At 70.5% G+C, this 57671-nt stretch carries 46 protein-coding genes (1 of these 46 running past the window's edge); 27 read left to right on the top strand and 19 right to left on the bottom strand.

The annotated features are described in order from the left end of the window. The 8 genes from ABT137_RS15870 to pstB form a co-directional block, all read left to right on the top strand. Positions 1–549 carry the 3' portion of a hypothetical protein gene (locus ABT137_RS15870; protein WP_351708536.1) on the top strand. It extends 114 nt beyond the left edge of the window, so 549 of the gene's 663 nt are visible here — the last part of the coding sequence; the start codon falls outside the window, past its left edge; it ends in the stop codon at positions 547–549. Between the two features lie 389 nt (positions 550–938). Beyond that, positions 939–1913, top strand: a complete 975-nt coding sequence (gene pstC / locus ABT137_RS15865) for a phosphate ABC transporter permease subunit PstC (RefSeq protein WP_351708534.1) — start codon at positions 939–941, stop codon at positions 1911–1913. 2 nt (positions 1914–1915) lie between these two features. Then, the gene (gene pstA / locus ABT137_RS15860) at positions 1916–3352 is read left to right on the top strand and encodes a phosphate ABC transporter permease PstA (protein ID WP_351708531.1); all 1437 of its coding nucleotides are present in this window, start codon (positions 1916–1918) and stop codon (positions 3350–3352) included. Next, the gene (locus tag ABT137_RS15855) at positions 3352–5040 is read left to right on the top strand and encodes a substrate-binding domain-containing protein (RefSeq protein ID WP_351708529.1); all 1689 of its coding nucleotides are present in this window, start codon (positions 3352–3354) and stop codon (positions 5038–5040) included. Before pstA ends, ABT137_RS15855 begins: the two co-directional genes overlap by 1 nt. After that, positions 5037–7643: a hypothetical protein gene (locus ABT137_RS15850; RefSeq protein ID WP_351708526.1), complete on the top strand. Its 2607-nt coding sequence runs from the start codon at positions 5037–5039 to the stop codon at positions 7641–7643. The genes ABT137_RS15855 and ABT137_RS15850 overlap by 4 nt, the downstream gene beginning before the upstream one ends. A 172-nt stretch (positions 7644–7815) precedes the next feature. After that, positions 7816–9813: an Ig-like domain repeat protein gene (locus tag ABT137_RS15845; protein WP_351708523.1), complete on the top strand. Its 1998-nt coding sequence runs from the start codon at positions 7816–7818 to the stop codon at positions 9811–9813. Between the two features lie 77 nt (positions 9814–9890). Next, positions 9891–10805 (top strand): sortase, encoded by a 915-nt coding sequence (locus tag ABT137_RS15840; protein WP_351708520.1) that lies wholly within the window; start codon positions 9891–9893, stop codon positions 10803–10805. 113 nt (positions 10806–10918) lie between these two features. Then, on the top strand, positions 10919–11746 hold the full coding sequence (gene pstB / locus ABT137_RS15835; RefSeq protein WP_351709211.1) for a phosphate ABC transporter ATP-binding protein PstB: 828 nt from the start codon (positions 10919–10921) through the stop codon (positions 11744–11746). A gap of 15 nt (positions 11747–11761) precedes the next feature. On the opposite strand, the gene ABT137_RS15830 is transcribed toward pstB, so the two are convergent. Beyond that, positions 11762–12592 (bottom strand): M55 family metallopeptidase, encoded by an 831-nt coding sequence (locus ABT137_RS15830; protein ID WP_351708517.1) that lies wholly within the window; start codon positions 12590–12592, stop codon positions 11762–11764. Between the two features lie 77 nt (positions 12593–12669). Between ABT137_RS15830 and ABT137_RS15825 the strand changes: the two genes are divergently transcribed. Further along, the gene (locus tag ABT137_RS15825; protein ID WP_089099678.1) at positions 12670–12957 is read left to right on the top strand and encodes a hypothetical protein; all 288 of its coding nucleotides are present in this window, start codon (positions 12670–12672) and stop codon (positions 12955–12957) included. Positions 12958–13088: 131 nt separating this feature from the next. Continuing rightward, positions 13089–14888 (top strand): phosphatidylglycerol lysyltransferase domain-containing protein, encoded by a 1800-nt coding sequence (locus tag ABT137_RS15820; RefSeq protein WP_351708513.1) that lies wholly within the window; start codon positions 13089–13091, stop codon positions 14886–14888. 57 nt (positions 14889–14945) lie between these two features. Here ABT137_RS15820 and ABT137_RS15815 read toward each other — a convergent pair whose 3' ends face one another. The 6 genes from ABT137_RS15815 to ABT137_RS15790 all read right to left on the bottom strand — a co-directional run bounded on the left by ABT137_RS15815 (position 14946) and on the right by ABT137_RS15790 (position 28527). After that, positions 14946–15344 (bottom strand): hypothetical protein, encoded by a 399-nt coding sequence (locus ABT137_RS15815; RefSeq protein WP_351708510.1) that lies wholly within the window; start codon positions 15342–15344, stop codon positions 14946–14948. Positions 15345–16069: 725 nt separating this feature from the next. Continuing rightward, entirely contained in the window at positions 16070–23968 is a 7899-nt protein-coding gene (locus ABT137_RS15810; protein WP_351708507.1) for an RHS repeat-associated core domain-containing protein, read from the bottom strand. 301 nt (positions 23969–24269) lie between these two features. After that, positions 24270–25724 (bottom strand): sensor histidine kinase, encoded by a 1455-nt coding sequence (locus tag ABT137_RS15805; RefSeq protein ID WP_351708505.1) that lies wholly within the window; start codon positions 25722–25724, stop codon positions 24270–24272. Next, positions 25725–26471 (bottom strand): response regulator transcription factor, encoded by a 747-nt coding sequence (locus ABT137_RS15800; protein WP_351708502.1) that lies wholly within the window; start codon positions 26469–26471, stop codon positions 25725–25727. It lies immediately after the preceding gene. 305 nt (positions 26472–26776) lie between these two features. Further along, positions 26777–27373 (bottom strand): FMN reductase, encoded by a 597-nt coding sequence (locus ABT137_RS15795; RefSeq protein WP_351708499.1) that lies wholly within the window; start codon positions 27371–27373, stop codon positions 26777–26779. After that, the gene (locus tag ABT137_RS15790; RefSeq protein WP_351708496.1) at positions 27370–28527 is read right to left on the bottom strand and encodes an LLM class flavin-dependent oxidoreductase; all 1158 of its coding nucleotides are present in this window, start codon (positions 28525–28527) and stop codon (positions 27370–27372) included. Before ABT137_RS15790 ends, ABT137_RS15795 begins: the two co-directional genes overlap by 4 nt. 192 nt (positions 28528–28719) lie before the next feature. Between ABT137_RS15790 and ABT137_RS15785 the strand changes: the two genes are divergently transcribed. Beyond that, complete coding sequence (locus ABT137_RS15785; protein ID WP_351708493.1) at positions 28720–29736, top strand: thaumatin family protein; 1017 nt, start codon at positions 28720–28722, stop codon at positions 29734–29736. Between the two features lie 69 nt (positions 29737–29805). On the opposite strand, the gene ABT137_RS15780 is transcribed toward ABT137_RS15785, so the two are convergent. Continuing rightward, on the bottom strand, positions 29806–31734 hold the full coding sequence (locus tag ABT137_RS15780) for a sigma-70 family RNA polymerase sigma factor (RefSeq protein ID WP_351708490.1): 1929 nt from the start codon (positions 31732–31734) through the stop codon (positions 29806–29808). 173 nt (positions 31735–31907) lie between these two features. Between ABT137_RS15780 and ABT137_RS15775 the strand changes: the two genes are divergently transcribed. Together ABT137_RS15775 and ABT137_RS15770 are read left to right on the top strand one after the other, a co-directional pair. After that, on the top strand, positions 31908–32936 hold the full coding sequence (locus ABT137_RS15775) for a thaumatin family protein (protein ID WP_351708488.1): 1029 nt from the start codon (positions 31908–31910) through the stop codon (positions 32934–32936). A 175-nt stretch (positions 32937–33111) separates the two neighbouring features. Further along, the gene (locus ABT137_RS15770; protein WP_351708485.1) at positions 33112–33990 is read left to right on the top strand and encodes an alpha/beta fold hydrolase; all 879 of its coding nucleotides are present in this window, start codon (positions 33112–33114) and stop codon (positions 33988–33990) included. 25 nt (positions 33991–34015) lie between these two features. Here ABT137_RS15770 and ABT137_RS15765 read toward each other — a convergent pair whose 3' ends face one another. Then, positions 34016–34546, bottom strand: coding sequence for a YbhB/YbcL family Raf kinase inhibitor-like protein (locus ABT137_RS15765; RefSeq protein WP_351708482.1), 531 nt, complete (start codon positions 34544–34546; stop codon positions 34016–34018). Positions 34547–34729: 183 nt separating this feature from the next. Here ABT137_RS15765 and ABT137_RS15760 point away from each other — a divergent pair, with 183 nt between their 5' ends. Continuing rightward, on the top strand, positions 34730–35425 hold the full coding sequence (locus ABT137_RS15760; protein WP_351708479.1) for a type 1 glutamine amidotransferase domain-containing protein: 696 nt from the start codon (positions 34730–34732) through the stop codon (positions 35423–35425). Positions 35426–35437: 12 nt separating this feature from the next. On the opposite strand, the gene ABT137_RS15755 is transcribed toward ABT137_RS15760, so the two are convergent. Then, on the bottom strand, positions 35438–36514 hold the full coding sequence (locus ABT137_RS15755) for an NAD(P)-dependent alcohol dehydrogenase (protein ID WP_351708476.1): 1077 nt from the start codon (positions 36512–36514) through the stop codon (positions 35438–35440). Positions 36515–36724: 210 nt separating this feature from the next. Between ABT137_RS15755 and ABT137_RS15750 the strand changes: the two genes are divergently transcribed. Together ABT137_RS15750 and ABT137_RS15745 are read left to right on the top strand one after the other, a co-directional pair. After that, positions 36725–38110 carry an NADP-dependent succinic semialdehyde dehydrogenase gene (locus ABT137_RS15750; RefSeq protein WP_351708473.1) on the top strand — a complete coding sequence of 462 codons (1386 nt, stop codon included), beginning with the start codon at positions 36725–36727 and terminating at the stop codon, positions 38108–38110. A 32-nt stretch (positions 38111–38142) separates the two neighbouring features. Next, positions 38143–38940 carry a maleylpyruvate isomerase family mycothiol-dependent enzyme gene (locus ABT137_RS15745; RefSeq protein WP_351708470.1) on the top strand — a complete coding sequence of 266 codons (798 nt, stop codon included), beginning with the start codon at positions 38143–38145 and terminating at the stop codon, positions 38938–38940. A 25-nt stretch (positions 38941–38965) separates the two neighbouring features. Here ABT137_RS15745 and ABT137_RS15740 read toward each other — a convergent pair whose 3' ends face one another. Further along, a complete protein-coding gene (locus ABT137_RS15740; RefSeq protein ID WP_351708467.1) occupies positions 38966–39442 on the bottom strand; it encodes a hypothetical protein in 477 nt (158 codons plus the stop codon). Between the two features lie 122 nt (positions 39443–39564). Between ABT137_RS15740 and ABT137_RS15735 the strand changes: the two genes are divergently transcribed. The 4 genes from ABT137_RS15735 (at position 39565) to ABT137_RS15720 (ending at position 41378) form a co-directional block, all read left to right on the top strand. Further along, entirely contained in the window at positions 39565–39903 is a 339-nt protein-coding gene (locus ABT137_RS15735; RefSeq protein ID WP_351708464.1) for a YnfA family protein, read from the top strand. Positions 39904–39956: 53 nt separating this feature from the next. After that, positions 39957–40730, top strand: coding sequence for an SDR family NAD(P)-dependent oxidoreductase (locus ABT137_RS15730; protein WP_351708461.1), 774 nt, complete (start codon positions 39957–39959; stop codon positions 40728–40730). Beyond that, entirely contained in the window at positions 40730–40900 is a 171-nt protein-coding gene (locus tag ABT137_RS15725; RefSeq protein ID WP_351708458.1) for a hypothetical protein, read from the top strand. The genes ABT137_RS15730 and ABT137_RS15725 overlap by 1 nt, the downstream gene beginning before the upstream one ends. 187 nt (positions 40901–41087) lie before the next feature. After that, entirely contained in the window at positions 41088–41378 is a 291-nt protein-coding gene (locus tag ABT137_RS15720; RefSeq protein WP_351708455.1) for an LAGLIDADG family homing endonuclease, read from the top strand. A gap of 210 nt (positions 41379–41588) precedes the next feature. Here ABT137_RS15720 and ABT137_RS15715 read toward each other — a convergent pair whose 3' ends face one another. Then, positions 41589–42782, bottom strand: a complete 1194-nt coding sequence (locus tag ABT137_RS15715; RefSeq protein WP_351708452.1) for an RtcB family protein — start codon at positions 42780–42782, stop codon at positions 41589–41591. 227 nt (positions 42783–43009) lie between these two features. Here ABT137_RS15715 and ABT137_RS15710 point away from each other — a divergent pair, with 227 nt between their 5' ends. From ABT137_RS15710 to ABT137_RS15700, 3 genes are all read left to right on the top strand, one after another. After that, positions 43010–43876 (top strand): DUF3558 domain-containing protein, encoded by an 867-nt coding sequence (locus ABT137_RS15710; protein ID WP_351708449.1) that lies wholly within the window; start codon positions 43010–43012, stop codon positions 43874–43876. A 117-nt stretch (positions 43877–43993) separates the two neighbouring features. Further along, entirely contained in the window at positions 43994–44902 is a 909-nt protein-coding gene (locus tag ABT137_RS15705) for a DUF3558 domain-containing protein (protein ID WP_502984520.1), read from the top strand. A 99-nt stretch (positions 44903–45001) separates the two neighbouring features. Beyond that, positions 45002–46294 carry a DUF2637 domain-containing protein gene (locus tag ABT137_RS15700; protein WP_351708443.1) on the top strand — a complete coding sequence of 431 codons (1293 nt, stop codon included), beginning with the start codon at positions 45002–45004 and terminating at the stop codon, positions 46292–46294. A 62-nt stretch (positions 46295–46356) separates the two neighbouring features. Here ABT137_RS15700 and lysS read toward each other — a convergent pair whose 3' ends face one another. Beyond that, a complete protein-coding gene (gene lysS, locus ABT137_RS15695) occupies positions 46357–48099 on the bottom strand; it encodes a lysine--tRNA ligase (protein WP_351709208.1) in 1743 nt (580 codons plus the stop codon). Positions 48100–48378: 279 nt separating this feature from the next. Here lysS and argS point away from each other — a divergent pair, with 279 nt between their 5' ends. Together argS and ABT137_RS15685 are read left to right on the top strand one after the other, a co-directional pair. Then, the gene (gene argS / locus ABT137_RS15690; RefSeq protein WP_351708440.1) at positions 48379–50136 is read left to right on the top strand and encodes an arginine--tRNA ligase; all 1758 of its coding nucleotides are present in this window, start codon (positions 48379–48381) and stop codon (positions 50134–50136) included. A 146-nt stretch (positions 50137–50282) separates the two neighbouring features. Beyond that, positions 50283–51056, top strand: coding sequence for a DUF4253 domain-containing protein (locus tag ABT137_RS15685; protein ID WP_351708437.1), 774 nt, complete (start codon positions 50283–50285; stop codon positions 51054–51056). Positions 51057–51069: 13 nt separating this feature from the next. Here the strand turns inward: ABT137_RS15685 and ABT137_RS15680 are convergent, their stop codons facing one another. Continuing rightward, entirely contained in the window at positions 51070–52275 is a 1206-nt protein-coding gene (locus ABT137_RS15680; RefSeq protein WP_351708434.1) for an aminotransferase-like domain-containing protein, read from the bottom strand. 333 nt (positions 52276–52608) lie between these two features. Here ABT137_RS15680 and ABT137_RS15675 point away from each other — a divergent pair, with 333 nt between their 5' ends. Beyond that, a complete protein-coding gene (locus ABT137_RS15675; RefSeq protein ID WP_351708431.1) occupies positions 52609–52851 on the top strand; it encodes a hypothetical protein in 243 nt (80 codons plus the stop codon). 69 nt (positions 52852–52920) lie between these two features. On the opposite strand, the gene hemB is transcribed toward ABT137_RS15675, so the two are convergent. Together hemB and ABT137_RS15665 are read right to left on the bottom strand one after the other, a co-directional pair. Further along, positions 52921–53913 carry a porphobilinogen synthase gene (gene hemB, locus ABT137_RS15670; protein WP_351708428.1) on the bottom strand — a complete coding sequence of 331 codons (993 nt, stop codon included), beginning with the start codon at positions 53911–53913 and terminating at the stop codon, positions 52921–52923. Between the two features lie 93 nt (positions 53914–54006). After that, positions 54007–54165 carry a hypothetical protein gene (locus ABT137_RS15665; protein ID WP_351708425.1) on the bottom strand — a complete coding sequence of 53 codons (159 nt, stop codon included), beginning with the start codon at positions 54163–54165 and terminating at the stop codon, positions 54007–54009. Here ABT137_RS15665 and ABT137_RS15660 point away from each other — a divergent pair. After that, entirely contained in the window at positions 54158–54280 is a 123-nt protein-coding gene (locus ABT137_RS15660; protein WP_351708422.1) for a hypothetical protein, read from the top strand. The two genes, ABT137_RS15665 and ABT137_RS15660, sit on opposite strands and share 8 nt — an antisense overlap. A 20-nt stretch (positions 54281–54300) precedes the next feature. Here ABT137_RS15660 and ABT137_RS15655 read toward each other — a convergent pair whose 3' ends face one another. The 3 genes from ABT137_RS15655 to ABT137_RS15645 all read right to left on the bottom strand — a co-directional run bounded on the left by ABT137_RS15655 (position 54301) and on the right by ABT137_RS15645 (position 57068). After that, positions 54301–54633 carry a hypothetical protein gene (locus ABT137_RS15655; protein ID WP_351708419.1) on the bottom strand — a complete coding sequence of 111 codons (333 nt, stop codon included), beginning with the start codon at positions 54631–54633 and terminating at the stop codon, positions 54301–54303. Between the two features lie 429 nt (positions 54634–55062). After that, positions 55063–55947, bottom strand: coding sequence for a DNA-processing protein DprA (locus tag ABT137_RS15650; RefSeq protein WP_351708417.1), 885 nt, complete (start codon positions 55945–55947; stop codon positions 55063–55065). 86 nt (positions 55948–56033) lie between these two features. Continuing rightward, positions 56034–57068 carry a helix-turn-helix domain-containing protein gene (locus tag ABT137_RS15645; RefSeq protein ID WP_351708414.1) on the bottom strand — a complete coding sequence of 345 codons (1035 nt, stop codon included), beginning with the start codon at positions 57066–57068 and terminating at the stop codon, positions 56034–56036. Positions 57069–57671 lie beyond the last annotated feature (603 nt).

The raw sequence follows: 57671 nt of genomic DNA, 5'->3' as shown, positions 1-57671 counted from the left end.
TCGGGGGACCTGTATCCGTCGCAGACCGCGAAGGACTGGGTGACGTACGCCGACCACGTCGTCGTCGCCAGTCCGACCGGGGAGCGGGAGACGAACCGGCGGACGTACGCCAAGGGGGCCGTGGCCTACGCGACGGACCGGCTGGTGAGCTTCCGGACCGACAGCACGCTGTGGTCGCGCCCCTCGCCCCGGCACGCTCTGGGCTCCACCTTCGACCTGGTCGCCCCCGGCTGGGAGGTCTACCGGTCCTCCGGCACCCGCGTCGCCGAGATGGCCACCGACGCGCCCCGCCTCCAGGTCGGCCACACCTACCTGCTCGCCCTGCGCCGGCACGAGGGCGGTTGGGCGGTCCTCGGCGAGGGCGGGGCCGTGCCCTTCGACGACCACACCGGCGACCAGGGCGAGTGGTGCGGACGCGTGCTGAGCAAGGAGGACGTCGCCGAGGGCGAGCGCTTCTCCCGGCACGACGACCACAGTCTGGAGAAGGCGCTGCTGGGGCAGGACGAGCAGGCCGCCAGGAGCGCCCTCGACCGCGTGGCCCGCGGCTGAACCTCGCCCCCCGTTTCCTCGCATCCGGCCACATCCGGCCACGTCCCGCCACGTCCGGCCACCGGGTGGTGCAACCGCCCTGGCCTCGTCCCGCCGAGGGCGTCCTGGCCGAACTCACCCTGCCCACCCGCCTCCTGAGCGGACCGGGCGCCTCACGCAACTCGTCCCGCCTGACCCTCCAGTACACAGGCACCCACATGTCCCCCACCGAAATGGCATGAACAGTTCACCTGCTCTCCATGTTCGACGCGTTGGTGCGCAAGGAACCGGCCATTGACTCTCGGGCGCGGCACCCCGATTCGGAGCCGCGTGGGGAGAATCGCTTCGTATAGGGGGGCACAGTGGTGTCCGCGCTCAAGGGTTCCGCCGGGGCGGAATCCGAAAGACCCGTGCCCAGGCAGCTGTCGGCCGCCCGGGGGCTCGGGGACCGGATCTTCCGGGTCCAGTTGACGGCCTCCGGCGTCATCGTCCTCGCCATCATGGCTGCCGTAGGGCTGTTCCTGCTCCTCCGGGCCGGACAGGCGCTGCGCACCAGAGGGGTCTGGGACTTCCTCACCACCGCCGAATGGCAGCCGGACGTACACCGCTTCGGCATCGCGGCCGTGCTCACCGGCACCCTGCTCATCGCCGCCGTGGCCGTCACGATCAGCGTGCCGCTGGCCCTCGGAACGGCCCTGTTCATCTCGGACATCGCGCCCCGCTCGCTGCGCCGCACGCTGGTCTCCATGGTCGACCTGATGGCCGCCGTGCCGTCCGTGGTCTACGGCCTGTGGGGCCTCTTCTTCCTCCAGCAGCATGTGATCGGGCTGTCCCGGTGGCTGTCGGACTGGCTCGGGTGGATCCCGTTCCTGCACGTCGACGGCACCCAGCCGGGCGAGCCGCTCGCCTCCCAGAGCGTCTACACCGCCTCCACCTTCGTGGCCGGCATCGTGGTGGCGCTGATGGTCGCGCCGATCCAGTGCTCGGTGATGCGCGAGGTGTTCGCGCAGGCGCCGGCCGGTGAACGGGAGGGCGCCTACGCGCTCGGCGCCACCCGCTGGGGCATGATCCGCGCGGTCGTGCTGCCGTACGGCATGGGCGGGATCATCGGCGGCACGATGCTGGGCCTGGGCCGCGCGCTCGGCGAGACCATCGCGGTCTACCTGATCATCTCCCCGGTCTTCACCATCCAGCCGCACATCCTGCAGACCGGCTCGAACTCCGTCTCCTCCCTCATCGCCCTGCACTACGGCGATGCCTCGACCTTCGGCATGTCGGCGCTGATGGCGGCGGGCCTGGCGCTGTTCCTGCTCACCCTGGCGGTTAACTTCACCGCCTCCTCGATCGTGGCGCGGTCACGGTCCGGCGCACAGAGCGAGGCGTGACGATGACCGTCGTAGACCTTGAGAAGGGCGCTCCCCAGGACGCCCCGCAGGACGCCTCGCAGGACGCCCCCGTGAACGCTGCCGCGAGGACCTCCCTCGCCGCGGACCCCGTCGCGCTCCCCGACGTGCCGCGCCGGATCGGCGGGGTCACCCGCTCCGGTGTGCTGTCGGTGTTCGGCGCCGCCGCCTCCGGGCTGTGCGTCACCGTCCTCCTCTTCGGCGAACTCGCGCCGTTCTCCGGCGCATTGGGGTTCTTCGTCACCGCCTACCTGTCTTTCCTAGGTATCTACGCGGTGTTGACAGGGCTTGAGGAGGACGGGCAGGCGGTACGGGACCGGGTGATGACCGTCGTCCTGTGGTCCGCGGGCGGCCTGATGTTCGCCGCGCTCACGATGGTCGTGGGCTTCACCGCGTGGCGCGGCCGGGAGGCCCTGCCGCACGCCAACTTCTTCACCCAGGACATGCAGGCGGCGGGCCCGCTCGACCCGCTGACCAACGGCGGCATCGCGCACGCCATGCTCGGCACGCTCATCATGATCGCCATCGCGCTGGCGATCACGGTCCCGCTGGGCCTGGCCTGCGCGGTGTACCTCAACCAGATACCGGGCCGCTTCTCCCGGTTCGTCCGCACGATCGTCGAGGCGATGACCGCGCTGCCGTCCATCGTGGCCGGCCTGATGGTCTACGCCGTCTGGATCCTCAACCTCGGCATGCAGAAGTCGGGCCTGGCGGCCGGCTTCGCGATCAGCGTGATGATGCTGCCGATCGTGATCCGCGCGGCGGACGTCGTGCTGCGTCTGGTCCCCGGCACCCTCACGGAGGCGTCCGAGGCGCTCGGCGCCCCGCGCTGGCGGACGGTCTGGCACGTGGTCCTGCCGACGGCCCGCTCGGGCCTCGCCACCGCCGTCATCCTCGGCACGGCCCGCGGCATCGGCGAGACCTCCCCGGTCCTGCTCACGGCGGGCTTCACGGCAGCGCTCAACGCCGACCCGACGAGCGGCCCGATGGTCTCCCTCCCGCTGGCCGTCTTCAACTTCGTCAAGTCCCCCGAGCCCACGATGATCGCGCGCGGCTTCGGCGCGGCGGCGGTCCTGATGGCGCTCGTCCTGGTCCTCTTCGTGATCGCCCGGGTGATCGGCGGCCGCGGCCCCGGCCACCAGAACAAGCGCCAGGCCCGCAGGGCGGCCCGAGCCTCCCGCCGGGACACGACGAGGTTCGCCGAACTCCACACGCCGGGGCTGCAGTTGTTCGAGACCGGTGAGCGTGACGACTCCGATGAGAGCAACGAACCCGGGGGCGCGGGGAACGGCGCGCCCGGCCCCGACGCACCCGCAGCCGAAAACGGCGAGCAGGCCCCCGAAGACAACGCACCCGCACCCGCCGACGGCGATTCCCGTGCGGGTGGGAACACAGACCCCGCTACAGGAGACAGTCACTGATGTCCAGCCAAGTCATCAACGCCCTCCGACGGCTGGGCATCCTGGCCGCACTCATAGGCATCCTCGGGACCATCGCCGGTACCCCGGCCGTCGCCGACAGCTACACGCCCATCGCCGGCGCCGGCTCCACCTGGGCCGAGAACGCCGTCGACGAATGGCGTCGCGCCGTCAACCAGTACGGCATGCGCATCAGCTACGCCGGCACCGGCTCCTCCGACGGCCGCCGCCAGTTCCTCTCCGGCACCGTCGACTTCGCCGTCTCCGACATCCCGTTCCAGACGAACCCCACCGACGGCAGCGCGGCCGAGCGGCCGGCCTCCGGGTCGTACGCCTACATGCCGATCGTGGCCGGCGGCACGGTGTTCATGTACCACCTCACCGTCAACGGCAAGCGGGTCAACAACCTCCGCCTCTCCGGCGACGTGGTCACCAAGATCTTCACCGGGGTCATCAAGACCTGGGACGACAAGGCGATCAAGGCCGACAACCCGGGCATCCAGCTGCCGCACCGCACCGTCGTCCCGGTGGTCCGCTCGGACGGCTCCGGCTCCACCGCCCAGTTCACGATGTGGATGGCGAACCAGCACAAGTCGCTGTGGAACGCGTACTGCGCGAAGGTCGGCCGGTCCGGTTCCTGTGGTCAGACCTCGTACTACCCCACCGTCTCCGGCATGATCGCCCAGTCCGGTGACCTCGGCGTCGCCGGTTACGTCGCCCAGAACTACGGCGAGGGCGCGATCGGCTACGTCAACTACTCATACGCCATCAACGCGCGGTATCCCGTCGCGAAGGTGCTGAACCACGCGGGTTACTACACCGAGCCGACCCCGTCGAACGTGGCGGTCTCGCTCCTCAAGGCGAAGATCAACACCAACAAGAACTCGGCGGACTACCTCACCCAGCAGCTCGACGGCGTCTACAACGACACCGACAAGCGCAACTACCCGCTGTCCAGCTACTCGTACATGATCCTGCCGCTGAAGGTGCAGGGCACCTTCACCAAGGAGAAGGGCAAGACGCTCGGCGCCTTCTCCTACTACTTCATGTGCCAGGGCCAGCAACAGGCGCCAAAACTCGGCTACTCGCCGCTGCCCATCAACCTCGTCCAGGCGGGCTTCGACCAGATCCGCCGGATCCCGGGCGTGCAGGCGCAGAACATCAACATCAAGAACTGCAACAACCCGACCTTCACCACCACCGGCCAGAACCGGCTCGCCCAGACCGCGCCCTACCCCGCGGCCTGCGACAAGAAGGGCGCCGCGCCCTGCACCACGGGCACCGGCGGCACCAAGACCAGCTCCGGCAACAACGGCAGTGGCACCTCCGGCGGCAGCGGCAGCACCGGTAGCGGCGGCGCGACCGGCACCGGCACCGACAGCGGCGGCTCCTCCGGCGGATCCAGCGCCCAGCCGTCGGTCGACCCCGACACCGGGCAGACCATCTCCCCGGACGGCACCGCTGCGGGCGGCTCCGGCGCCGGCGGGACCGCCGCCGGTGGCACCGTCGCCCTCGCTCAGCCGGTCGCAGTGGCCACCGCGCATGGCTGGACCGGAACCCAGACGCTGATGCTGCTGGCCGCGGTCCTGGTCTTCGGCCTGCTCCTGCTGCCCTCGTTGGTCTCCCGGCTGGTGGGCGACAAGGGCGACGGCAAGGGCAACGGCCCCTCGGACGACGGGAGTACCCGATGAGACGACGGATCAGAAACGCCCTCGTCCGGCTCCTCGCCGGCGCCACCGTCGGCGCCCTCGCCGGTCTCGCCGTGGCGCAGGCGGCCCCGTCCGCCACCGCGGCGAGCAGCGCCGGATCCGCCGTGACGGTGTCCGGGCGCGGTGAGTTCAAGGACATGAAGTTCACGGTCAGCCAGACCACACACCTCACCAGCCAGGCCATCTCGGTGAGCTGGACCGGCGGCACGCCGACCACCTTCGCGGGCTCGCAGTTCAACACCGACTTCGTGCAGATCATGCAGTGCTGGGGCGACGACGACGGCACGGTCCCGTCCAACCCCGGCCCGTCGCGTACCCAGTGCCAGTTCGGCGCCTCCCCCACCACGGACCGCGGCGGCTGGCCGGGCAACGGGACGGACGACACCCGGCAGATCTTCTACAGCGCCGACCCCACCAACTACGGCCAGGACGACCGGTACGGCGCCGCCAACCCGAACGCCCCCGGCGAGGTCCCCTTCAAGTCGGTGGACGGCACCACGATCACCAGAAACACCCAGAACAACCCGCTCTTCAACTACAACACCACCAACGAGGTCGACTTCGCCCGCACCAGCGCCGACGGCAAGGGCCAGGAGTACTTCGAGGTCCAGACCGCCAACGAGGCCCCGCACCTCGGCTGCGGCGTGCCCGTCACCACCGCCGGAGTCACCAAGCCCCGCTCCTGCTGGCTGGTGATCGTCCCGCAGGGCCGTCTCGACCTGGACGGCAAACCGTACGCGGACCAGAGCCACGTCAACGCGGGCTCCCCGGTCTCCTCGACCAACTGGAAGAACCGCGTCGCCGTCAAGCTGGACTTCAACAGCGTGGGCACCAACTGCGCCCTCGGCTCCGACGAGCGCCCGACCACGGGCAGCGAGCTGGCGGCCGACGCGATGACCAGCTGGCAGGCCACGCTGTGCTCGGAGGGCAAGGTCTACAGCTACACCGAGTACGGCGAGCCCAACACCCGGGCCCGGCTCATCTCGGACGGCTCCACCGGCCTCGCCTTCACCACCCGCAAACTCGGCGTCGACCAGGGCACCACCGCGCCATCGGGTACGACGACCTACGCACCCGTCGCGCTGAGCGGGGCCGTCATCGGGTTCACGATCGAACGCAGACCCAAATCCACGGCGCCGGACAGCGTCCAGAAACTCGCGGGCACCAAGGTCGAGTCGATCAAGCTCAATCCCCGTCTGCTCGCCAAGCTGCTGACCGAGTCGTACCGCAACTCGACCTGGGGTTCGGTGCTCAACAGCGGCGTGGCCAAGGGCTACGGCTGGGCGAAGAACAACCCGGCGGGCCTCGCGTCCGACCCCGAGTTCATCGCCCTGAACCCCGAGTTCGCCAATCTCTCGGTCGCCGAGACGCCGGCCACCGACACCGACCTGATGACCTCGCTGGGCCACACCGACACCGCCCGCGCGCTCTGGCAGTGGATCGTCGCCGACAAGGACGCCCGGCAGTTCCTCGCCGGTGTCCCCGACGACGACGGGATGCGGGTCAACCCGTACTACAGCACCAACGCGGACCTGAACCCCTCCGGCGCCGCCTTCGACCCGTCGAACACCGACGAGTACCCGAAGAACGATCCCTGGTGCACGGTCCCGCCCAACTCGGGCGCGCCCGACGACAAGAAGCAGTGCATGACCGACTTCCACCCCTACGTGGACGACATGCACGCCGGCGCCCTGCACACTCGGCGCGCGGACACGCTCTGGAAGTCCAGCTGGGACCCGCTGGCCAGCCCGCCGGCGTACAAGAGCGTAGGTCCGCAGACGGTCGGCTCGCGCTTCGTGATCACGGTTACGGACGCGGCCTCCGCCGCCCGCTACGGGCTGCAGACCGCCGAACTGGAGAACAGCTCGGGCAAGTTCGTCGCCCCGACCGCGGCGAGCCTGGCCGCGGCCGCCGCGACCGCCTCCGGCTCCGGAGTCGCCGAGATCACCCCGGCGAACGCCACGGCGAAGGACGCCTACCCGCTGGCCCAGCTGGTCTACGCGGCGGTACGCCCCGGCAAGGTGACCAAGGCGGCCCGCCAGGACTACGCGGCCCTGCTGCGCTACGCGGCGGCCGCCGGCCAGACCTCCGGCTCCGACCCGGGCAAGCTGCCCGTCGGCTACGCCCCGCTCTCCCAGAAGCTGCGCGCACAGGCCGTCAAGGCTGCCGACGCGCTGCTCCACTACACGGGCCCGAGCCCCGCCGACGACGGTTCGGCCGACGGCGGCGGCACGGACACCTCCGGTGGCGGCGCGCCCGGCACCGGAGGTGACACCGGAGGTACGGGCGCCGTCGGCGGCACGGGGACCGGGAGCGGTGACGCCAGCGCCTCGCCGAGTGCGTCGGCGTCGTTCGGCGGCGGCAAGGCGCTGGAGACGACCGCGGCCGGCAACACGCCTGCCGACCCGACGAATCCGCTGCGGTACGCCGTTCCGGCGGGGGCCGCGCTCGGGGCGATCGCCGGAGTGGGCGCACCCTTTGCCGGTGGCCGGCAGCTGTCGGTTGCTTCCGTGACGGCGGCCGTACGTCGTCTGCGGGTGCGTCGTGGCTGGTCGCGCCCACGCGGCGGAGCCGCAAATGAATAAGGTCCCGCGCCCCTGACGGGGCGCTCCACACGGGGCGTTGAAAGCCCCACGGAGCCCAGTGCTCCCCCACAGACGGCCGCCCGCCCCGAAAGGCAGTCGGGGCGGACGGCCCGTACCACCCTGCCAGATCCCTCTGGCAACACCCCAGCTAGCACTTGTCAGGAGACTCTCGATGCGCAGAATGCGCTCCTCGGCGGCGTTCGTCGCCGCGGCCGTGGTGGCCGGCGGTCTGGCCCTCGCCACCCCGGCGCTCGCCGACCCCACCCCCGCGGGCACCTTCCGCCAGCTGGTCGGCGTGGGCTCGGACACCACCCAGGACGTGGTCAACGCCCTGGCCGGCGACACCGTCAACGGCACCAGCTACTCCGCCACCGCCGTGAAGTCGGCGGACGGCGCCGGTATCGCCTCGTACGACGCGATCGAGCCCGGCACCGGCTCCACCACGTCCACCATCGTCACCCGCTCCGGCGGTACGGCGTTCACCCGCCCGAACGGCTCCGGCAACGGCCAGAAGGCGCTGTCCGCGTCGCTGACCGGCGACAAGTTCCCGGCCGGCACCGGCACCGTCATCAAGGGCCAGGTCGACTTCGCCCGCTCCTCCGGCGGCCCGTCCACCACCGGTACCGCGCTCACCTACGTCCCGATGGCCCGGGACGCGGTCGGTGTCGCGGTCAAGGGCTCGGCCCTGGACTCGCTGACCAAGCAGCAGCTGTTCGAGATCTACTCCGGCTCGCTCACCGAGCTGAACGGCCAGACCCTGCACCCGAAGATCCCGCAGGACGGCTCGGGCACCCGCAAGTTCTTCCTCGCGGCGATCGGCATGTCCACCACGCCGCTCGGGGCGAACGTCCAGGTCGTCCAGGAGAACCAGGCCAACGCGGCCCTCACCGAGGACGGCGCGCTCGTCCCGTTCTCCGTCGGCTCCTGGATCGCCCAGAACAACGGCGTCTCCCCCGACTACAGCAAGGCCGCGGCCGCCGCCGGCGGTCACCTGGCCTCCATCACGCTGCCCGGCGACACCGGTGCCACCAGCCCGGTCACCACGGTGAACGGCAAGCTGGCCCCGGTCCAGGCGTACTACGAGAACTCGACGTTCGGCCGCGACGTCTACAACGTCGTCCCGAGCCGGGCGATCGACCCGACCAGCGTCTTCTTCGACAAGGACCTGTACGACATCTTCGTCACCAGCGGCAGCCACACCGCCCAGCTGGCGTCGGACAGCGCCGAGAAGGTCATCTCGGCGTTCGGCTTCGTCAACGAGTCGTACAACGGCTCCATCAACCTGCAGGCCAAGCACGCCCAGCAGGGTGGCCTGGAGGGCCTCTCCTCCGCCAACACGGTGCCGGCGGCGGCCACCCTGAAGACCACCGTGGGCGACGCCAGCCTGAAGCTGTCCTGGACCGCCCCGGCCGCCACCCCGCTGCCGCTGACCGACTACCGGGTGACGCTGACCGACGCGGACGGCGCGGTCGTCGCCACCAAGGACGTCCCGGCCACCACCACGACGTACTCGTTCCCCGGTCTCGCCACCGGCACCTACACCGCCACGGTCACCGGCTACAACATCGTCGGCGCCGGAGCGGACGCCACCTGGAAGGGTGCGGTCAAGTACGCCAGCACCACCAAGGCCACCACCGCCACCACCGCCTACGGCAAGACCCCGAAGGTCTCCGTCACGGTCACCGACACGCACAGCGTGAAGCCGACCGGCAAGGTCACCGTCAAGGACGGCACCACCGTCCTCGGCACCGGCACCCTGGACTCGTCCGGCAAGGTCACCATCGGCCTGTCGAACCACCTCAAGGTCGCCACGCACTCCCTGTCGGTCTCCTACGCGGGCAGCTCCAGCCTGAACGCGTCCTCGACGACCGTCTCCCTGAAGATCACCAAGGCGACGGCGTCGGTCTCCACCTCCGCCCCGACCTCGGTGAGCCACACCGCCAAGGCCAAGGTCACCGTCAAGGTCACCGCGACCGGCACCACCCCGGGCGGCACCGTCCGCATCTACCAGGGCTCCAAGGTCATCGCGACCGGCACCCTGAGCAGCGGCAAGGTCACCATCACCCTGCCGAAGCTGGCCAAGGGCAAGCACACCCTGCACGCCTTCTACGTCGGCTCCTCGACCGTGAACTCGAAGACCGGCGCCAACTTCACCATCACCTCCAAGTGACCGTCTGACGGGCCCGCCGGGAGCCTCGTACGGCTCCCGGCGGCCCCTCACTCATTCTTCGAAGGAGGCGGGCCGCCATGACCGTCGCCGTACCGACACCGAAAACCCTGGCTCCGGCCGTGCCCCGCAGGCCCGTCCGCAGCCTCACCTTCGTCCGCCACCTCTCCCGCGGCGGACTGCTCAGCCTCGCCGCCTTGCTGCTCGGCATCACCGCCCAGCTGCTGGTGTTCAGCGGCGCCCAGGAAAACTCGGCCCAGCACGCCGACTTCGACCAGCTGCGCGAGCAACTCGCCCTCGGCACCGCCCCGGTGGCGCAGACCGGGCAGGACGGCAAGCTGCTGGCGCCCGGCACGCCGGTCGCGATCGTCGACATACCGAAGCTGGGCCTGAGCCAGGTCGTCCTGGAGGGCACCGACTCCTCCGTGATGACCGACGGCCCCGGTCACCGCCGGGACACCCCGATGCCCGGCCAGGCCGGCACCAGCGTGCTGATGGGCCGGGCGGCGGCGTACGGCGGCCCGTTCGGCAAGCTCTCCCAGCTCGCCACCGGTGACACGTTCTCCGTCACCACCGGCCAGGGCAAGGCGAAGTTCCAGGTCATCGACGTACGGCGGGCCGGCGACCCGGCGCCGACGGCGCTGGCCTCGGGCAAGAGCCGAATCGTCCTCATCACCGCGACGGGCCCGAAGTTCATGCCCTCGGGCGTGCTGCGCGTCGACGCCGACCTGGTCTCCACGTCGTTCCAGACCCCGTCGGCCGTGATCCGGGCCGGCACCCTGCCGAGCTCCGAGGAACCGCTGGCCCGCCCCTCCGGGGTGCCGTGGCCGCTGGTGATGTGGCTGCAGGCGCTGCTCCTGACCGCCGTGGCCGCCGTCTGGACCTGGCACCGCTGGGGCCGCCACCAGACGTGGATCGTCTTCGCCCCGGTCGTCGCGGTGCTCGGCCTCCAGGTCGCGACGCGGACCACCGAACTGCTGCCGAACCTGCTGTGACCGAGGTGAGTGAAGTGTCTGAAGCTACCCAAGCAACCGAAGTGACCGAAGTCCCTGAGCCATCTGAAACGACCGAGACTGCCGTGACTGCCGTGACTGCCGAGACCGTCGAGATGACCGACACCGCCGTACTCCCCACCGCGACCGCCGTGGTGGAAGGACCCGCCCCCGCCACGCTCGAAGCCCGTGCCGTCTCCGCCTGGTTCGGCTCCCACCAGGTGCTCAGCCAGGTGTCGCTGACCATGCCCTCGGGCGAGGTGACCGCGCTGATCGGCCCGTCCGGCTGCGGCAAGTCGACGTTCCTGCGCACCCTCAACCGGATGCACGAGCTGATCCCGTCGGCGCAGTTCGGCGGCGAGGTGCTCTTCGAGGGCGAGGACATCTACGACCCGTCCTGGCGGCTGACCGACGCGCGCCGCAGGATCGGCATGGTCTTCCAGAAGCCGAACCCGTTCCCGGCGATGTCGATCTACGACAACGTGGTGGCGGGCCTGAAGCTGACCGGCACGAAGGTGAACCGCCGGGAGAGGGACGTGCTGGTCGAGGAGTCCCTGACCCGCGCCGGCCTGTGGAAGGAGGTCCGCGACCGGCTCCGCCAGCCCGGCGGCGCCCTGTCCGGCGGGCAGCAGCAGCGCCTGTGCATCGCGCGGGCCCTGGCGGTCCGCCCCCGGGTCCTCCTCATGGACGAGCCGTGCTCGGCCCTGGACCCCACCTCCACCCGCCGCGTCGAGGAGACCATCCAGGACCTGGCCGGGCAGGTGACGATCGTCATCGTCACCCACAACATGCAGCAGGCGGCGCGTGTCTCCCAGCAGTGCGCGTTCTTCCTGGCGGAGCAGGGCACCCCGGGCGGCATCGTCGAGCACGGCGACACCGAGGCCGTCTTCAACTCCCCGCAGGACCAGCGCACCGCGGACTACGTGGCGGGCCGGTTCGGCTGAGCCCGCCGCGCGGGGTCAGCAGTACGGCGGCTGGTTGGTGAGCGAGGAGGCGACCCGCATCCAGACGCCGAACTGGCGGTAGAGGGCGGGCAGCGGACCACGGGCCTGGACGGTACGGCTGTCCACGGCCGTCACCCCTGGGATGCCGAGGAGGACGGCGGGGACGGAGGCGGACTGCCAGCGCACGGCGAGCGCCGACTCCCCCTCGGGCTCGGCGGGCCGCTTCGGCACGGGCGTCAGGGCCGTCACGACCGCCTCCTCGATCGCCCGGCGGGCCTCCTCCGCCGGGCGCAGCTCGGCGGCGAACCGGTCCCGCGCGTACTTCACGGGCACGGTGACCACCGATGCGTCCCAGGCCGTCATCTCGGCGCACGCCGCGTCGTCACCCGTGAGGGCCACGACCGGAACGCCGACGGCCGCGGCGGTGGCGTGCGCGAGCCCGACCTCTCCGACGGGCCTCCCGTCCAGCCAGATGTCCTCGATCTCGTGGCCCATGAAGCTGTGACTGAGCACACCGAGGGCACCGGCCCGGGAGTGATAGCCGACACATATCGCCGCGTCGTACTCCGCCGTGAGCCCCTCCAGCATCAACATCTTCTTCGGCTTGCCGCGCACCAGGCGGGCGACGGGGTGCAGGTGCTCGGGGAGCAAATTCCGCATCGGTCCGTGGGCGTCGTTGACCAGCACCTCCGTGGCGCCGGCGGCCACCGCCCCGCGTACCGCCGCGTTCACGTCCTCGGCCATCATCGACCGGCCGCGTTCGTAGTCCCGGCCGCCGGGCTGCACATCGTCCCGGTCGACGAGCCCGGTGATGCCTTCCATGTCCACGCTGATGTAAATACGCACGTCCTGAGGCTATCCGGACCCTACGTATTGTAGGTTCCCCATCGGCCACGGCGGCTCGTCAGCTCACGGGGGTACTCATGCAGGGCACGGACACACAGGAGGCGCGGCGCGGCCTCGCCCCCACGGTGGCGGTGCTGGTGGCGAGCCTGCTGGTCGCGGCGGTGGGCGTGTACGAGCTGTCCGGCTTCGGTCTGCAGGCCCTCGACCGGCGCCCGCACCTGTTCAGCGACGGGCTGGCGACCGGCGGGGTGATCGTGGCCGCGGTGGCGGCCGGGGCGGCGATCGGCAACCTGGCGTGGATGCTGGCGGCCCGGCGGCGGGTGGAGCGGGAACGGGCGCGAGCGCAGGCTCCGGTGGGTCCGTAAGAGGCGGTACGCCCTTTCACACCGTATTCCGTACCGAGGCGGACCCCTCCCTCGTCCCCCACAGTTACCTTACAGAATGTAGGGTCAGCCCTCCGTCAACCCGCTCCCCGTCCCCAAGGTGACCGGTCCCCATGCCCGCACAGCTGTCGACCCTGATCCCGCCCCGCGTCTCCGCCGCCCTGCGCGCCCCCACCGGCGCCTCCGGCGGCGCACTGCGCAGGCGGGCCGCCGACTTCACCGTCTGGTACCTGCGCGCGATCGCCGTGCTGAACATAGTGGCGGTGATGTCGCTCCCCTTCCGCCAGGAGGTCGACGAGCACAACAACGGCCGCATCACCCTGCACCTGCACCGGCAGCACGCGCACCACAGCGGCCAGTTCTTCACCCCGTACCTGGCCACGGCGGGCCTGGTCTCGGCCGCCCTCGCCATCTTCTTCGTCCTGGTGATGCGCCGCCGCAAGCGCGCGGCCTGGGTGGTCAACCTGCTCCTGTCCGCCCCGCTCTTCGCCCTCTACGTCCTCGCCCTCACCCAGCACGAGTACCGCGCCCACGCCTTCAACTGGGTCTCGGCGGCCCTCACCGGCCTCTTCGTGGCCGCGCTGCTCATCAGCCGCCGGGAGTTCAACGCGGTGGGCGACCCGTCCAACCCGAAGACGGCGCTGGCGGTCGGGGCCGCCGGCGTCCTGGTGACCGGCGGCCTGGGCACGCTCCTCGTCCACGCCACGAACAAGATCCCGGACGCCACCCTCCCCGACGAGATCGCCTACACCCTCCTGCGGGGCGTCAGTGTCGGCCCGCTCGCCGACCACGTCACCGCGGTGCACGCCCCGCGCTGGGCCGACATCGTCATCAACATCCTCCTCGCCGCCGCCTTCTGCCTGGTCCTCTACGCCGGCTTCCGCTCCCCGCGCGGCCGCCGCCTGCTCAGCCCCGAGGACGAGTCCCGGCTGCGCGGCCTGCTGGACAGGCACGGCGCCCGCGACTCCCTCGGCTACTTCGCGCTGCGCCGCGACAAGATGGCGATCTTCTCCCCCACCGGCAAGTCGGCGGTCACCTACCGCGTCGTCGGCGGTGTGAGCCTCGCCTCGGGCGACCCGATCGGCGACCCGGAGGCCTGGCCCGGCGCGATCGACGCATGGCTGACGGAGGCGCGGCAGCACGCCTGGACGCCCGCCGTCATGGGCGCGAGCGAGGAGGCGGGCACCGTCTACGCCCGGCACGGCCTGGACGCCCTGGAACTGGGCGACGAGGCGCTCGTCGACATCGCCGACTTCACCCTGGAGGGCCGCGCGATGCGCGTGGTCCGCCAGGCCCACAACCGGGTCCGCCGCGCCGGCTACACGGTCCGCATCCGCCGTCACGAGGACATCCCCGCGGACGAGATGGCCTCGCTCATCGACCGGGCCGACCACTGGCGCGACGGCGCCACGGAACGCGGCTTCTCCATGGCCCTCGGCCGCCTGGGCGACCCGGCGGACGGCCGCTGCGTGATGCTGGAGTGCCGGGACGCGAACGACACCCCCCGCGCCCTTCTCAGCTTCGTCCCCTGGGGCGAGCAGGGCCTCTCCCTGGACCTGATGCGCCGCGACCGCGACTCCGAGAACGGCCTGATGGAGTTCATGGTCGTCGAACTCCTCCTCCGCGCCACCGAGCTGAACGTCGACCGCGTCTCCCTCAACTTCGCCATGTTCCGCTCGGTCTTCGAACGCGGCTCCCGCCTCGGCGCGGGCCCGGTCCTGCGCCTCTGGCACGCGACCCTGACCTTCTTCTCCCGCTGGTGGCAGATCGAGTCCCTGTACCGCGCGAACGCCAAGTACCGCCCGGTCTGGGAGCCCCGCTACATCCTCTTCACGAAGAGCAGCGACCTGCCGAGGATCGGTCTGGCGAGCGCACGGGCGGAGGGGTTCCTGACGGTGCCTTGGGGATCCTGACCGAACCCACACCATCAAGGATGGCCATGCACTCCGGGTACCGATCCCACAAGGCGATCAGCCCGACGCCACCACTTCCCAAACCCCCATTATGTCGATGAAGTCGGAAGTCCTGACCAGAAGGTTCGGCGATCCCGGCCCGGCGGACAGGATCCCGTCAACGATGCGACGAGCCTCGACCGAACCGAGTCCACCCGAGACGGGCCAGACATGCGCACCGTGGCCAGCATCTCCGAATTCCCCGGAAAGGACCGCGCCGTCCGCGTCAGGAAGCACCCAGAGGGCGAAGATCCTGTCGTCGAGAACAGCGGTCTCCGGCCGCTCCGCGAACAACCTGAAATACCAGCAGGTAACCTCGCCTCGGCGCCGCAGAATTCCTTCGACCGGCCCATCGCGCCAATCAATGATGATCAGGACATCGGGCTGACCGAGCCCCTCCATCAAATGCTCGCTCAATTTACCGCCGCCCAAAAACGACGTTGAATGATCTTTGTATTGCAGAATTCACTGGATTTGGCAGCACCAAGGCGTGATGCGTCAGATTGTTCCGCGCCGGAGTGAAGATCAGATAAAAGCCTGCCGCTTCTATCGGCTCCTTCGCCGCTATCGACGCGCCCTCGGACGGGCCGTCCACCGCCAGCACCGAAACTCCGCGCCCAAATGACTTGGGGTCCTCTTCGACCTTCTACGCCTGAGCTGAAAGCCGTCTGATGCTTTCCTTGCTGGCTCCAAGTCTCACAAAGCTCTGATCAGCAGACTCGATCCAAAACATCCAAGTCACCTTCGATGGAGACCACCACAATCCACGCTCGATCCTCTGCGAGGAAGTAGTGATGCTCCGGCACCCCAAGAAGTGCAGCCGTAACCGAAGCGGCCTCACCCCCAGTAAAACGCACACCGTAGGGCGAAAGCCCGTCTCCCACATGCTCGACTACAGAGCCTGGCCTGATTCGTGCACAGATTTCCCTGGATGCACTCGCTGCGAGCAGCTGCTCATCGTCGATTCTCCAATGCTTATGCCCCCCACTCACGCGACGCCAATCGATCTTCCCTCCCGCGAAAGGGAAATGGAGCTCCAGCCAATCGAATACGTCTGACGCGCTCGCTTTCCTCAGAGCAGCTAGAGGCGGCACGGAAAATACCTCTTCTTCCCAATAATCACCAGACAAACCATTCCTCCATTAACCGCATCCGTGCAGACCCTGAAGCTTCGTCACGGTCGCCTCAGTGGCATTGAACTGGAAATGCGGACCCTTCTCCTTGCCTGCCCACACGTTGATGTGAGCCCCACTTCGATCATCGAATTCGATCCGGAATCCCGCCTTGCCGTCAGCCGTCTGCATACCGATGGGCTTGCCTTTGATCGTCCCGAACTTGCCCAGCGTCACTTTTTCAGCTTTGAATCCGCGAGAACTCAGCCAATCCAGAGCCTGATTCCGCGCCTGGTTGAAGTCATCGGTGACAGGCTCGCCGCCGTCATTGTGCACCAATACTGGCGTAGCCCCAGCCAGCACATAGTACGTGTGGAGCTGTGCGACGGTGAGGTTGTAGCGGTTGCCTGCGCCGGGCGTCTTGTGGACTGTGGCGACGTAGGTCTTGTGACCGTCCGCGGTGGCGAGGGCGTCGTGGGGCTTGAGGGCGGAGGCCGGTTTCCACGTGTGGTCGGTCTCGTCCCAGAACGGGTGTTTCGATGTGGTGTGGATGGTCGCCGTGCGGCCGTCCTGGGTGTGGACGGTCACGTCGACCAGGTCGTTGTCGAGGTTGCGGTGGAGGGCGGTGACCTTGCGGGTGCCGCGGTGCTCGCCGGTGCCGGGGTCGGCGGCCTCGACCTCGTCACCCCGCTTCACCTCACCGATCGGCTTGGTCTTCCCGTCTGCCATCAGAACCGGCGTGTCGGCGCGGAAGCTGCACTGGCCAGCCGTGCCGTCAGTGCCGTCCGTGCTGTCCGTGCCGCCCTGGCACACCGACCCCAGGACCGCGTCGCCGAGACCGCAGGCCACGGCGCCGGTGACCATGTCGAGGAGGTTGCCGCTCGCCGAGCAGCTGAATCCGAGCAGACCGCCGACACAGAATCCGCCGCCGCCGTCCCCGGCACCCGGTGGCAGTCCGCCGCCGCGGACGCCCGCTATACAGCTGTTCGTACTGGAACCCTGGCTGCCGCAGGTGGCGTTGTCGTCGGCGGCGGCCGTGATGGTGGGGGCGGTCGGTTTGCTGGGGGCGGTGTCGGCGATCCGGATCGGGTGATCGAGGTCGATCATCGGCTGACGTTCGGTGGTCCAGCGGTGGCGTGTGGGGCTGCGCCACCAGCGGTAGGCGTGGGTGCCGTTGTCGTAGTACGTCCACTGCTGGGTGGTGGTGTAGCTGTAGTAGTCGGTGCGCGTGTAGAGGTAGCCGTCTTCGAGCCACTTGTTGGTGGTCTGCCAGCTGGTGGTACTGGTGTGCTGCTTGGTGCCGGTGACGACCGGCTTGGTGGGGTGCGACGGCTGCGGCGGCACCGTGGTGGTCGGGGGCGGCGGTACCGCCGGCGTACGGATGGCGGACGGGTCGAAGGTCGCGGTCCCGGTGACGGCGTCGTAGAGGATGGCGGACGCAGCGACGACCACCACGACGCCGCCGACCACGAGGAGCACCTCGCCGGCGCCCACGGTGGCGGCGGCCCCGGCCACTACCTCCACGCCCTCGGCGGCGGCCCCGGCCACCGCCTCCGCGCCCTCGGCGGCGGCACCCGCCGCCTCGGAGCCGTAGTTCCGGACCATGGACCAGAACTCGTCGTTGACCTGGGACTGGGTCCAGTTCTCCACCCCACGGGCGAGGGCCGTGAGCGACATGTGCCCGTCGGGGTCGAGGCGGCTGGTGGGGTTGGCGTTCGCGTACAGGTAGTCGTTGGTGGAGGTCGCATCGGTGACCGGGACCGAGGCGGTGTCCGCCGAGGCGAAGGTGCCGCTGCCCGGGTCGTACCAGCGGGACTCGGCGGAGACCCGGCCGGTGGTCGAGTCGGTCCAGCTGCCCTGGAAGCCGACGGTCATGGTCGCCGCGTTGGACTGGGCGATGACCTTGCCGAAGGGGTCGTAGGCGCGGGAGGCGAACACGTCGCCGAAGGTCGTGTCCAGCGAGGCCACGACGTTGCCGTGCACGTCCTGGACCAGGGGCATGGCGGTGCCGCCGGCCGGCTTGCCGGACAGTAGGGTGCCGTCCGCGGCGCGGGCGTAGGTCCAGCTGCCGTCGCTGTCCGGCTCCTTCGACAGCCCGCCGTAGCCGAGTTGACGGGTGGTCGTGCCATCGGAGACCGACAGGAGACGGTCCAGGCTGTCGTAGGAGTAGGTGTGCTGTCCGTCGCCGACCAGGCGGTCGAAGGAGTCGAAGACCGATGCCGCGCTCGACGTCGAGCCGCTCGCCGTGGCCGTGGTGGTCTTGGCCAGGGTGCCGCGCGCCGTCCAGTCGTAGCTGGTGGTGTCGCCGCCGGAGACGGCAGTGCGGGTGAGGCGGTTGCGCTCGTCGTACTGCGCCGACGTGGTCTGGCCGGTGGGGGTGTGCGCGGTGCCCGACCACGGGGTGGTCCAGGTGCGGTTGCCGACCGCGTCCCAGGTGTAGTCGGTGCCGGTCGGGGTGGCACCGTCGGTCGAGGAGCGGACGAGGCGGTTGTCCTCGTCGTAGTCGTAGCTGGTGGTGCCCGCGGCGATGTAGCGGCCGGTACGGGTGGCGGTCTTCAGGTTGCCGTTCTTGTCCCAGGTGTAGGAGAGCGTGCTCTTCTGGTCCTGGAAGGGGGCATCGGGGGTGATGGTCTCGGAGGTGAGGCGGCCGAGGTCGTCGTAGGTGAGGTCCTGGGCGGGGTAGTAGGTGCCCTCGCCCGGCACACTGCCGGTGATCTTCTTGACCTGGCCGGCCGTGTCCCGGTTGTAGGACACGCTGGCGCCGGTCAGTCCGTCGTAGACGCTGCCGACGTCCTCCAGACCGCTGTAGCCGTAGGACACCGTGGTCGCCGGGTCCTGCTGGTAGGTGAGCCGGCCGAGCGAGTCGTACCGGTAGGCCGAGGTGCCCAGCGGGCCGCTACTGCCGGTGAGCAGGTCACGGTCGTCGTAGGTGAAGGTCTGAGTGCCGCCGGGGGTGCCGATCGAGGTCGGCCGGTCGTCCAGGTCGTAGCCGAAGGACCGCGTCACCGTGCCGCCGGTGCCGCCCGTGCCGGTCTGGCCGGTGTTCCGGTAGTAGGTGTCGTAGGTGTACGACGTTGAGACGCCGCCGGGTTCGGTCACCTTGGTGAGGCGGCCGCCGACGCCAGAGCTGTGCTCGTAGCTCCAGGTGCGGTCGGCGGCGGCCGGCTGGGCACTGGTGGCGGGTTCCACCCGGGTCTGGAGCCAGCCCCCGATGTTGTACGTCTGGTACGTGGTGTGCTGGTCGGCGTCGGTGACGCGGGTGGCGTCGCCGAGCGCGTCGTAGCCGATGGTGGTGACCGGGTTGGCGGCGACCGTGCCGTCGGCGGCGGTCGGGGCCGGGTCGGTCAGCGTGGTGAGCCGATTGCCGGCGTCGTAACTCGCCTGCCAGACGTTCCTGTTGGGGTCCTTGACGGCCGTGACGTTGCCCGCCGGGTCCACGGTGTAGTCGGTGCGCGCCACCTCGTTGCCGTCGGGGCCCTTGGCGATGACCGCGGTGCGGCGGCCGGCCAGGTCGTAGTCGGTCTCGGTGGAGCGCTGCAGCGGGTCGGTGACCAGCGTGAGCCGGCCCGCGACGTCGTGCAGGTAGTTCGTGGTGCCCCGGCCGGTCTCGGACTCGGAGCTGAGCTCGCCCGCGGCGTTGTAGCCGGAGCGGGACTCGAAGACCTTGCCGTCGATCGTCTGCCAGCTGTGCGTCGGCTCGCCGAAGTCGCCGTAGCGGTACTGCGTGATGTCCTGGTCGGGCGTGGCGGTGCCATTGCGGACGACGTCGTCCACGGTCTGCCGGCGGTCCATGTCGTCGTAGGTGCTCAGCGTCTGCGCGCCGGTGAAGGAGATGGCCGACAGCAGGTTGGAGTTGTCGTCGTAGGTGTAGGTGGCGGGGGTGCCGTCGGCCTTGTTCGTGTCCCGGTTCCAGCGGGTCGCGGTGTGCACCCGGTTGCGGGCGTCGTAGGTGTAGTCGGTGCGGCCGGAGTCGGTGCTCGTGTCGGACAGCACGTTCCCGGCGTGGTCGTAGGTGCGGTGGTCCGACGAGCCGTCGATGCGGTGGATGTCGGTCAGTTCGCCGCGTCTGTCGTAGGCGAAACTTGAGTTGCCGCCCTTGGGATTGCGCATGCCTGTCGTCTCGCCGAAGGCGTCGTAGCCGTACTGCGTGACGGGCCTGGACATGGTCGCCCCCGCACCGGACCCGTCCTCGACCGGCACCGCGGGTCCGGTCACCGTCGAGGTGCGGCCCATCGCGTCGTACGTGTACGACGTGGTGTTCTGGCGCGGGTCGGTGACCGTGAGGACGCGGCCGAAGGCGTCGCGGGTGTACTTGGTGACGAGGTCGGCGGTGGCGTCGTTGTGGACCACCGACTGGGCCATGGCGCCGGTCACCGGGTCGTAGGACTGGCTGGTGGACTCGGTGCGGGTGGCGTCGGAGACCGTGGTGCCGGTCTGCAGGCCCGCCTTGTCGTAGCTGTAGGCGGTGGTGCGGTTCAGGCCGACCGGGTCGACGGTCGTCGAGGTGCGCTCGTTGGCGTCGTCGTAGCCGTACGTCGTCGTACGGGCGTCGCTGCCGCCGCCCTCGATGTCCTGGACCAGGTTGCCGGCTAGGTCGTAGGTGTAGGAGTGCAGCGGGACGTCCCGAGTGGAGTCCGGGTTGTCCGGGTCGGCGTGCGCGATGTACGTCTCGGACTTCAGCAGGTCGTCGTGGGTGTAGGTGTACGACACGACGTGGCCCTTGGCATCCCAGAAGTCCGCGAGGCGGCCCGCGTTGTCGTAGTCGTAGGCCTTCAGGCGCACGCTGCGGGTGGCGGCGCCGCTCTGGCCGGGCGTGTCCGAGTAGGCGGGGATGGCGACGGAGTTGAGCAGGCCGCGCGAGTCGTAGGTGTAGTGGTAGTGGATGTTGTTGGCGTCCCAGGAGTCCGCGACGTGGCCGACCCCGTCGTAGAGCTGGTGGGACAGGACGTACGACTCGGGCCCGCTGCCCTGGTCGTTCTCGGTGGTGGTGCTGGTGAGGCGGTCCCGGGCGTCGTAGGCGTAGCTCTCGTAGCGCGTGACGTCGGGTTCCTCGGGCAGGCCGAGGGAGTCGACGCGGGAGGTGGAGGCGAGGTTGCCGTCCGCGTCGTAGGTGTTGAGGACCTTCAGCTGGTCGTTCCAGCCGCCCCCCGCGACAATGGGGTCGGACACCGGGTCCCCGACAGCGGACAGCACCCGCCCGTGGGTGTCGTACGTGTACGAGGTCGTGTAGCCGGAGCCGCCCGGGGTGTCGGAGACGACCTGGCGGGTCATCATGCCGTGTGTGTCGAAGTAGCTGTTGACCGCGCCGCCGGTGGGCAGCTGTTGCAGGGTGCGGTCGCCGAAGCGGTCGTAGCCGTAGCGGGTGACGTGCCCGTCCGGGTCGGTTACGGTGGCCAGCAGGCCGCAGGGCTGGACGCTGCCGGCCGGCGCCGACGGGTCGTTGACCACCGGCGGCTGGGTGCCGGAGTCGCAGGTGTAGCCGTAGGTGGTCGTCGCGCCGTTGGGTGCCGCCTTGGTCGGCGGGGTGGTGCGGGTCTTCAGGCGCTCGCCGCTGTAGGTCATGGTGACGGTGTGGTGGTTGCCGTCGGCGACGGAGAGCGTGTTGGCGTACGGCGTCGAGTCGTACTCGTAGTGCGTGTTGACGATGGTGCCGGTGGTGTCCCGGTTACGGTTCTGGTCCTGGAGCCGCCCGGTGATGCTGTCCCAGTGGTACTCGGTGATGTTGTCGTTCTCGTCCGTCAGGGCGGCGACCCGTCCGATGTCGTCGTACTGCCAGCTGCGGGTGTTGCCGTGGGTGGGCGTGGTCCCGCCGGTCCACCGGGAGAGCAGGCTGCCGTGGGCGTCGAACTCGTAGTAGACGTCGACGCCGGTCGGGTCGGTGGTATGGATGACGTCCGAGGCGTTCGTGTCGCCGCTCGGCGGATTGATACGCCGGTAGAACCAGGTGTCCCAGCCGCCGCTCACCAGGTCCGAGGGGTAGGCGATGGTGTAGAGGCGGTCGCCGCTGTATGTCAGCTTGGTGACGGCGGCCGTGTTGGGGCGGGTGATCTGGGTCAGCCGGGGCACCGTGTGGGAGGAGTCGGTGGAGCCGTAGGCGTAGCCGGTGCAGCGGGGGGTCGGCTCGGCGTCGCAGACCTGGGTGAGCTGGTTGCCGGTGTAGGTGTACTTCCAGGTGTTCCAGCGCTCGCCGGAGGCCAGGCCCGCCGACACCGCGGTGACATGGCTGCCTGTCCAGGTCAGGAAGATCGACCGCTGGGAGGGGCCCTCGTCGATCTCCGTGATGTGGCCGCCGCTGACGCCGAAGTACAGCTGACTGCCGTCGGGGGCGTAGAACCGCTTCACGGGCTGGTGGCCGCCGGTCGGCGAGAACTCGGCCGACGAGCCGTCCTTGAACCGCAGCCAGGGCACGCCGGTGTCGTGCTCCACCTCGTACTTCACCGAGTCGCCCTCGCCGTACGACGGTGCCCAGCTGCCGTCCGGGTTCTTGCCGAACTGGATCTGCTTGCCGTCCTTGAAGGAGGCCCGCACCCAGCCCTCGGAGGTGGGATCGATCGCCATGTCCAGGATCGAGGACCAGCCGGTGCCGAAGGCGCCGTTGACGGTGTTGACGGAGTTGTAGACGCGCTCGACGGCCAGCGGCTGCGCCCCGTCCGGGACCGGGACGCTGAGGTCGGTCGCGTCTTGGGTGTAGTTGCCCGCGAAGAGGTTCACCCCGGCCGGGTCGAGAGTGGCCGGGTCCACCCCGTAGTGGGAACCGTTGGAGGCGGCCGGTGTGACCACAGGGGTGAAGGGACTCGTCGGCGACCAGAGCCCGGTGAGGGAGTCCCTGGCCCGTGCCCGCCAGAAATAGGTGGTGTTCCACTTGAGCCACCCCGGCGGCACCGTCCACAGGGCGGCCGCTTCGAAACCGTCACCCATGGTGACGTCCTGCCAGCCGGAGTCGTGGCAGCCCTTGGTTGCCGCCTGGTCCTCGCACACCACGAACTCGGACTGCACCGGCTGGGTCTTGTCCGCCGCGAGAACGAACTCCAACTGCGGGGTGAGCGTGGCAACGGTCTCGCCCCACCGTGGGTAGACCAGGTTGCCGCCGCTCGGCGCGGAGTGAGGGACGTTAAACGCGTAGGCCGTGCTCGCCGGGACGCCGTGGGTGGAGAACCAGTTGTCGGAGGCGTCGGTGTTCAGTCTGGCGTCCCAGGCGATGCTGAACGTGCCCGCCGGCAGCTTCTCCACATTGGCCAGGACCCGGACCGACTGGCCTCGGGCCACGGCCACGGTGATCTGGGTGCCGTAGCCGTTGCAGTCGTAGGCGCTCTGGTCCCCCCGGTACAGGTGGTAGCTCAGAGTGACGGAGTTGGCCGCCCAGTCCTTGGTCGAGGTGTTCTTGACGGTGACCCACATGGCGCCGTTGACGTCGTATGCGGGCCGCACCGCGAAGGGCTGTTCGGGGGCGTAAGTGGCGCGGTAGGGGGTGGGGTCCGGGGGCACGGGGCCTTCGTTGAGGCACGCGTTGGTCGTCGTCGTGCTCAAGGTGCTCCGGCGCGCCGACGGACTCCGGCTGCCGGTCGGCCCCTTCAGATAGGGGGGCCGCTTGGGCAGCGGGTGGGTGGCGCGCAGGGCGGCGAGCTTCCGCTGGGCCGCGCGGTCGGCCGGGGACGCCGGGATGCGGACCGGTGCGTGCCGGGTCTTCTGGGCCTTTTCGGCGGCGTCGAAGCGGGCCAGCGCCTTGTGCCAGGCGTCTCCCGGCTTGCCCCGGCTCTGAGTCGGCCGGTTCGGGTCGGGCTTGGCCGGCGCGGAGACCGCGCCGGGCGGCAGGGGCTTGGATACCACCGCCGACGCACCGGCGTGCCCCACGTTCGGGCCCAGCAGGCCGGTGAGCAGTGCGAGCGCGAGAACGAAGACGAGCCGGACCCGTACGGCGGCAGGGCGCACGATTCCCCCAGGTGGTGTGGACCTTGGGAGAGCAGATCATTCGTGTTCATGCCAATCTGGCCAGAGTTGGTGAACAGCAGGAAAACAGACTTTCAACAGACTCTGCTCAGTCCTTGCACAGGATCTCCGGATCGGGGGCATCTGTATCCGTCCAGACGTCCCTTACGGGGGGCGGCGCACCAGGGCCGTCCCGGCGAGGTGACGCGGTCGCGGGGGGCCAGGGCGAGCACGGCGGTCGTCGCCATGCCGTACCGGAAGATGCGGGCGGCCGGGGTGCCGACGCCCCTCCCGGCCAGGCGGATCAGACGCGGACCGTGCCGCCCGCGAACCCCCCGCCCACCGTGAACCCGATCACCGCGCCGCCGCCCTCCCGGCGGAAGGCGAAGGGGGCGCCGCCGTGGGCCATGGCGACCTCGCGGACGATGGAGAGGCCGAGGCCGGAGCCGGGGAGGGAGCGGGCGTCGGCGGCTCGGTAGAAGCGGTCGAAGATGCGGATCAGGTCGCCCGCGGCGATACCGGGGCCGCGGTCGAGGACCTCGACGCGGACCGTGCCCGGCCGGGCGGGGCCGGTGACGCTGATCTCGATGGGGGCCTTGCCGTCGCGGTCGAACTTGGCCGCGTTCTCGACGAGGTTGGAGACGGCCCGCTGGAGCATGCCGGGCCGGCCGTCGGTCGTCGTGTCACCGGCCGCGCGCAGGACGATCTCGCGTCCGGTACGGCGCCGGGCCAGCCCCGCCACGTCCTCCGCGATGTCGGCCAGGTCCACGTGCTGCGGGGGCTCGGTGTCGGACTGCCCGGCCGCGAGGTCGACCAGTTCGTTGACCAGGTCGGTCAGCTCGCGCGCCTCCTGGCCGAGGTCGGCGACGAGTTCGTCGCGGGTCGCGGGCGGGAGTTCGTCGATCCGGCGGAGCAGGGAGATGTTGGTGCGGAGCGAGGTCAGCGGGGTGCGGAGCTCGTGGCCCGCGTCCTGGACCAGGCGCCGCTGGTCCTCCTCCGACTGGGCGAGGCGGCCCAGCATCCGGTCGAAGGCGCGGCCCAGCCTGCCCACCTCGTCCAGTCCCGTCACCGGCACCTGAATGCCGAGCTGCCGGGTCCGGGCCACGTTCTCCGCGGCCGAGGTGAGGATCACCAGCCGGCGGGTGATCCGCCGGGCCAGCCACCAGCCGAACAGCCCGGCGGCCACCACCACGGCCGACATCAGCAGCAGGGTCCGCTGCTGGAGCGCGTTGAGCAGGTCCTCGGTGTCGCTGAACTCCTGCGCCACCTGCACCGCGCCCCGCCCGCCGCCGAGCGCGACCGTGGCGATCCGGAACAGGTCGTCACCGGCCTGTACGTCCTTGTGCTGGACCGTCTTCCCGGCCTCGGCGGCGGTGGCGGCCGCCCGGTCCGCGGCGGTGACGGGCAGCGGCGGGCTGCCGTGGTCGATGATCTCGCCCTGCGCGCCGAGCACCTGGACGTCGGTGCGTGCGGGCCGGACCAGATCGTGGTCCGACCGGGAGGAGGAGAAGTCCTCCGGCACCATCCTGTGCTGCTTGACCTCGTCCTGGACGTCGGAGACGACCTGCGTGAACACCGACTGCTCGTCGACGCGGACCAGCCGGGCCGCGGCGTTGTACGACAGGATGCCGACGACGATCGTGACGGCGGCGGTGATCGCCGCGAAGGAGACGACGAAGGTGGTCCGCAGGGAGAGGAGGCCCGGCCGGCGCCGGGCCAGCACCCGCGTGAGCCGCTCCAGCCGCCGGAGAGGGCCCACTCAGTCCTCCCGCAGCACGTAACCCACGCCCCGGACGGTGTGGATCAGCTGCGGGGCACCCGGCTCGTCGAGCTTGCGGCGCAGGTAGCCGACGTAGACGGCGAGGTTCTTGGAACCGGGGCCGAAGTCGTAGCCCCAGATGCGGTCGTAGATCGTGGAGTGGTCGAGGACGATGCCCGCGTTGCGGGCGAGCAGCTCCAGCAGTTCGAACTCGGTGCGGGTCAGCTCCAGCTCGCGCCTGCCGCGCCAGGCCCGGCGGGCCTGGAGGTCCATCCGCAGGCCGGCCGCCTCGACCTGCCGGTCGGAGACCTGCGGCTCCCGGCCGGGCTCGGCGGCGCCACCGCCACCGCCGCCGCCACTGCCACCGCCGGTGGTCACGGGCAGGGTCCGGCGCAGCAGCGCCCGCAGCCGGGCGAAGACCTCTTCCACGTCGAAGGGCTTGACGACGTAGTCGTCGGCGCCGGCGTCCAGTCCCGCGATCCGGTCGGCGGTCTCCACCAGCGCGGTCAGCATGAGGATCGGGGTGCGGTCCCCTTCCGCCCGCAGGACCCGGCAGACCTGGAGGCCGTCGATGCCGGGCATCATCACGTCGAGGAGGAGGACGTCCGGGCTGGTGCGGTGGGCGTGCGCCAGGGCCTCCACACCGTCCGCGACCGCCGTCACCTCATAACCCTCCAGGGTGAGGGCCCGCTCAAGGGCGTGGCGGATGGCGCGGTCGTCTTCGGCGAGCAGCACAGTCTGGGGCACCTCACCAGTCTGCCAAGGCCTCCGGCGGTTCTGCCGTGGTGAGCGGGCCTACGATCACCCTTTTTACCTGCCTCTCACCGTCACAGAGGCAACCGGGCGTGGCGATTCGGGTCCGGGTGGGTGGGCGCCGAAGAGTGCTGGGCGCGGGCCGGTGGGGGTTGCTCGCGCAGTTCCCCGCGCCCCTGAAGGACATAGCTGCGGGCTGGCGTGCCGCAGGGCGGCACGGGTGGGCGCTGGGGTCCCCCCTCTGGGGGAGGCACCCTGCCAGCGCCGGCAAGCGTCCCCACCCCCCGCCGCGGCCCACCTCAGCTCGCGGCCAACCTCGCCAGCTGCTCCGCGAACGGTACGACCGGCAGAGCCTCGGGCTCCTCCCGCCCGGCCCGGCTCAGCCCCTGCATCAGTCCCGCCAGCTCCCCCGCCGCCCGCTCGACCCGGCCCTCCAGGCCCTCCGCTCCCCAGTCCTCCGACGCCGCGTACACGCCCGTCGGCACGACCACCGCCCGCAGGTACGCGAACATCGGCCGCAGCGCGTGCTCCAGCACCAGCGAGTGCCGTGCCGTACCCCCGGTCGCCGCGATCAGCACCGGCTTCCCCGCCAGCGCGTCCTTGTCGAGCACGTCGAAGAACGACTTGAACAGCCCGCTGTAGGAGGCCGTGAACACCGGCGTGACCGCGATCAGGCCATCCGCCTCGGTCACCGCCTCCAGGGCGGCCGCGAGCTTGCGCCCGGGGAACCCGTTGGTGAAGTTGTGCGCGATCTCGACCGCGAGGTCGCGCAGCTCCACCACCTCCAGCTCGACCTCGGCCTCGGCCTGCCGGCCCACGGCCGCCGCCAGCCGGTCGGCCAGCAGCCGCGTGGACGACGGCACGCTCAGCCCCGCCGAGACGACGACGAGCTTCATGCCCCGACCTCCTTCTTGTCCGAAGCCTTCTCCGCGGCCTTCTCCGCGGCCTTCTCCGCGGCCTTCTCCGCGGCCTTCTCCTCAGCGGCGGCGGCCAGCAGCGACGCGTGCGTCGGCGCCTCCGGGACGTCCGCCGGGCGGCCCTTCGCGAACTCCTTGCGCAGCACCGGCACGACCTCCTCGCCGAGCATGTCGAGCTGCTCCAGGACCGTCTTCAGCGGCAGCCCCGCGTGGTCCATCAGGAACAGCTGGCGCTGGTAGTCGCCCGCGTACTCGCGGAAGCCCAGCGTCTTCTCGATCACCTGCTGCGGCGAGCCCACCGTCAGCGGCGTCTGGTCGGTGAAGTCCTCCAGCGAGGGCCCGTGCCCGTAGACCGGCGCGTTGTCGAAGTACGGCCGGAACTCGCGCACCGCGTCCTGCGAGTTCTTCCGCATGAACACCTGGCCGCCGAGCCCGACGATCGCCTGCTCGGGCGTGCCGTGCCCGTAGTGCGCGAACCGCTTCCGGTAGAACTCGACCATCCGCTTGGTGTGGTCGGCGGGCCAGAAGATGTTGTTGTGGAAGAAGCCGTCGCCGTAGTAGGCGGCCTGCTCGGCTATCTCCGGCGAGCGGATCGAGCCGTGCCAGACGAACGGCGGCACGTCGTCCATCGGCCGCGGGGTGGAGGTGAAGCCCTGCAGAGGGGTGCGGAACTTGCCCTCCCAGTCGACGACGTCCTCGCGCCACAGCCGGCGCAGCAGGGCGTAGTTCTCGATGGCGAGGTTGATGCCCTCGCGGATGTCCTGCCCGAACCAGGGGTAGACCGGCCCGGTGTTGCCGCGGCCCATCATCAGGTCCACCCGGCCGTCGGCCAGGTGCTGGAGCATCGCGAAGTCCTCGGCGATCTTCACCGGGTCGTTGGTGGTGATGAGGGTGGTGGAGGTGGAGAGGATCAGCTTCTCCGTCTGCGCGGCGACGTAACCGAGCATGGTGGTCGGCGACGACGGCACGAACGGCGGGTTGTGGTGCTCACCCGTCGCGAACACGTCCAGGCCGACCTCCTCGGCCTTCAGCGCGATCGCGACCATCGCCTTGATGCGCTCCCGCTCGCTCGGCGTCCGGCCCGTAGTGGGGTCCGGCGTGACATCGCCGACCGTGAAGATCCCGAACTGCATGCTCGCTCACCCTCCAGGTTGTTTACGATTCAACTATACCTGCAGAACGAGACCCCACCGCCACCTATTCCCCGGCCCCCGCCGCCACCTGTTCCCCCGCCCCCGCCGCCCCTGTTTCCGTTATCCGCGGCATCCGTCCCGGTCTCCGCTACGAAAGCCCACGCCCGTGGGAACGGACAGGAGTCTTGTGACATGCACCGCCGACGCCGACGCCGCCGGTACTCCGGCCTGGCCGCCACCGCCGCCGTAGTCCTCACGTGCCTCGCCCTGGTGACCGGCGTGGTGCTGGCCCGTATGCAGTCGGGCCCCGCATCGGCACCCCGCGCCGTCGCCGCCGACCCCCCGGCCACGCCCCGTGCGACGGCCACCGCCTCCCCCCTCGGCAGCCCCTCCCCCAAGACCTCGCCGTCCCGCTCGGCGAGCCCGCACACCACGCCCCGCGCCTCCCCCGCCGCCAAGGCCTCCTCGTCGCGCCCGGCGAAGCAGCCGGCCGCCGCCGGGACCCCCGGCAAACGCACCATCACCCTCGTCAACCGGCTCGACCAGACCATCTGGCCGGCCATCGCCGCCGACCCCAAACACCCGGTCGAGGCCACCGGCTGGGTCCTGCGCCCCGGCGCCAGCCTCAGCTTCACCATCCCCGACCACTGGGACGTCCGCCTCTGGGCCCGCACCGGCTGCTCCTTCGACGCCGCCGGCGACGGCGACTGCCTGACCGGCGGCTGCGGCCACTTCCAGTGCGGCTCGACCTGGGGCGAATTCCCCTCCACCCTCGCCGAGTTCAACCTGAACGCCTGGAACGGCATGGACTTCTACGACGTCAGCCTGGTCGAGGGCAACAACCTGCCCATGTGGATCAACAGTTACGGCGGCACGTCGAAGGACAAGATCGACGCCAACGGGTGCTCCGCCGCCGGCTGCACCCGGGACGCCAACGCCACCTGCCCCGCCAAGCTCCAGCGCGTCCGCGACGGCCGTGTCGTCGCCTGTCTCAGCGCCTGCCTGGTCTTCAACACCGACCAGACCTGCTGCACCGGCGACTACGCCGCCCGCCCCCAGTGCGTCCCGTCCTCCTGGCCGGTCGACTCGGCCAAGGTCTTCAAGGCGGCCGAGCCCTTCGCCTACTCCTACGTCAACGACGACGCGACCAGCGTGCTCACCTGCTCCGGAGAGTGCGGCTACCGCGTCACCTGGGGCGTGAGCCCGTAAGCGGGTGGACTGCCCCGGAGGGGCCGGTGCCACGACGACGGCACCGGCCCCTCCGCTCCGCGCGGCCGCTCAGCGCGCCGTCTGGAAGGCCCGGCCGGCCGCCGTGGCCGCCGAACCGCTCGTGAAGAGCCCACTGCTCGGCTTCGCCGGGTCCGCGCCGAGCCCGAACCACGCGTACCGCTGCACGTACGGCAGCGCGTCGAGCGCCTTCGTGGACGCGGTGACGAAGTCCGCCTGCTGCTGCGCGGACGGGAACCGGGTCCCCTGCGAGAAGTCGATCAACGCGTACTCGGTGAGCCAGATCGGCTTGTGGTACCGCGCGTACACGGCCGCCAGGTACGAGGTCAGCTGCTGCACGGCCTGCGGGGTGCGGAAGTCACCGCCGTACCAGTGCAAGGTGATGAAGTCGACCCGGTACCCCTTCGCCTTCGCCCCGGACATGAACCGGTCCAGCCAGCCGCCGGCCGTGTCCCCGCCGTACGCAACCGCCGGGCTGCCCAGCACCTTGCCCGCCGCCATCAGCTTCGGCCACAGCCCCAGCGCCTGGTCGACCGTCATGTTCGACTGCTGCGCCATGTCGGGTTCGTTGAAGCCCAGGAGGTACGGCCCCTCGGCCCGCGCCTGTGCCAGCGCCGCGTCGGTGACGGAGGCGGCGCCCCAGATCATCGGCACGAAGGAGGCCGAGGACGGGGTCGTCACGCCCTGGTGCTGGGTGTTCCAGGTGTAGTACCAGCTCGCCCCGCTCGCGGCGAGCGCCTGGCTCACGCCGTTGAACGTCCATACGCCGACGCCCTTCTTGGCGCCGGAGGCCACCTGCACCGGAGCCGCGGTGTGCTTCGAGGGGGTCGGCTTGGCGGACGGTTTCGGGGACGCGCTGCGGGTGGCGGACGAGGAAGGAGAAGGGGAGGCGGAGTGCGTCGGGCTCGGGCTCGGGGACGCGACGGCCACCGGCGTCGGCGGCGGGGCCGTGTCCGCGGCCGGCGCGGACGGGCCCGCCGTCATCCGGGCCGCGACCAGCGCGACGGCCGCCACGACCGCGACCGCCGCCGAACCACCCACGACCGCCTGCTTGCCCACGAGCTGCCTGCCCACCCGCTTGCCCGCACGCCCGTGCCGGCCCCGCGGAAGCCGCCCCCCGCCACCGGAATCGGCGGCCCCGGTCGCATGGGGCGCGGTTGCATGGGGCGCAGTGACATGGGCCAGCACCCGTGCCGGGTCGAGGCCGGCCGGTACGGCCACCAGCGGCAGGCCGCTCAGCAGCCGGTCCATCGGCAGCAGCCCCCGGTCCAGGCCCGCGCACACCCCACAGCCCCGTATGTGACGGCCGAACCGCTTGCGCCACAGCGGACTCGGCGTGCCGTCCCACGGCACGGCGATCCCGTCCAGCTCGGCGCAGCGCGGGTCCGCCACCAGCCCCCGCACCACACACCGCGAGACCTCCATCTGCTTCTTCATCCGCTGCACCCGCACCGCGGCATGCCGGTCGGACAGCCCCAGCGCACCGGCGAGTTCGGCGCGCTCCAGGTCGCCGGTCTCCTCCAGCCACCACAGGGACAGCAGCTCCTGGTCGTCCGGGTCGAGCCAGCGCGTCGCCTCCGCGACCTCCCGGCGCTGCTCGGTCAGGCCCAGCCGCAGGATGGTCAGCCCGGCGAAGTCGAGCGCCGGGTCGGTGATCGTCTCCGCGTCGTCCAGATGGGCCCGGCGGTCCCGGTCCGTGGCCCGCGACTGCTCCCGGTTGCGCACCTGCCGGATCGTGATGGCGACGAGCCACGACCGGAACGCGGACGGGTCCCGCAGCTTCTCCAGCCCCCGCACCATGCGCAACAGCGTCTCCTGTACGACGTCGTCGACATCGGCATGACCGTTCAGGGCCCGGCCGACGATGTTGTAGACCAGCGGCAGACACGCGGTCACGAGGTGTTCCAGGGCCGCTCTGTCCCCCGCGCGGGCGGCCGTCACGACGCCGGGGTCGGGTCCGCTCCGATGGTTCTCGGTCATGTGGGTCTGTTCCTCCGCGCAGAGTCCGGCTGTCGGAACGGAGACCCCGCGCACGACGCGGGGACAACAGAAAAACCGGCGAGTCGGCTTCGCGATTTATGTTGTACGGCCCTCGTCGAGGAGGTCACCGAAAGGCAGGCACACATCAGGCACCGCCCGAGGAAGGCACCAGGATGGCACGAGTACGCAGGAGACACGGCGCGAGACCACCGCGACGCCGCTGGTGGTACGCCGGCGCGGCCGCCCTCGCGACGACCGCCACCGTAATCGTCACCTACGGCATGTGGACACCCGCCGGAACCCCCACCGCGGCCCCGGACCGGCAGACGGCCGCGGCCCTCCCCTCCGGCCGGTCGGACGCCGCGCTCGCCTCGTCACCGTCGTCGTCGCCGTCGCCGAGCCACAGCGCCTCCCCCTCCGCGTCCGCCCGCCCCAAGCCGTCGGCATCGGCCTCGGCCCCGGCGAAGACCCCGGCCAGGCCGACGACCACCGCCCAGGCCGGGCAGCCCACCACCGCCCCCGCCGGCAAACGCCTGATCACCGTCGTCAACAAGACCCAGAAGACGGTGTGGGCGGTCGTCACCAACACCTCCGTCTACCCGGCGGGCCGCAAGCTCGCCCCCGGCCAGAGCCTCTCGGTGACCGTCGCGAACAACTGGGGCGGCCGCATCTGGGGCCGCACCGGATGCACCGGCACGGCGGCGGGCCCCTGCGCCTCCGGCGACTGCACCAGCGTCTGCAACGGCGGCAACCCGCCCACCACCCTCGGCGAGTTCACCTTCGACGCCTACGCGGGCATGGACTTCTACGACGTGAGCATGGTCGACGGCTCCAACCTGCCCATGTACATCAACGTCTCGCACACCACGACCACCGACCCGGTCAGCGCCTCCGGCTGCTACCAGGGCACCTGCACCACGGACGTCAACTGTCCCAAGGCCATGCAGGCCCTCTCCGGCGGTCAGGAGATCGGCTGCAAACCGCCCTGCGCGGCGTTCGGCGGCGACACCTACTGCTGCCGCGGCGCCTGGGCGGGCCGCGACAACTGCGTCCCCTCCAAGTGGCCGGTCGACTACACCCAGGTCTTCAAGCGCGCCGAACCCTACGCCTACTCCTACGCCTTCGACGACGGGGCGACCATGCCCTGCAAGGGCGCCTGCTACTACCGGGTGACCTTCGGGACGACGGCCGGCTCCACCTGAGCACGGCGGGCGGCGGCGGAGCGCCAGGCTCCGAGGCGCGTGCCCCCGAGGCGCGGTCACCCGGGGCGCGGTCACCCGTTCACCCGGACGGCCCGCGCTCGGGGGACACGCCGACAGGTCTCCTCGACGCTTGAATCCCGGGCGTCGCCCGACGCTCCCGCACCGAAGGACCGGTATGCACATATCCCGTGTCTCCCGCGAGTACCGCAAGCACCGCCGCACCGTGAAGGCCGCCCGCTGGGGTGCGGCGCTGCTGGCACTGTCGGGGACCACCTCCGTCCTGGTCCCCATGACGGCACAGGCCGGCGGTCCGTCCGGCGACCCCGGCCGCGAGAAGCCCACCATCGTGCTCCTCCACGGCGCCTTCGCCGACGCGTCGAGCTGGAACGGTGTCGTGCAACGGCTCCAGCAGAACGGCTACACGGTGGCCGCACCGGCCAACCCGCTCCGCGGTGTTGCCCAGGACTCGGCCTACCTCGCGAGTTTCCTGAAGTCCGTCACGGGACCGATCATCCTGGTCGGCCACTCCTACGCCGGAGAGGTGATCTCGCAGGCCGCCGTCGGAAACGACAACGTCAAGGCCCTCGTCTACATCAACGCGATCATGCCCGACAAGGGAGAGTCGCAGGCCACCCTCGCCGCGAAGTTCGCTCCCGCCCCCCTCACCAAGGCCCTGAAGCAGGTCCCCTTCCGCAACGGCGACGGCACCACCGGCACGGACGTGTACATACAGCCGGACAAACTGCGCCAGGTCTTCGCCGCGGACCTGCCCACGAGCCAGACCACCGTCATGGCGGCCACCCAGCGCCCGATCGCGATGTCGGCGTTCGGGGACAAGCTCACCGGCGCCGCCTGGCGGACCAAACCCGTGTACGCCCTTGTCGGCAGGCAGGACCGAGCGATCAACCCGGCCCTGGAGCTGTTCGAGGCGAAACGCGCGAAGGCCCGGAAGACCGTGGAGATCGACTCCTCGCACGTGTCCCTCGTCTCCCACCCGCAGGCGGTCAAGGACCTGATTGTCAACGCCGCCGAGGACTACACGTGGAAGAAATAGGGCGGGGCACCCAGGGCCGTGGTGCCTAGGCCCGCTCGAAGGTGCCGTACATCGTCGCCCGCGCGATCGCGTGGCTGAACAGGAGGAAGTCGAGGTAGGCAGGGGTCGTCGACTCCGACACCTCCAGTTCCTCGGCGTCGACGGCATGCACCACGAGGAAGTAGCGGTCCGGGCCGTTGCCCGGCGGAGTCGCCGGACCGAGATATCTCCGGTAGCCGGCGTCGTTGGCCAGTGTCACCGCCGCGCCGGGCAGCTGCCCGCCGTCTCCCGCTCCGGCCGGAAGGCCGGTCACGGAGGCGGGCAGGTTGGCCACGGCCCAGTGCCAGAATCCCGAGGCGGTGGGCACGTCGGGGTCGAACATCGCCACCGTGAAACTCCGCGTCTCCTCGGGAAAACCGGACCAGCTCAGCTGCGGCGAGATGTCCGACCCGCCGGCACCGAGAATGCCGCTCACCTGCTCGCGGGCCAGTTCCCCACCATTGGCCACGGATTCCGAGGCCACCGAGAAGGCCCTGATCGGCGGCAGGAAATCGTAAGGACCATAGGGTCTGATCATGGCAATTCCTCGACACCGTCGGTTTGCCGCACCTCAGGAAAACACGTCACAACCATACCCGTCACCGGAATGACCGGCGCATTTCCCGCACGGCGGCCACGGGTTGCGGCCTCCGGAATACCCGCCCAGACTTGATGGGCACATTTGAACGTATCCCGGAAACATGTCCCGGAGGAGCGTCCCATGGCCAAGATCCTGTGTGTGGTGACCGGCGCGAGCTACTGGACCCTCAAGGACGGGCACCGACATCCCACCGGCTACTGGGCCGAGGAGTTCGTGGCCCCGTACAGCGTGTTCACCGACGCCGGACACGAGGTCACCGTGGCGACCCCGCACGGAGTCGTACCCGTGGTGGACACGATGAGCCTGCGGCCCCGGATGGCGGGCGGCGAGGAGAACGCCCTCCGTGAGGAGGCCGTCATCGAGGACGCGGAGGAGCTGCGGTACGCCGTCCCCCTCACGGACATCCGCCTGGAGGACTACGACGCGGTCTACTACCCCGGCGGCCACGGCCCGATGGAGGACCTCTCGGCCGACCCGGACTCCGGCGCGCTGCTGCGGGAGGCGCTCGCCTCCGGCCGTCCGCTCGGCATCGTCTGCCACGCCCCCGCCGCCATCCTGGCCACCCGTGACGCGAACGGTGACACACCCTTCGCGAACTACCGGCTGACGGGCTTCTGCAACGAGGAGGAGGCCGGTGTCGGTTTCGCCGACAAGGCCAAGTGGCTGCTGGAGGACGAGCTGAAGAAGCTGCCCACCGAGTATTCGCGGGGTCCCGCCTGGGAGCCCTACACGGTCGTGGACCGCAATCTCTTCACCGGGCAGAACCCCGCGTCCTCCGGCCCGCTCGCCCAGGAGCTCATAGCGGCACTGCCGTGAGTCAGCCGTGAGTCACTGGAAGACGATGACCTGGCGTCCGACGACGTCACCCCGGCCCAGGGCGTCCAGGTTCTCGTTGATGTCCTCCAGGGCCACCTTGGTCACGTTGTGTCTGACGAGGCCGGCCTCGGCGAGCGAGAGCACCTCGACGAGGTCCAGGTGGTTGCCCCAGAACGAGCCGAGGTAGGACAGCTCGGTGCCCACGAACGGGAACTGCCGGTGCTCGACGCGCTGGCTCATCAGACCGACGGCCACCAGCGCGCCCTCGGGGCCCAGCAGGTCGAAGCCCATGGAGATGGACGATTCGCTGCCGACGCAGTCCAGGATGGCGTGGATCGTCCGGCGGCCGGTCAGCCTCTCCAGTTCGTCCTGGATGGCCTCCGTGGACTTGTTGCGCACGTTGATCCCGTGGTCCGCGCCGTTCTCCCTCGCCACGTCCAGCTTGCTGTCCGTCCGCGCGAGCGCCACCACGGTCGCACCGCCGCCGAGCAGCTTCGCGTACTGGATCGCGTAGCTGCCCAGCCCGCCGATGCCCGTGACCGCGACGGTCCGGCCGGGGCCGAGCTTGCCGGCGTCGCGGAGCTTGCGCATCCCCCGGTACGGGGTCATGCCCGCGTCGGTCATCGGAGCGAGGAGCTCCGGCGCCCGCGCGGCCTCCTCCGAGACCGGGATCGCGTGCCGGCACTCCACGGCCATGTACTCGGCGAAACCGCCCGGCGGACCGAAGCCCACCCACCGGCCGGCGCCGCTGCACAGCTGTTCGTTGCCCTCCCGGCACTGCCGGCACGTGCCGTCCCCCCAGCTGGGGTTGACCACGACCATGTCGCCCTCGGAGTAGCCCACCGACGGGGGCACCTCGGCGCCGAATCCCGCCACCCGGCCCGTGACCTCGTGACCGGGGATGTAGGGCAGGTCCACCGGGAACGGTCCCTCGAAGTAGCCGTTGAGGAGCTGGTAGTCGCTTCGGCACATGCCGGTCGCGGCGACCTTCAGGAGTATCTCTTCCGGCCCGGGCTCGGGCACCGGGACCTCTTCGATCCGAAGGGGTTCCTTGTATCCGTGCATCCGGGCCGCTCGCATCTGCGTCATGGGTGTCTCACTCTCGCCGACCGGCGGAAAAGCGGCTCGGCGCGCGCGACACGGGCAGGAAACGGGTCCCGGCGCCGGTCACCGCGGCCGCCGCTTCGGACCCCACCATGGTCGCGCGCCCGCGCCTGCCACGCATCCGGTGCCGCCGCATCCATTGGTGGTACAAATGGGTGAATTGCTGGACTTGTCAGCCGGTCATACGGTGGATTCATGGCTATCGCAACGACGAGTCCGGTGACCGGTGAGGTCCTCAGGAGGTTCGACGAACTGACCCCCGAGGAACTCGAGGACAAGCTCGCCCGGGCGGCGGCAGCGGCCGCCTCGTACCGGCTGACGAGCGTCGAGCAGCGAGCGGAGTGGCTGCACCATGCCGCCGACCGCCTGGAGAAGGAGGTCGAGAGCGTCAGCGAAATGATCACCACCGAGATGGGCAAGACCTTCCGGGCGGCGGAGCAGGAAGTGGTCAAGTGCGTGCACGGGCTGCGTTTCTACGCCGCGGAGGGCCCCGCGTTCCTGCGGGACCTGGAGGGCGACGGCGAACGGGTGGGCGCGCAGCAGACGTTCGTCACGTACCAGCCGATCGGTGTCGTCCTCGCGGTGATGCCGTGGAACCTGCCGCTGTGGCAGGCCATGCGGTTCGCCGCACCCGCGCTCACGGCGGGCAACGTCGGCCTGCTCAAGCACGCCTCGAACGTGCCGCAGTGCGCCCTGTTCCTGGAGGAGCTCTTCCGCGAGGCAGGCTTCCCGGACGACGTGTTCCAGACCCTGCTGATCTCCTCGGGGCGGGTCGAACAGGTACTGCGCGACCCGCGGGTGGCCGGCGCGACCCTGACCGGCAGCGAACCGGCCGGACGGTCGGTGGCCGCCATCGCCGGCGACGAGATCAAGAAGGTGGTCCTCGAACTCGGCGGCTCCGACCCCTTCATCGTCATGCCCTCCACGAACCTCGACCGGGCCACCGACGTCGCGGTCAGGGCGCGGACCCTGAACAACGGGCAGTCCTGCATCAACGGGAAACGCTTCTACGTGCACGAGGCCATCGGTGACGCGTTCATCGAGATGTTCGTGGCCAAGATGGGGGCACTGGTGGTCGGCGACCCGATGGACGCGGGCACCGACGTCGGACCGCTGGCCACCGAGTCCGGCCGGCAGGACGTGGAGTCCTACGTCGACGACGCCGTCGCCAAGGGCGCGACCGTACTGCTGGGCGGCGAACGCCCCGGCGGACCCGGCTGGTTCTACCCGCCCACCGTCCTGACCGGCATCACCCCGCAGATGCGGATGTACCACGAGGAGGTCTTCGGCCCCGTGGCACAGGTGTGGACGGTCTCCTCCCTGGAGGAAGCCCTGCGGGAGGCCAACGGCCACCCCTACGGCCTCGGATCGAACCTGTGGAGCGAGGACGAGGCCGAACGCGAGCTGTTCGTCCGCGACATCCAGTCCGGCATGGCCTTCATCAACGGCAACACCACCAGTTACCCCGAGATCCCCTTCGGTGGCGTCAAACGCAGCGGCTACGGACGCGAGTTGTCCGACCTCGGCATGCGGGAGTTCATGAACGCCAAGACCGTCTGGATCGGGAAGAACGCCGCCTGAACCGGACGGGCCGGACAGCTGAGGGAGGCACGATGACCCGAGCCGGCCTGGCCGCCGCGCGTTCCAGCACGGCGCAAATCGCCGAGATCGTCCCCCAGGTGGACGACGGCCAGTGGGAGCTGCCGTCCGCCTGCGCCGGCTGGCGCGTCATCGACGTGGTGGCCCACCTCGCGGCGCTCGCCTCCGAGGCCGTGGACCCGCCACCGCCCGACCCCACGCTGCCGAAGAACCGCGAGCGCTACCACGACCTGCGCGTCGACGAACGCCGCGGCCTCGGCCACGCCGAGGTCCTCGCCGAGTGGCGGCACAGCACCCCCCGCCAACTGGACCTCCTGGCGGCGGCCCAGGAACCCCCGGGGGCCGACGAACCCGTCGAGGTCCCCGGGCTCGGCACCTATCCCCGCCATCTCCTCGCGAACACCATGGCGTTCAACGTCTTCTGCCACCTCCGCAACGACCTGCTCGCCCCGGACGGCCCGCTCCCGCTCACCCTGCCGGAACCGACCGACGACCAGGTCGCCCCCGCCGTCGACTTCATGCTCGCCGGCCTCCCCCAGATGCAGGGACCCGAACTCACCGCCACCGTCCGCCGCCCCCTCGTCCTCGACCTGACCGGCCCCGGCGCGACCACCGTCACCGTCCACCCCGCGACCACTACGGACGGCCACCTGACCGTGACACCCGGCGCGGACGCCCCCACCCGGGTGCACAGCACGGCACTCGACTTCATCGCCTGGGCCACCACCCGCACACCCTGGCGCGACCACTGCCGCATCACGGGCGACCCGGCCGACGCCACCCCGTTCCTCGACCGCCTCGACATCATCTGACCCGGAACCATCCGCACCATCCGTTTCAGAACGCGTACGGATCCCCCGTCGCGAGCACCAGCACCCCCTGCCTGTCGTTCGTACGGTCCTGGTCCACCGCGCCCCCGCCCCACACCACGTCCACCGCCAGCGTCACCTCCGCCGGCCGCTCCCGCAGCCGTACCGGCACCACCAGCTGCTCCCCGGGCACCTCGACCGCCAGCGGCCCGGTGTCGCACACCACCTCCCGGTCACCGGTGCGCGCGCACCCGCCCGGCAGCTGCTGCGAGTCCGCGAGCGCCGCCGACGAGACCAGCCGCACACTGGCCCCGGTCACGCCGTCCGGCCCGTGGTTGCGCGGAGTCACCCGGACCTCCACCAGGTCCTCGCTCAGCACCGCGGACCCGTGCACCTCCAGATCGGCGCTCCCGGCCCAGGCGGTACCGCCGCCCCCCACGACCAGCACACCCACCGCCACCGCCACCGCACCGGCCACCACCGGCCCACCACGACGCTTCGCCATGCCAACCGTCCCGTCCGACTCGGGCATCCATCGTCCTGCTGTCGTACGGATGTATGCCACCCGAGCCCCGCCGCAGGCGCCCCCCATCAGGTGACACTCGCCGGGCGTGGCACGCTGCACGCATGCTGATCCTCCGCTCCGCCGCCCTGTTCGTCGTCGCCGCGTTCTTCGAGATCGGCGGCGCCTGGCTGGTCTGGCAGGGCGTGCGCGAGCACCGCGGCTGGCTCTGGGTCGCGGGCGGCATCCTCTCCCTCGGCGCCTACGGCTTCGTCGCCACCTTCCAGCCCGACGCCCACTTCGGCCGCATCCTCGCCGCGTACGGCGGCATCTTCGTCGCCGGCTCGATCCTGTGGGGCGTGGTGGCGGACGGCTACCGCCCGGACCGCTGGGACATCACGGGGGCGGCGGTCTGCCTGGCGGGAATGGCCGTGATCATGTGGGTGCCGAGAAATGGCGGCTGACCCTCGCCTACGCTGAACTGAACCGACCGCACACCGAGCATCAGGAGCACCGCATGGCCACCGCACCGTCCGCCGCTTCCCGCATCGCCGTCGTCACCGGTGCGAGCAGCGGAATCGGCGCCGCCACCGCCCGCCAGCTCGCCGCCGCCGGTTACCGCGTCGTCCTCACCGCCCGCCGGGAGGACCGTATCGAGGCCCTGGCCAAGGAGATCAACGACGCGGGCCACCAGGCCACCGCCTACCCCCTCGACGTGACGGACCGCGCGGCCGTGGACGAGTTCGCCACCGCCTTCAAGGCGGTCGCCGTCCTCGTCAACAACGCCGGCGGAGCCCTCGGCGCCGACCCGGTCGCCACCGGCGACCCGGCCGACTGGCGCACGATGTACGAGACGAACGTCATCGGCACCCTGAACCTCACCCAGGCCCTGCTCCCCAAGCTGGAGGCGAGCGGCGACGGCACGGTGGTCGTGGTCTCCTCCACCGCCGGCCACGCCACCTACGAGGGCGGCGCCGGCTACGTCGCCGCCAAGCACGGCGCCCACGTCCTCGCCGAGACCCTCCGCCTGGAGATCGTCGGCAAGCCGGTCCGGGTCATCGAGATCGCCCCCGGCATGGTCAGGACCGACGAGTTCGCGCTGACCCGCTTCGGCGGCGACGAGGAGAAGGCCGCCAAGGTCTACCAGGGCGTCGCCGAGCCCCTCACCGCGGACGACGTCGCCGACACCATCACCTGGACGGTCACCCGCCCCAGCCACGTCAACATCGACCTCCTGGTCGTCCGCCCCCGCGCCCAGGCCTCCAACACCAAGGTCCACCGGGACCTCTGATGCCGAACGAGGACGACCCCGCGGCCGCCTTCGAAAGGCAACTGGAAAAAGGCCGCCTGGAGCAGGAGACGAAGAACGAACGCCAGGTCTGGTATTTCCTGGCCTACTTCCTCTTCGGCATCCACATCATCGCGTTCGTGATGATCTACGCGGTACGGCACGCGAAGTAACTCACAAGGGTGAACACCATCGATCACCCGAACGCCACCTGAACGCCCGACCTGCGCTCGCACCACACCATCAACTCGACGGCCCTCGGCAGGGATGCAGCCCCGCCGAGGGCCTGACCAGCATGGAAGTGGGCTTCCCTGTAACTTCGCCGAGACATCTACCACGGCGATCTGGACCCTCTGTTCCTTGGAGGCCAGGACCACACTCAACGAACTCGGCCTGCCCTACGGCCGCAAGTCACAGACGATCGCCCCACCGAAAGTCGGCTTCTCCCGCCGCGACCATCTGCGAGGCCTGATCGACGCAGATGGTTCAGTCGGCTTCACCAGCAAGGGATTTCCCTTCATCTCCCTCACCACGGCCAGCGGCGCCATCGTCTCCTACCTGTCCGACTACGGGAGGAATACGACGGGGGTCGCGCGGAAACCGAAGCGCAACACCCGAGACGACGTCTACAACGTCCTCTACATGAGATGAGGGCCGCCTACACAGCTCGCCGCTGGACTGCGGGCGAAGACCGGATCCTGTTGAAGCTCAACAGGCCCATGGCCGCTGCAGAAGTACTCGGCAGGAGTACCAAGAGCTGCAATCTCCGCCTCTGGCGCCTACGCAACGGGAAAGTGCCCATGCCCAGCGATCAGTGACCCAGTGAACAAGGCCCCCGGCACTGGCCGGGGGCCTTTCACGTCAACCCTTGACGCAGACGAACTGCTTCAGCTTCGCCACCACCTCAACAAGGTCGCGCTGCTGCTCCATCACCTGGTCGATGTTCTTGTAGGCACCCGGAATCTCGTCCAGCACCCCGGAGTCCTTGCGGCACTCCACACCGCGCGTCTGCTCTTCCAGGTCCCTGGTCGTGAAGCGGCGCTTTGCCGCGTTACGACTCATGCGCCGACCGGCCCCGTGCGACGCCGAGTTGAAGGCCTTCTCGTTCCCGAGCCCCTTCACGATGTACGAGCTGGTGCCCATCGAGCCAGGAATGATCCCGAGCTCGCCGGAGCCGGCCCGGATCGCCCCCTTGCGGGTGACGAGCAGGTCCATGCCCTCGTAGCGTTCCTCGGCGATGTAGTTGTGGTGGCAGGAGATCTCCGGCTCGAAAGTCGGCTTTGCCTTCTTGAATTCCTTGCGGACCACGTCCTTCAGGAGCGCCATCATGAGCATGCGGTTGTACTTGGCGTACTCCTGAGCCCAGTAGAGATCGTTCCTGTACGCCGCCATCTGCGGAGTGTCCGAAACGAACACCGCCAGGTCCCGGTCGACCAGTCCCTGGTTGTGCGGAAGCTTCTGCGCGACACCGATGTGGTACTCGGCCAGCTCCTTCCCGATGTTGCGGGAACCGGAGTGCAGCATGAGCCACACCGAGTTTGACTGATCAAGACACAATTCGATCATGTGATTTCCGGATCCGAGCGTTCCCATCTGCTGATGCGCCCGTTCCTGACGGAATTTGACCGCATCGGCCACCCCGCCAAACCGCCCCCAGAACTCCCCCCACCCAGCCGTAGCCAGCCCGTGGAAGTCCCCCGGCTCGACCGGATCCGCATGCATCCCGCGCCCCACCGGAATCGCCTGCTCGATCTTCGACCGCAGCCGCGACAGGTCCCCCGGCAGGTCGTTCGCCGTGAGGGACGTCTTCACCGCGGACATCCCGCAGCCGATGTCGACCCCGACCGCCGCCGGGCACACCGCGCCCTGCATGGCGATGACGGACCCGACCGTCGCGCCCTTCCCGTAGTGGACGTCCGGCATCACCGCGAGACCCTTGATCCACGGCAGGGTCGCGACGTTGCGCAGCTGCTGGAGCGCGACGTCCTCGACGGTCGCCGGGTCGGTCCACATCCGGATCGGTACCTTCGCGCCCGGCATCTCCACGTACGACATGTCTTCCTCATTCCCCCGCGGACAGCACACAAAAAGGACAAAAATCTTTAAATCAAAGAAAACGCAAATGCGGCGCCATAGGTCCGGAAACCAGACAGGGGACCGGCGTTCACAGCAGTGCGTGCGATAGACATTGTCTCCAGGGGGCGCCCCGCTGCGGCAAGCGATTAACCAGCGGGGACACTGGAGCAGGACCGAGCGGACCAGTGAACGGAAGGAGCCTGACCGTGCAGCGGAAGGCGTACGTAACCGGCATCGCCGCCCTTCTCGCGGTCCTGCTGGCCGGCTGCACGAGCGGTTCCAGCGGTGACGACGACACCACCGACAAGAACGCGGACACGAGCACCTCCACCGTCGCCGCCCAGCCCGGCAAGTACCGCACCCTCCCGGAGGCCTGCGGCGCGGTCAGCCACGACACCCTCGACTCCCTGCTCCCGGGCATCGCCCAGATCACCGACGAGCAGCAGCGCGAGAAGGCGTACGCGGGCGAGGCGGCCCTCACCTACGACACCGACCGCAAGGTCGGCTGCCACTGGAAGATCGAGTCCACCGACGCCACGGACCGGCTGTCCGTCGATTTCGAGCGCGTGGTGTCGTACGACAACGCGGTCAGCGACGACAGCGAGGCGCAGACGATCTACACGCAGCTGGAGGCGGCGGCCGACATCCCCGAGTCCGCGCCCCCGAGCCCGACCGAGACGGAATCGCCGTCGGCATCAGGGTCGGAGTCGGACTCCCCGTCCGCGTCCGCGTCGGCGTCCGTGTCGCCGTCCGCGTCCCCCACCGGATCCGCCGACCCGTCCTCCTCGGCTTCCACCTCCGCCTCCGCCTCGGCTTCCACCACCCCGGCCGATCTCCAGCCGCGCACGCTCCCCGATCTCGGCGACGAGGCGTATCTCGACGACCAGCTGAGCGGCTCGGGTTCGACGGCCGAACAGCGGACGGTGACTGTGGTGTTCCGCACGTCCAACGTCGTCGTGACCATCGTGTACGAGGAGCAGCCGATGGCCACCGGGACCGTGCCGGACAGCAAGGAAATGCAGGACAGGGCGCAGAATCTGGCCGCGCAACTGGCCGAGGCCCTCAACGGCTGAGGGCTCCGGCACGCCCTCTGCACCCCGCCCGCAAAGGGCGCGAACCGAAACCGCACAGCTCCCTCACCGCGTACCGTGGCCCCTCGGACCCGATCCGACCGCAGGAACCCCGAACGTATGAGTGAAGGAACCATGCAGCGAGTAGCAGTCCAGTCAGACGACCAGCGCGCCCGGAACGGACGGAACGCACAGCGACGGGCAGGGCGCCTGCGCCGCGGCCTCGTCTGCGCGGCCGCCGTCCCCGCCGTGGCGCTGTTCGCGACGGCCTGCTCCTCGGACTCGGACGCCGCCGCGCAGGGGACGGGCGGCGGTTCGAATTCCGCCGCCGGGTCCACCGACACCGGCGGCTCCACGGCGGCTTCCCCGACCGTCCAGGCGGCCAAGTACGCGAAGCTGCCGGAGCCGTGTGCGGTGCTGTCGAACAAGACGCTCACCGCGCTGGTGCCGAAGGGTGTGAAGTCGGGCAAGGAGGGCACGTCGGACGATGTGGCCACGCGGGGCAGTTGCTCGTGGAGCAGCCTGGACAGCAACGGTGTGAAGGGCTCGCAGTTCCGCTGGCTCAACATCTCCCTCCTGCGCTTCGACTCGGACACCAGCCGTGGTTCGGGTGAGAAGCAGGCCGAGGCGTACTACGCGAGCCAGGTGCAGGGTGCCCGGTCCGTGACGGGTGCCAAGAACACCAAGTCGGAGCCGGTGGCCGGGGCCGGTGACCAGGCGACGGTCGTCCGCTACGACCTGAAGAAGAAGGAGGGCGCCTTCAGGCAGCAGACGGTCGTGGCACGCGTCGCGAACGTCGTCGTCACCCTCGACTACAACGGTGCGGGTCTGGCGAGCGCGAAGGCGCCGGACGCGGACACTCTGACGAAGGTGGCGGAGAAGGCGGCCAAGGAGGCGGTGGCGTCGGTGGCGACGGCCAACGGCTCGGGTTCTGCACCGAGTTCACCTGCGGCGACGCCCTCGAAGTCACCCTCCAAGGAGGCCTCCAAGTCGGCCTCGCCCTCCAAGTCGTCAACCAAGAAGAGCTGACCGGCCATACGTGCGCCGCACTGATGTGCCACCCTGTTGCGCGCAACAACACGCAAGGGGAGGGGAGTACCGGTGGCCGCGCCAATGCAGCTGACTCGGATGCACCGCGTTCTCATCGGCGTGGTCGTGTCCGGCGCGATGATCATCGCCGGTATCGGCTTCGCCGGCTCGTACGCGGCCGTCCGTGAGCTGGCCATCAAGAAGGGTTTCGGGAACTTCGCCTATGTGTTCCCGATCGGCATCGACGCGGGCATCTGCGTCCTGCTCGCCCTTGACCTGCTGCTGACCTGGATCCGCATCCCCTTCCCGCTGCTGCGGCAGACGGCCTGGCTGCTGACCATCGCGACGATCGCCTTCAACGGCGCGGCGGCCTGGCCGGACCCGCTGGGTGTGGGCATGCACGCGGTCATCCCGATCCTGTTCGTGGTGGCGGTCGAGGCGGCCCGGCACGCGATCGGCCGGATCGCGGACATCACGGCGGACAAGCACATGGAGGGGGTGCGCCTCACCCGCTGGCTGCTCTCCCCGGTCCCGACCTTCCTCCTGTGGCGCCGGATGAAGCTGTGGGAGCTGCGCTCCTACGACCAGGTCATCAAGCTGGAGCAGGAACGTCTCGTCTATCAGGCGAGGCTCCGGTCCCGCTTCGGGCGGGCCTGGCGCAGGAAGGCTCCGGTGGAGTCCCTGATGCCCCTGCGGCTGGCCAAGTACGGCGTCCCCCTGGCGGACACGGCCCCGGACGGGCTGGCGGCCGCGGGCATAGACCTCCCGGCGCTCCTGCCGGCCCCGGCCCCCGCGGTGGAGGCGCCCGCTCCCGCCCCGGTGGCACCGCAGAGCGAGCAGCGCCCCGCGCTGGTCCCCGCCCCGGGCACCGGGCAGCCCGCGCCGCAGCCGGCGCCCGATCCGGAGGTCAACCCCTGGCTGCACGCCAGGAACCCCCAGCAGATCGAGTACCAGGGCGGCTACGACCCCACGTACGAGCCGCCGTTCGACCCTCAGTACACCGAGGAGCAGTACGCGGCCTGGTACGAGCAGGAGCAGCTGCGCTACCAGCAGGAGCAGTACCAGCAGGAACAGCTCCCCCAGGCGCCCCAGGAGCAGCAGCCGCTCCCCGAGGAATCCCCGTCGGAGACGACCGGCAGCTTCCCCATCCCGTCCGGCCCGGGCCGCACTCGTGAGCTCGGCGAGGGCGGCGGCCCGCCGGAGCCGACCGAGGAGGACTTCTACCTGGTCTTCAAGAAGTCGATCGACGGCGGTTACCCCAGCTCCAGCCAGTTCAGGGGTGACGTGGAGGCGACCTTCGGCATCACGCTCCCGCAGCGCGAGGCCGACCGCATGGTCAACCGCTTCACGAACCGCCACACGGCGGAGCTGCAGGACGACCACATCGCCTAGGACGAACTACGGCATGCGGAAGGGGCCCCCGGAGAACCGAGGGCCCCTTCGCCGTGTCGGCCTTATGCCCCGAGCAGGGCCCGCACCCGCTCCTGCCCCACCGCGAGCAGCAGCGTGGGCAGCCGGGGGCCGGTGTCCCGCCCGACCAGCAGGTGGTAGAGCAGCGCGAAGAACGTCCGCTGGGCCGTCTTGATCTCCGGCGGCAGCTCCTTCGGCGTGGCGTCGGCGGAGAACCCGGCCTGGACCTTGGGCACGCCGTAGACGAGGTGGGTGAGCCCGTCCAGGGACCAGTGGTCGGCGAGTCCGTCGAGGAGCAGTCGTACGGACTGCTGGGACGCCTCGTCGAGGGACTTCAGCAGTTCGGCGTCGGGCTCGTCGCGGACGATGGTGCGCTGGTCGGCCGGCACCTGGGTGTTGATCCAGGCCTCGGCCTTGTCGTACCGCGGCCGGGCCTCGGCCACCGATCCGAGCGGGTTCGACGGGTCCAGCTCGCTGAGGATGCGCAGCGCCTGGTCCTCGTGCCCGGCGGTGATGTCGGCGACGGAGGCGAGGGTCCGGTACGGCAGCGGGCGCGGTGTACGCGGCAGCTCGCCGCCGGCCGTACGCACGGCACGCGAGTGCGCGGCGATGTCACCGGGCAGCGCGGACCCCTCCGTCACCTTCCCGTCCAGCTTGTCCCACTCGTCGTAGAGCCGCTGGATCTCCTGGTCGAAGGCGATCTTGAAGGACTGGTTGGGCCGGCGCCGGGCGTAGAGCCAGCGCAGGATCTGCGGCTCCATGATCTTCAGCGCGTCGGCCGGGGTGGGTACTCCGCCCCGCGAGGACGACATCTTCGCCATCCCGCTGATCCCCACGAAGGCGTACATGGGCCCGATGGGCTGCTTGCCCCCGAAGATCCCGACGATCTGCCCGCCGACCTGGAAGCTGGACCCCGGCGACGAGTGGTCGACACCGCTGGGCTCGAAGATGACGCCCTCGTAGGCCCACCGCATGGGCCAGTCGACCTTCCAGACCAGCTTGCCGCGGTTGAACTCGCTGAGCCGGACGGTCTCGGAGAACCCGCACGCGCTGCAGGTGTAGGTCAGCTCGGTGGTGTCGTCGTCGTACGCCGTGACGGTGGTCAGGTCCTTGCCGCAGGAGCCGCAGTACGGCTTGTACGGGAAGTACCCGGCGGAGCCGGACGACCCGTCGTCCTCGCTCGCCGCGCCCGACCCCTCCTCGGCCTCCAGCTCGGCCTCGTCGACGGCCTTCTGCTGGGGCTTCTTGCCGGTCTTCGGCTTGGTCCGGTACTGCGCGAGGATCGCGTCGATGTCCCCGCGGTGCTTCATCGCGTGGAGGACCTGCTCGCGGTACACGCCGGAGGTGTACTGCGCGGTCTGGCTGATCCCGTCGAACTCGACGCCCAGCTCGGCCAGCGACTCGACCATGGCGGCCTTGAAGTGCTCGGCCCAGTTCGGGTACGCGGAGCCCTGCGGGGCGGGCACCGAGGTGAGCGGCTTGCCGATGTGCTCGGCCCAGGACCCGTCGACGCCGGCGACACCGGCCGGGACCTTGCGGTAGCGGTCGTAGTCGTCCCAGGAGATCAGGTGCCGGACCTGGTACCCGCGCCGCCGGACCTCGTCCGCGACCAGGTGCGGGGTCATGACCTCGCGGAGGTTGCCGAGGTGGATCGGCCCCGACGGCGAGAGCCCGGACGCGACGACGACCGGTTTGCCCGGGCCCCGACGCTCCGACTCCTCGATGACCTCATCCGCGAAACGGGAGACCCAGTCGGTGGTCTCGGTGCTCTGAGCCACGATCGGCACGTCCTTCTTTCTGGCGTGGGACAGCCGGTACGGTCGCACGGCTGACCGCTCCATTCTCCCAGCCGAGGTCGAATCCACGAAAACGGGTTATCGACACACCCCTGATCGGCGGCGCAGCCGCCGTCTGGGGGCGCGGGGAACTGCGCGACAAGCCACAACGCACCCGCGCCCGGCCACGCACACCGGCCCCCCGAGCTCGTGGCCGCAAAAACCCCTTTACCCCCCGTGAAATACTGGACCCGTCTACCAAACCCCACGAGGAGAAACGGCTCCCACCCCATGGCCCCGGTCACGTCCCTCAGCGCTTCCGTCAACCAGCAGCTCACCGACGCCCTCGCTTCCGCCCTGCCGGAGGCCGACGTCGACCCGCTGCTGCGACGCAGCGACCGGGCCGACTACCAGGCGAACGGCATCCTCGCCGCCGCCAAGAAGGCCAAGGCCAACCCCCGGGAGCTGGCGACGCAGGTCGTCTCCGGCATCACCACCGGCGCGGACCTGATCCAGGACGTCGAGGTCTCCGGCCCCGGCTTCCTCAACATCACCCTCTCCGACCGGGCGATCACCGAGAACCTGGCCGCGCGGTACGCGGACGGCGACCGGCTCGGCGTGGCGGCGAAGGCGAACCCGGGCATCACGGTCATCGACTACGCCCAGCCGAACGTCGCCAAGGAGATGCACGTCGGCCACCTGCGCTCCGCAGTGATCGGCGACGCCCTGCGCGGCATGCTCGACTTCACCGGTGAGAAGACGATCGGCCGGCACCACATCGGCGACTGGGGCACCCAGTTCGGCATGCTCATCCAGTACCTGATCGAGAACCCGGACCAGCTGTCCGCGGAGACCGACACGGACGGCGAGCAGGCCATGTCGAACCTGAACCGGGTGTACAAGGCGTCCCGGGCGGTCTTCGACGCGGACGAGGAGTTCAAGGAGCGGGCCCGCAAGCGGGTGGTCGCCCTCCAGTCCGGCGACAAGGAGACCCTCGACCTGTGGCAGCGGTTCGTGGACGAGTCGAAGGTCTACTTCTACTCGGTCTTCGAGAAGCTCGACATGGAGATCCGGGACGACGAGATCGTCGGCGAGTCGGCGTACAACGACGGCATGCCGGAGACCGCCCGCATCCTGGAGGAGACGGGTGTCGCGGTCCGCTCCGAGGGCGCGCTCGTGGTGTTCTTCGACGACATCCGGGGCAAGGACGACCAGCCGGTCCCGCTGATCGTGCAGAAGGCGGACGGCGGCTTCGGCTATGCGGCCTCGGACCTGACCGCGATCCGCAACCGGGTCACCGACCTGCACGCCACCTCGCTGCTCTATGTCGTGGACGTGCGGCAGTCGCTGCACTTCAAGATGGTCTTCGAGACGGCACGGCGGGCCGGCTGGCTCACCGACGACGTCACCGCGCACAACATGGGCTACGGCACGGTGCTGGGCGCGGACGGCAAGCCGTTCAAGACGCGTGCGGGCGAGACCGTACGGCTGGAGGACCTGCTGGACGAGGCCGTGCAGCGGGCCGCCGAGGTGGTCCGGGAGAAGGCGCGGGACCTGACCGAGGACGAGATCCAGGAGCGGGCCCAGCAGGTCGGCATCGGTGCCGTGAAGTACGCGGACCTGTCGACGTCGCCGAACCGCGACTACAAGTTCGACCTGGACCAGATGGTCTCGCTGAACGGCGACACGTCCGTCTACCTCCAGTACGCGTACGCCCGTATCCGGTCCATCCTGCGCAAGGCGGGAGAGATCCGGCCGGCCGCCCACCCGGAGCTGGAACTGCACGCGGCGGAGCGGGCGTTGGGCCTGCACGTGGACGCGTTCGGCGACACGGTCTTCGAGGCGGCGGCGGAGTACGCCCCGCACAAGCTGGCCGCGTACCTGTACCAGCTGGCGTCGCTGTACACGTCGTTCTACGACAAGTGCCCGGTCCTGAAGGCCGACTCCCCGGAACAGGTGGAGAACCGCCTCTTCCTGTGCGACATCACGGCCCGCACCCTGCACCAGGGCATGGCGCTGCTGGGCATCAGGACGCCTGAGAAGCTCTGACGCCGTCCCGGCCCGTCCCGCACTGCGGGGGCGGGCCGGTGAGCCCTGCGGGGCCAGGTCGACCGGCGACAAGAAGCCCTCGCCCGGCGCCCGTTCAGGGGCGACCGTGTCCGGCGTTGTCAGTGGCGCCCCTTACAGTCACTGGCATGGCGACTCTTCCCAACCCGCTGCCCAAGCTGGCGACCGACCCGAGCGGTCGGTCCCTGGGGCTTCAACTCCCGCCCGGGGCACTGCTCGACGACACGCTCGACGGCCCGTGGCACGCGCCGCTGCTGTGGTACGCCGGGCAGCCCGCCGGGCCCGGGACCTGGACCGCGCTGGGCGCGCAGGCCGCCCGTGCGGGGCTGCTGCCGGTGCTCATCGACGTGTCCGAGATCGACGACTGGGACTTCGCGCCCGGGGAGACGTCGTACCCGGGGGACCACGACGCCGACGAGGTGCTGGAGGACTACTGGGAGGAGGACCCGCCGGAGGGCGAGGAGTGGCCGGGGCTCGCCGCCGCGCCGGCCCTGGTCGCCGACCCGGACTCGCGGGCCGCGGACGTCGCCGACGCGCTGAGCCAGGGGCGGCCCTGGCTGAAGGAGCCGCATCTGGCGCTGGTGTCCGCCCGGCGCAGCGCGGACATACCGGCGGCCATCGGCTGGAGCGGCCCGGTGAACTACGAGGAGGACGTGGCCCGGCTGTGCGCGGTGCTGCGCTCCTGGGAGGACCGGTTCGGCGTCCGGGTGGTGGCGCTCGGCTTCGACCACCTCGCGCTCTCCGTCGCCGCCCCGCCCGCCGACCTCGACGAGGCGGAGGCGGTCGCCGCCGAGCACTTCGCGTTCTGCCCGTACGCCGTGCTGCCGGGCGCCGACGACACCCTCTCGTCCTACGCCGAGCAGCTGGTCGGCGAGCGGCTGTGGCACTTCTGGTGGGACTGAGCCCCGGCCTCGGCTAGCTGCCCAGGCCCTTCGCCAGCCTCCGCAGCCCTTCCCCGATCTCCTCCGGCGTCTGCGTCACGAAGCACAGCCGCAGCGTCGAGCGGTCGGGGTCGGCGGCGTGGAAGGGCTCGCCGGGGACGTAGGCCACGTTCTGCTCCACCACCCGGCGAAGCAGGGCGGTGGTGTCGTACGACGACGGGAGCCTGGCCCAGAGGAACATGCCGCCCTCGGGCCGGTTCCAGGTGGAGCCGGCCGGGAGGGCGTCGGCCAGGCCGGCGAGCATGGCGTCCCGGCGTTCGCCGTACACCGCGCGCACCTTGGCGACATGGGCGTCCAGCACGTCCAGGTAGCGGGCGGCGGCGAGCTGGTTGAGGGTCGGGGTGTGCAGGTCGGCCGCCTGTTTGGCGACCGCGCAGGCGCGGCGCAGGGCGCCGGGGGCGCGGAGCCAGCCGAGCCGCAGGCCGGGGGCCATGACCTTGGAGAAGGAGCCGAGCAGGACCGTCCGGTCCTCGGCGCCGGGGAAGGACGCGATCCAGGGGACATGGTCGCCGTCGTAGCGCAGTTCGCCGTAGGGGTCGTCCTCTATGAGCCACAGGCCGTGCCGGGCGGCGGCCGTGGCCAGGGCGGCGCGGCGGGCGGCGGGCATGGTCCGGCCGGTGGGGTTCTGGAAGGTCGGGACGAGATAGAGGAGCTTGGGCCGTTCGGCGCGGATCAGCTCCTCCAGGGCGGCCGGGTGCACGCCGTCCGCGTCCCCGGGCACCGGCAGCACGCGTGCTCCGGCCAGCCCGAACACCTGAAGTGCCGCCAGGTAGCAGGGGCTTTCGACGAGGATCGTGTCCCCGGGGTCGATCAGGGCGCTCGCGAGGAGGGAGAGCGCCTGCTGGGAGCCGGTGGTGACGAGGAGGTCGTCGGCCGCGGTGGGCAGGCCCCGCGCCGAGATGCGCGCCGCCAGCCGCTGCCGCAGCACCGGCTCGCCCTCGGTCGTCGAGTACTGCAACGCCCGCTCCGGCGCCTCCTCCAGCACCGCGCGGAAGGCGGCGGCGATGCCCTCCCGGTCGAACAGTTCGGGGGCCGGCAGCCCGCCCGCGAAGTTGATCACCTCGGGGCGGGCGGTCACCGCGAGAATCTCCCGCACGGGCGACCCGCCGACGGTCCGGGCCCGGGCCGCGAGCGGGGGAAGCGGGGCGGAGGTGGGAGTGGGGGCAGGGGTGAGGGTCATGGACGGCTCCTTGGGCTGATCCTCGTCTTGGCGGGAGCGTAGAGAGGTCCGTGTCGCCTACACCGGTAATTCCGCGATCCGGACGGGCGGAGCATCGGCAGCGGGCCGGAGTCGCCTCCGCGGCCTTTCCGGCGGCCTCGGACGTCCCGTACCGCCGTCCCGCGGGACGGGATTCGCGCAGCTCACGGGGGTGGACCTGGCTCGGGCGTCCCGAATCTCCCGTCCGGTCTGGCGGTCCGGGCGAGCCGCCCCACAGGCTGAGGGCACGTCAACGTCCCGGCACCGCCCGCACCCCACCGCCGACCGCGCCGAGATCGTCAAGGGAGCCCCCGTATGTCCGTCACGCACCGCACCCGAGCCCCCGGCCGCCGCCGTCTCCTGGCGGCGGCCGCCCTGGCGCTGGTCGCCACGACGGCACTGAGCGGGTGCCGGGACGGCCAGGGCGTACGTGACGAGGGCCCGTCCTCCTCCGCGGCCCACGTCCGGCCCACCACCGACCCGGCTCAGTCCTCGGCCCCTCAGTCCACGGCGCCTCAGTCCCTGGCGCCTCAGTCCTCGGCGCCGACGCACACGTAGACGGCATGAAAGTGCCCCGGCAGAATCTCGTCTGCCGGGGCGTTGTCCGGGGGGCGCCGTCGTCCGCGGTCAGCCCAGCATCCGGGCGGCCTCCACCGCCCAGTAGGTGAGGATGTTCTGCGCGCCGGCCCGCCGGATGCCGGTCAGGGTCTCCAGGATCGCGCGGTCGCGGTCGATCCAGCCCTTCTCGGCGGCGGCCTCGACCATCGAGTACTCACCGGAGATCTGGTAGGCGACGACCGGCACGTCCACCGAGTCGGCGACCCGCGCGAGGATGTCGAGGTAGGGCCCGGCCGGCTTGACCATCACCATGTCGGCCCCCTCCTCCAGGTCGAGGGCCAACTCCCGCAGCGACTCCCGCGCGTTGGCGGGGTCCTGCTGGTAGGTCTTGCGGTCGCCCTTCAGCGAGGACCCGACGGCCTCGCGGAAGGGGCCGTAGAACGCGGAGGCGTACTTCGCGGTGTAGGCGAGGATCGCGACGTCCTCGCGCCCGATCTGGTCGAGCGCGTCACGGACGACGCCGATCTGCCCGTCCATCATCCCGCTGGGCCCGACGACATGGGCGCCCGCATCGGCCTGCACCTGGGCCATCTCGGCGTACCGCTCCAGGGTGGCGTCGTTGTCGACGCGCCCCTCGGCGTCGAGCACCCCGCAGTGTCCGTGGTCGGTGGTCTCGTCGAGGCACAGGTCGGACATCACGAGGAGCTCGTCGCCGACCTCGGCGCGCACGTCGCGCAGCGCGACCTGGAGGATCCCGTCCGGGTCGGTACCGGGCGTGCCGAGGGCGTCCTTCTTGCTGTCCTCCGGCACCCCGAACAGCATGATCCCGGAGATGCCCGCCTCGACCGCCTCCGCGGCCGCCTTCTTCAGGCTGTCCCGGGTGTGCTGCACGACGCCGGGCATGGCGGCGATCGGCACCGGCTCGCTCACCCCCTCCCTGACGAACGCCGGGAGGATGAAGTCCGCGGGGTGCAGCCGGGTCTCGGCGACCATGCGCCGCATGACGGGGGTGGTCCGCAGCCGCCGCGGCCGCGTGCCGGGGAAGGAGCCGTACTTCGTCATGCCCTCTACGCTACGCCCGTCACAAGAGCGCGCTTGCCGACTCGACGTCGGCGCCCCGGCCCGCGCACGGCCGGGACGCCACGGCCCCTGTGGTCAGACCTCCAGCTCGCTCTCCGGCTTCTTGAGGCTGTGCCGGGCCGCCGCATCCGCCTGCTGGCGAACGAACGCGGCGCCACCGCCCGCTTCGCCCGCGACCGCCTGGAACGGGCCCCGGCCGCCCGCGACCCGCGGCAGACCGCCCGCCGTGGGCACCCGAGCCCTCCTGGCCGTCGTCAACGACGAGGGCGTGGACGGCCTGGCCTTCGACCGCGAGATCCCGACGGTGATCGAGGACCTGAAAAAGATCCTCGCCAATGACACGGCCTAGGTGACTCGGCAAGGAGCGGGTCACCTGTGCGTCCAGGGCCGTACCGAGCAGACGTCCCAGGAGAAGCGCCGTAGCCGGGCCTGCTCGATGTGGGCGGCCGTGTCCTCGTAATCGCTGTTCAGGCGAGGCCCGAGGATCACGACCGCCACGGCTCCCGCGCCCGCGGACTTCAGCGCGGCCGCGGCGGACTGCACATGGTTGCCGGTGGTCCAGGTGTCGTCCACGAGCAGCACGTGCGCGCCCCACAAGGCCGATGCCGTATAGCGCGCGGGCGACGCGGTGCGTCCGAGCTCCGCGGCCTTCGGCGTGGCTCGGAGCAGGTCACGGTGGCGAACACGGGTCGCACCGACCATGTCCCCGACAATGGCCCGCAGTGGATGGGTCAGCCTCCCGCTCGTACTGGGCACGGTGGTGACGACATCGAAGCGGGGCACAGCACACCGATGCGCGACGCATGCCTCGTGCGTTTCCAGAAACCGCCAGAGCACAGCCGCCAGCCCCGTACGGAAGTAGTGCCGCTGAGGCCCCGCGGCGTTCTTGTAACGCCACAGTTCGTGCGCGTACTGCTCCCCCTTGAGAGCCAGGCTGACCGGAACGACGACGTCCGCCACACCACTGCCGAGAACCGAGCGGGTGCCATGGCACGGTCGGCACGTCGGGTACCCCGTGTTCGCCGGACCTCGGCAGACCTGGCACACACCCGGGCCCGGTAATGACGGGTGGACGAGGAAGTTCGCGTAGCGGGCGGACAGTTCTACGACAGTGGCCATCGGGTGCCCCGCCTACGTCCAGGTCAACTCGCCCGTGGTGGGGACGAGGGACTCAAGCCGGCTGAAGACGTCCTCGGGCCCGTCGATGACGGTGGTGTTGGGTCTGCCCGCGTACTCCCTGGCCCACTCGTGGGTCAGCAGGGAGCGCATCAGGAAGACCCGGCGCCCGTGTTCCAGCGCGAGCCGTGCCTGCATGCGTGCGCCGCTGCGGTAGGCGGCCTCTACGACGACGGTGGCGAGGCTGTACCCGCTCATCACGGCGTTGCGCATGGGAAAGGACGCCTTCGACGGCGGCGCGTCCGGCCAGAACTGCGAGATCAGCAACCCTCGCTCGGCGATCTCCTCCTGAAGCCGCGCGTTCTGCGCGGGGTAGGCCCGGCGCAGCCCCGTTCCGATGACACCGACGGTACGTCCGCCGACGGCGAGCGCGGCACCGTGCGCGGCGGTGTCGATGCCGGCGGCCAGGCCGCTGACGACGGTGACGCCCCGCTCGGCGAGGCCGCCCGCGATGGCTCGGGCGTGAGCGATCCCGTCAGGGGTGGGAGTGCGGGTGCCCACGACGGCGACGCGCAGGTCGTGCTCGACGGGCCTGCCCCGCAGGAACAGGAACGGAGGTCGTTGGTGGACCAGCCGCAGATAGAGCGGATAGTCCTGGTCGAGGATGGTCACGAACCGCATCCCGTCCCGTTCCCAGGCGGCGACCTCATCGGCGATGCCGTCCAGGTCCTCCGCGGGGCCGGGATCGAAGAGCGCGGTCTGTCCGGACGCGTCGAGCGACTCCTCCAGGACGTCCCGGGCGCTGCCGACCATCTCGATCTGGTCGGTCAGCTCGGACCAGGAGCGATCACCGCGCCGCAGCAGTGCTACGACGGCTGCCCGCTCCAGCTCCTGATCCATGGCGCAAGTATAGGAACGCCCTCCGACGCGAGGGGTGGCCGAGAACGAACGAACCGAGGCTGTCACGGTCATCTGCCGGGCTCCGATCAGGCCGCGGAGGCAACGGCCGCCGATGCCGGACGATGCCTGCAGTCACGGCAGCGGCCGGGGGCCGGTGCGCGGAAGGCGCGTTCACATCCATCGCAGGTCTGGAAGGGGTGCGTACCGCCGCTGCCGACCTGGACGTCCCCCGGTAGGGCCCGTCGTGCGGGAATCGCCGGCAGGGGCGCGGGCAGCAGTTCACGGAGGCGGTAGTCGAGCACACCGGCCGGGCGTCGCATGTCCATGGGGAGATCGGAGGTAAGGGCGCGGTGTACGACGGCTGCCGGGACACCGCGGTCGAACCAGGCAGTGACAGCGGGGGCGAGCCGGTTCACGTCCCGCGGGGAGAGCGTGAGGCGGTCGTCGGTACGGCGCAGAGCTGCGAGGAGGGCGACAGCCTTCTCATGACGTGCGTCGGGGCGCGTCTCCACAGCGGACGGAACGTGCGCGGCGGGCTGGTCTTCGGCCGCCTCGGGGCGGCGCTCGGGCACTGCGGGCGGCTCGGGCTCCGGATCGGGCTCGTACTCGTGCTCGGCGAGCACGGAGGTGGCCCGTGGTGCGTCGTGGGCCACCGGCCCGGCGCCGTCTCGGTCGTCCTCCTGAGGTGCCTGCCGGTCGTCCGCCGAGGGGCGGGCCGCCGCAAGGCTTCGCGTCCGGCCTCGCGCCGTGCCTGCCCCGCCGGGGGTGTGGTGGGCGTACGTCCGGGTGAACAACCTCCCCGCCTCGGTACGCTCCCGGACCCGCTCCAGGTAGCCGTGTGCCTCCAACTCCCGCAGCGCGAAGGCGATCCGGTCCCGCCCCTCAGGGAAGCGGTCGGCGAGGCTGCGGATGTCGACCGGGGCGCCCTCCGGCAGCGACAGGATGTGGGTGGCCAGTCCGATCGCGGTCAGCGACAGCTCGCGGTGCTGGGCGAGATGATTGCCGACGACGGTGTAGTGGCCCGACTGGTACGTGCGTACGTGGGCGACACCGGAGTGGGTGGTCGTCGGTCGAACGTCCTGATTCGGGCGCGGCGCAGGGATAGGCTTCTTCTCAGCCATGGGGAAGGGGCCTGTTCTTCCTCGTTGGTCAGGCCCTCGCACTGGGATTGCCGTCCCGGCGGGGGCCGAAGCATGTATGGGGTTGTGGATGTTGCCTGCGGCGAGACTGCCCGCCCGACCCACCGAAGCGCCAGCCACACCGGCCGGATTCACCCGCCCGTGTGACGAAGGCGAGGTTTGGTCGGTTGGAGGGTTATTTCCCTGGGTTCTTTGGTTTTTACGGCCCGCAGCCCCGGCCCGCGCCCTACCGCGTCCCGCCCTTCCGGGTTCCGGGCCAGGACACGGTCACACCCACCGACACGGCCGGCCAAGCAGCGTTGCCACCTGCGCTTCCGAGACGCGTGAAGGAGGACCTGAAGAAGATCCTCTCCCACGACACGGCCTAGCGAATGCCACCCCGTGAGGGACGCGCCCCAAAGGGGCGCTGGGGGTACCCCCAGCCGAAGGCTGGCGGAGGAACTGCGCGACCAGCCCCCATCGGCCCGCAGTCACCCACCCACCGGAAAACCGGAAAAGGGGGCCCGGGGCGCAGCCCCGCTCCGATGGTTCTCGGTCATGTGGGTCTGTTCCTCCGCGCAGAGTCCGGCTGTCGGAACGGAGACC

It is taken from the genome of Streptomyces sp. NPDC001980, assembly GCF_040296885.1.
In the GTDB taxonomy this organism is placed as follows: domain Bacteria; phylum Actinomycetota; class Actinomycetes; order Streptomycetales; family Streptomycetaceae; genus Streptomyces.
The sequence above is the reverse complement of the archived record's forward strand: the minus strand, read 5'-3'. Positions and strand labels throughout refer to the sequence as shown.

Coding starts and splice junctions, on each gene's coding strand:
- pstA (WP_351708531.1), top strand. CDS start 1,916: ATGACCGTCGTAGACCTTGAGAAGGGCGCTCCCCAGGACGCCCCGCAG.
- ABT137_RS15855 (WP_351708529.1), top strand. CDS start 3,352: ATGTCCAGCCAAGTCATCAACGCCCTCCGACGGCTGGGCATCCTGGCC.
- ABT137_RS15850 (WP_351708526.1), top strand. CDS start 5,037: ATGAGACGACGGATCAGAAACGCCCTCGTCCGGCTCCTCGCCGGCGCC.
- ABT137_RS15845 (WP_351708523.1), top strand. CDS start 7,816: ATGCGCAGAATGCGCTCCTCGGCGGCGTTCGTCGCCGCGGCCGTGGTG.
- ABT137_RS15840 (WP_351708520.1), top strand. CDS start 9,891: ATGACCGTCGCCGTACCGACACCGAAAACCCTGGCTCCGGCCGTGCCC.
- pstB (WP_351709211.1), top strand. CDS start 10,919: ATGACCGACACCGCCGTACTCCCCACCGCGACCGCCGTGGTGGAAGGA.
- ABT137_RS15825 (WP_089099678.1), top strand. CDS start 12,670: ATGCAGGGCACGGACACACAGGAGGCGCGGCGCGGCCTCGCCCCCACG.
- ABT137_RS15820 (WP_351708513.1), top strand. CDS start 13,089: ATGCCCGCACAGCTGTCGACCCTGATCCCGCCCCGCGTCTCCGCCGCC.
- ABT137_RS15795 (WP_351708499.1), bottom strand. CDS start 27,373: ATGAAGCTCGTCGTCGTCTCGGCGGGGCTGAGCGTGCCGTCGTCCACG.
- ABT137_RS15790 (WP_351708496.1), bottom strand. CDS start 28,527: ATGCAGTTCGGGATCTTCACGGTCGGCGATGTCACGCCGGACCCCACT.
- ABT137_RS15785 (WP_351708493.1), top strand. CDS start 28,720: ATGCACCGCCGACGCCGACGCCGCCGGTACTCCGGCCTGGCCGCCACC.
- ABT137_RS15780 (WP_351708490.1), bottom strand. CDS start 31,734: ATGACCGAGAACCATCGGAGCGGACCCGACCCCGGCGTCGTGACGGCC.
- ABT137_RS15775 (WP_351708488.1), top strand. CDS start 31,908: ATGGCACGAGTACGCAGGAGACACGGCGCGAGACCACCGCGACGCCGC.
- ABT137_RS15770 (WP_351708485.1), top strand. CDS start 33,112: ATGCACATATCCCGTGTCTCCCGCGAGTACCGCAAGCACCGCCGCACC.
- ABT137_RS15765 (WP_351708482.1), bottom strand. CDS start 34,546: ATGATCAGACCCTATGGTCCTTACGATTTCCTGCCGCCGATCAGGGCC.
- ABT137_RS15760 (WP_351708479.1), top strand. CDS start 34,730: ATGGCCAAGATCCTGTGTGTGGTGACCGGCGCGAGCTACTGGACCCTC.
- ABT137_RS15755 (WP_351708476.1), bottom strand. CDS start 36,514: ATGACGCAGATGCGAGCGGCCCGGATGCACGGATACAAGGAACCCCTT.
- ABT137_RS15750 (WP_351708473.1), top strand. CDS start 36,725: ATGGCTATCGCAACGACGAGTCCGGTGACCGGTGAGGTCCTCAGGAGG.
- ABT137_RS15745 (WP_351708470.1), top strand. CDS start 38,143: ATGACCCGAGCCGGCCTGGCCGCCGCGCGTTCCAGCACGGCGCAAATC.
- ABT137_RS15740 (WP_351708467.1), bottom strand. CDS start 39,442: ATGGCGAAGCGTCGTGGTGGGCCGGTGGTGGCCGGTGCGGTGGCGGTG.
- ABT137_RS15735 (WP_351708464.1), top strand. CDS start 39,565: ATGCTGATCCTCCGCTCCGCCGCCCTGTTCGTCGTCGCCGCGTTCTTC.
- ABT137_RS15730 (WP_351708461.1), top strand. CDS start 39,957: ATGGCCACCGCACCGTCCGCCGCTTCCCGCATCGCCGTCGTCACCGGT.
- ABT137_RS15725 (WP_351708458.1), top strand. CDS start 40,730: ATGCCGAACGAGGACGACCCCGCGGCCGCCTTCGAAAGGCAACTGGAA.
- ABT137_RS15715 (WP_351708452.1), bottom strand. CDS start 42,782: ATGTCGTACGTGGAGATGCCGGGCGCGAAGGTACCGATCCGGATGTGG.
- ABT137_RS15705 (WP_502984520.1), top strand. CDS start 43,994: ATGAGTGAAGGAACCATGCAGCGAGTAGCAGTCCAGTCAGACGACCAG.
- ABT137_RS15700 (WP_351708443.1), top strand. CDS start 45,002: ATGCACCGCGTTCTCATCGGCGTGGTCGTGTCCGGCGCGATGATCATC.
- argS (WP_351708440.1), top strand. CDS start 48,379: ATGGCCCCGGTCACGTCCCTCAGCGCTTCCGTCAACCAGCAGCTCACC.
- ABT137_RS15685 (WP_351708437.1), top strand. CDS start 50,283: ATGGCGACTCTTCCCAACCCGCTGCCCAAGCTGGCGACCGACCCGAGC.
- ABT137_RS15680 (WP_351708434.1), bottom strand. CDS start 52,275: ATGACCCTCACCCCTGCCCCCACTCCCACCTCCGCCCCGCTTCCCCCG.
- ABT137_RS15675 (WP_351708431.1), top strand. CDS start 52,609: ATGTCCGTCACGCACCGCACCCGAGCCCCCGGCCGCCGCCGTCTCCTG.
- hemB (WP_351708428.1), bottom strand. CDS start 53,913: ATGACGAAGTACGGCTCCTTCCCCGGCACGCGGCCGCGGCGGCTGCGG.
- ABT137_RS15655 (WP_351708419.1), bottom strand. CDS start 54,633: ATGGTCGGTGCGACCCGTGTTCGCCACCGTGACCTGCTCCGAGCCACG.
- ABT137_RS15650 (WP_351708417.1), bottom strand. CDS start 55,947: ATGGATCAGGAGCTGGAGCGGGCAGCCGTCGTAGCACTGCTGCGGCGC.
- ABT137_RS15645 (WP_351708414.1), bottom strand. CDS start 57,068: ATGGCTGAGAAGAAGCCTATCCCTGCGCCGCGCCCGAATCAGGACGTT.